Origin of the sequence: Pseudomonas sp. B1-22, from assembly GCF_050474425.1 — a bacterium.
Lineage (GTDB): Bacteria > Pseudomonadota > Gammaproteobacteria > Pseudomonadales > Pseudomonadaceae > Pseudomonas.
Map to the genome: position 1 here is coordinate 782,257 of NZ_JBCHVH010000001.1, position 55,319 is coordinate 837,575.

Here is a 55,319-nt window from a genome sequence, read left to right on the forward strand (position 1 = left end):
AGCTCGCGGCGTTCGCTGCCCTTGCGCAGCACCAGGCGTGCACCGAGGGCGATCAGCAGCGGCGGCGAGTCGCCGATGGGGGAGGCGTTGCCGATGTTGCCGCCCAGGGTGCCCTGGTTGCGGATCTGCAGCGAGGCGAAGCGGTGCAGCAGCTCGCCGAAGTCCGGGTAATCGCGGGACAGGGCTTCGTAGCAGTCGGTCAGCGGAGTCGCGGCGCCGATCTCGATGCGGTCGTCGAAGACTTCGACGCGCTTCATTTCCTCGACATGGCCGACGTAGATCATCACCGGCAGTTCGCGGTGGAACTGGGTGACTTCCAGGGCCAGGTCGGTGCCGCCGGCCAGCAGGCGGGCCTGCGGGTTGGCGGTATAGATGTCGGCCAGGTCGGCGATGGTCAGCGGCAGCAGGCAGCGCTTGTCGCCGCTGTTGAGCTCGGCGGTTTCGCGCGGGGCGATGGCCTTGAGCTGGGCGATGATTTCCGGTTGGGCGGCGTCGAACTGGTCCGGCTGTTTCTGGCAGCAGGACTGCTCGGCGGCCTCCAGGATCGGGCGATAGCCGGTGCAGCGGCAGAGGTTGCCGGCCAGCGCTTCGTGGGCTTCGGCCTTGCGATCTTCGGCAGTCTCGCCTGCGCTGTTCTTCTGCAGGGCGAAGAGCGACATGACGAAGCCGGGGGTGCAGAAGCCGCACTGCGAACCGTGGCAGTCGACCATGGCCTGCTGCACGCCGTGCAGTTCGCCACGGTGCTTGAGGTCATCGACGCTGATCAGCTGCTTGCCGTGCAGCGAGGAGACGAAGGTCAGGCAGGAGTTGAGGGTGCGGTAGCGGATGCGCTCGGCGCCTTCTTCGCCGACCAGTTCGCCGACGACCACGGTGCAGGCGCCGCAGTCACCGGAGGCGCAGCCCTCCTTGGTGCCGGTCTTGCCCAGGGTCTGGCGCAGGTAGTTGAGCACGGTGAGGTTGGGGTCGAGGCGGTCTTCGACGCGCAGCTCGCGGTTGAGCAGGAACCTGATCAAGGCTGGCCTCCAGGCGGGTTCTTGTTTTTGGTAGGGCACTGGATGATGAATTTATGAAAAGCTGACTTTTGAGTCAATAAAAATTCTGTCCAAGTGGTCAGAAAGTTTCTCTGTGGGTGATGAGTGGAGCTTTTGTAGGAGCGAGCTTGCTCGCGAACAGGAGCGTAGGGCGCATAACGCGCCAGCGTTATCCGCCGCGTGGCCGCTGGCGGATAACCCGTTCCGGGTTATGCGCCCTACGTCCGACAACTGCACGCTTTTGTAGGAGCGAGCTTGCTCGCGAACAGCGGTGATTGCCAGTGACTGATCAAGGGTGTAACGCACTCTTTGGGATGGAGCTGAGGGGAAGAAGAGCTTCGCGAGCAAGCTCGCTCCTACCAAGAGCCAAAAGCAAAGCCAGAAGCAAAAAAGGCGGCAAGCCGGGGTAGGGCTTGCCGCCAAGGTGTGGAACGCTTTGGTCAGGCTTGCTGGGTGGCGCTCAGCTGGTATTCCTCGCCGGCATAGTAGGCACGCACCCGTGGGTTCATCACCGCGCGCCAGAGCGGCGGGAACAGCGCGAGGACGATCATCCCGGCATAGCCGTTGGGCAATTGCGGGCTTTCCTCGAAGTGCCGCAGCACCTGGTAGCGGCGCTTGGCGTTGGCGTGGTGATCGGAGTGCCGTTGCAGGTGGAAGAGGAACAGGTTGGTCAGCAGGAAGTTGCTGTTCCAGGAATGCTCGTGGGTGGTCCGCTCGTAGCGCCCGGTTTCCAGGCGACGGCGGTGCAGGCCGTAATGTTCAACGTAGTTGACGATCTCCAGCAGGGTGAAGGCCATCACCGACTGACCGATGAAGTAGAGCGCGCCAATCCAGCCGAAGGCGATGCTGAAGCCGACCAGGAACAGCGCGCTGAGTGCGTACCACCCGATCAACTCGTTGCGCCAGTGCAGCGCGGGCAGGCCCTTGCGCTTGAGGCGCTCGCTCTCCAGCTTCCAGGCGTTGAGGAAGTTGTGCTTGTAGGCGTGGGGCAGGAAGGCATACAGGCTCTGGCCATAGCGCGAGGACGAGGCGTCTTCCGGGGTTGAGACGTGTACGTGGTGCCCGCGCACATGTTCGACCTTGAACCCCGCGTAGCACACCGCCGCCAGCAGCAGGCCGCCGGCGTTCTGCTCCAGTTGCGGGTCCTTGTGGATCAGCTCGTGGGACACGGTGATGCCGATGGCGCCCATCACCGTGCCCACCGAAAGAATCCAGCCGAGCTGGCCGACCCAGTTCCAGGCGTCATAAGTGGCCAGCACCCAGCCGCCATAGACCAGCATGCCCAGCAGCAGCGGCACGGTCAGCAGGCTGAGGAGGCGGTAGTAGCCCTCGCGCTCCATGGGCGGCACTTCGTCGACTTCGTCCGGGTTGGCCGGGTCGCGGCCGACCACGAAGTCCAGCAGCGGGATCACCCCGAACACCACGGTGATCACCAGCCAGGCCCAGGCATTGGGGTAGTTGCTGCCGTACGACCACCAGTAACTGAGCGGAATGCCGAACACCGGCACCAGCCAGATCCAGTAACCGGCCTTTTTCAGGCGCAGCATCCAGGCAGGGGAAAGGAAGGCGAACATGGGCGACTCCCGAAACGTCTTTATGTAGGATTGTCAGACAATCCTGCGCCCGTTCTTCCCGTTGGATGCACCAACCTTCGTTCTGTCGTCGACCCGCCGGAGGGGATGGTGCGGTAACACCCTGTGTTACACTGCACGGCCGCAGCACCCCATCGAAAGCGCCTCGATTCTTAAGGACAACCATGACGTTCAAGGCCCCGGACAGCCTGGCTGAGCAGATCGCGCACCACCTTGCCGAACGCATCATCCGGGGCGAACTCAAGGAGCGCGAGCGCATTCAGGAGCAGAAGGTCACCCAGACCCTCAACGTCAGTCGCGGTTCGGTCCGCGAGGCGTTGCTCATCCTCGAGCGCCGCCACCTGGTGGTGATCCTGCCGCGCCGAGGTGCGCAGGTCTCCGAACTCTCCGCGGCGCACGTCGAGAGCCTGTACTCGCTGGTCACCGAGCTGTACATCATGCTCGCCAGCAGCGTGGCCCGGCGCTGGCGCGAAGAGGGCGACCTGCAGCCGTTCCTGGCGATCCAGCAGCGCCTGCTCGACAACCTCGAACGCGGCGACATCAACGCCTTCGTCGAATCCAGTTTCGACATCATGCGTGCCGCCTTCCCGTTCGCCGCCAATCCCTACCTGCAGGAAACCGTGGACAACCTCCTGCCGGCCATCAGCCGCACCTATCATCTGGCCCTGGAACGCCGCAAAGGCGAAATGAGCCAGTTCATCGGCAGCTTCGAGCAATTGCTTCGCGCCGTGGTCGGACGTGACGAGGCGGCGATCCGCGAGGTGCTGCTCGACTACAGTCGGCGCAACAGCCAACTGGTCCTGGCCGCGCTGGCCGAACGTTAAGCATCCGGGGGAGGGCGCATGCGGCTCAAGTGCATCAAGCTGGCGGGCTTCAAGTCCTTCGTCGATCCGACGACGGTCAGTTTCCCGAGCAACATGGCGGCGGTGGTCGGCCCCAACGGTTGCGGAAAATCCAACATCATCGACGCCGTTCGCTGGGTGATGGGCGAGAGTTCGGCGAAGAACCTCCGTGGCGAGTCGATGACTGACGTCATCTTCAACGGCTCCAACACGCGCAAGCCGGTGACCCAGGCGTCCATCGAACTGGTGTTCGACAACTCCGACCAGACCCTGCTGGGCGAATACGCCAGCTACACCGAGATTTCCATCCGCCGCCGCGTTACCCGCGACGGCCAGAACACCTACTTCCTCAACGGCACCAAGTGCCGGCGCCGGGATATCACCGACATCTTCCTCGGCACCGGCCTGGGGCCGCGCAGCTACTCGATCATCGAACAGGGCATGATCTCCAAGCTGATCGAGGCCAAGCCCGAGGACCTGCGCAACTTCATCGAGGAAGCCGCCGGCATCTCCAAGTACAAGGAGCGTCGCCGCGAGACCGAGAACCGCATCCGTCGCACCCAGGAAAACCTCGCGCGCCTGACCGACCTGCGCGAAGAACTGGAGCGCCAGCTGGAACGCCTGCACCGCCAGGCCCAGTCGGCGGAGAAGTACCAGGAGTTCAAGGCCGAGGAGCGCACCCTCAAGGCCCAGCTCGGCGCCCTGCGCTGGCGCGACCTGAACGAGCAGACCGGGCAGAAGGAAAAGGTGATCGGCGACCAGGAAGTGGCCTTCGAGGCCCTTGTCGCCGAGCAGCGCAGCGCCGACGCCAGCATCGAGCGCCTGCGCGACGGCCACCACGAGCTGTCGGAAACCTTCAACCAGGTGCAGGGCCGCTTCTATTCCGTGGGCGGCGACATCGCCCGCGTCGAGCAGAGCATCCAGCACGGCCAGCAGCGCCTGCGCCAGTTGCAGGACGACCTGCGCGAGGCGGAGAAGTCCCGCCAGGAAACCGAATCCCACCTGGGCCACGACCGTACCCTGTTGGCCACCTTGGCCGAAGAGCTGGAGCAGCTGGCCCCGGAACAGGAAATCAGCGCCGCCGCTGCCGAGGAGGCCACCGTCGGCCTGGAAGAGGCCGAGCAGCGCATGCAGGACTGGCAGCAGCGCTGGGACGCCTTCAACCAGCAGAGCGCCGAGCCGCGCCGCGAGGCGGAAGTCCAGCAGTCGCGCATCCAGCACCTGGAGCTGAGCCTGGAGCGCCAGGGCGAGCGCCAGCGCCGCCTGAACGACGAGCGCGCGCAACTGGCCGCCGACCCGGAAGATGCCGCGATCCTCGAACTGAGCGAGCAGGTCGCCGCCATCGAACTGCTGCTGGAAGAATCACAGATCGAAGAGCAGGAACTGGCCGAGCGCCTGGAGCGCGTACGCCAGTCCCTGCAGGAAAGCACTGCCGCGCAGCACCAGGCGCAGGGCGAGTTGCAGCGCCTGAACGGCCGCATCGCCTCGCTGGAAGCGTTACAGCAGGCCGCACTCGATCCGGGCGACGGCACCGCGCAGTGGCTGCGCCAGCAGGGGCTGGAGCAGCGCCCACGCCTCGCCGAGGGCCTGCGCGTGCAACCGGGCTGGGAGCTGGCGGTGGAAACCGTGCTCGGCGCCGACCTGCACGGCGTACTGCTGGACGATGTGAAGGGTCTGCCGTTCGACGCGCTGGAAAAGGGCGAGCTGCGCTTGCTCGATCTGGCCGCCGGCGCCGTTTCCCGTCCCGGCAGCTTGCTGGACAAGGTCGAGACGAATGTCGACCTGAGCTACTGGCTGGGCCGCGTGCGCCCGGTGGAAACCCTCGACCAGGCACTGGCCCAGCGCGCTTCGCTGGGTGACGGCGAAAGCCTGATCAGCCGCGACGGCTACTGGGTCGGCCGCAACTTCCTGCGCGTGCGTCGGGGCGAATCCGCCGATGGCGGTGTGCTGGCGCGCGGCCAGGAGCTGGAGCGCCTCTATATCGAGCGCGAGACGCTGGAGCAGCGCCTGGCTGAAATCGACGAGCTACTGGTACGCCTGCGCGACGAGCAGCGCCAGGCCGAAGAAGGCCGCGACACAGTGCGCCGCCGTTTGCAGGACGAAGGCCGCCGCCAGGGCGAATTGAAGGCTCAATTGTCAGCGCAGCAGGCCAAGGTCGAGCAGTTGACCCTGCGCCGCCGCCGTCTGGACGAGGAGCTGGCGGAACTGGCCGAGCAGCACGCCATCGAGCAGGAACAACTGGGCGAAGCCCGCCTGAGCCTGCAGGAAGCGCTGGACGCCATGGCGGTGGACACCGAGCGCCGCGAATCGCTGCTGGCCGAGCGCGACGGCATGCGCGAGAAGCTCGACCGCATCCGCCAGGAATCCCGCCAGCACAAGGACCATGCTCACCAGTTGGCCGTGCGCGTCGGCTCCCTGCGCGCCCAGCACGAATCCACCCGCCAGGCGCTGGAGCGCCTGGACAGCCAGGCCGTGCGCCTGGTCGAGCGCTGCGAGCAGCTCAACCTCAACCTGGAGGAGGGCGCCGCGCCGCTGGAAGAGCTGCGCATGCGCCTGGAAGAGCTGCTCGACCGGCGCATGGCGGTGGAAGATGAACTCAAGCACGCGCGCCTGGCCCTGGAAGATGCCGACCGCCAGCTGCGCGATGCCGAGAAGCGCCGCACCCAGGCCGAACAGCAGTCGCAACTGCTGCGTGGCCAGCTGGAGCAGCAGCGCATGGAGTGGCAGGCCCTGAGCGTGCGGCGCAAGGCGTTGCAGGAGCAGCTCCACGAGGACGGATACGACCTGCATGGCGTGCTGGCGACCCTGCCGCACGATGCCGCCGAGAAAATCTGGGAAACCCGCCTGGAAGAACTGGCCGCGCGCATCGGCCGGCTGGGCCCGATCAACCTGGCGGCCATCGAGGAATACCAGCAGCAATCCGAGCGTAAACGCTACCTGGACGACCAGAACGACGACCTGGTGGAAGCGCTGGAAACCCTGGAAAACGTGATCCGCAAGATCGACAAGGAAACCCGCAACCGCTTCAAGGAAACCTTCGACCAGATCAATGCTGGCCTTCAGGCATTGTTCCCCAAGGTTTTCGGCGGCGGCCACGCTTATCTGGAACTTACCGGCGAGGATCTACTCGATACCGGGGTGGCGATCATGGCGAGGCCGCCGGGCAAGAAGAACAGCACCATCCATCTGCTGTCCGGTGGCGAGAAGGCCCTGACCGCTCTGGCGCTGGTATTTGCGATCTTCCAGCTGAACCCGGCACCGTTCTGCATGCTCGACGAAGTCGATGCGCCGCTGGACGATGCCAACGTCGGCCGTTATGCGCGGCTGGTGAAGGAGATGTCGGAGAAAGTGCAGTTCATCTATATCACTCACAACAAGATCGCCATGGAGATGGCCGATCAACTGATGGGTGTGACGATGCACGAGCCGGGATGTTCGCGACTGGTGGCGGTGGATGTCGAGGAAGCGGTGGCATTGGCCGAAGCCTGATTTGGATACAACTTGCAGGGTGCTTTTGGAAGACTAGGCTAGGCTTGTAAGGCATTGATTATATTGAGGTAGCCATCGCGCCACGGACGAACTCGCGATAGGCTGTGAAAAGTTGCAAAGACCAGGCGGAGTGTCGCCACAAGCAGTGTAAAGTTGCGTGCGAGCGTGTTAGCTTAACGCCCACTTTTGTATCGCGTGGAAAACATCAGTCAGAACATGAAGTTGGCTCCACGTTTTCAAGGGATAGGATGTCCTTTTCTTCATCATCATTTTTTGTTCAGGGGCTACGGGATTAGATGGATATCGGTCTGCGCGAATGGCTGATCGTCATTGGGCTTATCGTGATCGCCGGCATTCTGTTCGACGGCTGGCGTCGTATGCGGGGTGGCAAGGGCAAGTTGCGCTTCAAACTGGATCGCCACTTCGCCAACCAGCCTGACGATGGGGATGACAGCAACCCTGAACTGCTCGGGCCGTCCCGCGTAGTCGAGCACCGCGAGCCGGCGCTCGACGAGGAAGACCTGCCCAAGGTCAGCGCCAAGGAGTCGCGCGGCAAGCGCCGTGGCGAACCGCGCCAGGGCGACCTGAACCTGGACGACCCGGCGCCGAACCTGCTCGGCCCGCTGGACGAGGAAGACTTCCCCAACCCGCTGGACGAAGCCCCGCTGGAGAAGGAAAAGCCGAAGAAGGAGCGCAAGAAGGACAAGGAGCGCGCCGCTGCCCCGTCCGCCGCTGCTTCCGCGCCCCTGGCTCCGGTCGAGGAAGTGCTGATCATCAACGTCATCAGCCGCGACGAGAGCGGCTTCAAGGGCCCGGCGCTGCTGCAGAACATTCTGGAAAGCGGCCTGCGCTACGGCGAAATGGACATCTTCCACCGCCACGAGAGCATGGCCGGCAACGGCGAAGTGCTGTTCTCCATGGCCAATGCGGTCAAGCCGGGTACCTTCGATCTGGACAACATCGACCAGTTCAGCACCCGCGCCGTGAGCTTCTTCCTCGGCCTGCCGGGCCCGCGCCATCCCAAGCAGGCGTTCGACGTGATGATCGCCGCCGCCCGCAAGCTGGCCCAGGAACTCAACGGCGAGCTGAAGGACGAGCAGCGCAGCGTGATGACCGCGCAGACCATCGAGCACTACCGCCAGCGCATCATCGATTTTGAACGGCGCGCCCTGACCCAGCAGAAGCGCTAAGCTTCCCGCAAGCTGCACAGAAGCCCCAAGCGACCCTTGGGGCTTCGTATTTCTACCTCAAGCAGAAAAGCCGCCCGAGATTCCCGCATGACCGACTCCCAGACCGCTGCCGAACGCATCGCCCAGCTGCGCAGCGAGCTCGACGACCACAGCTACCGCTACTACGTGCTCGACGAGCCGAGCGTGCCGGATGCCGAGTACGACCGCCTGTTCCGCGAGCTGAAGGCGCTGGAGACCGAACATCCCGAGCTGATCACGCCCGAGTCGCCCACCCAGCGCGTCGGCGGCGCGGCGGCCTCGGCCTTCGGCGAGGTGCGCCATGAAGTGCCGATGCTGAGCCTGGGCAACGCCTTCGAAGAGCAGGACCTGAACGACTTCGACCGCCGCGTGCGCGAGGGCTTGGCGGACCAGTTGCCGTCCGCCGACCTGTTCGGCGGCGGCGCCGAGGTAGAATACAGCTGCGAGCCGAAGCTCGACGGCCTGGCTGTCAGCCTGCTGTACGAGAACGGCCTGCTCACCCGTGGCGCCACCCGTGGCGATGGCACCACTGGCGAAGACATCAGCGTCAACGTCCGTACCATCCGCAACGTGCCGCTGCGCCTGAAAGGCGAGGGCTGGCCGGCGGTGCTGGAAGTGCGTGGCGAAGTGTTCATGTCCAAGGCCGGTTTCGAGGCGCTCAACCAGCGCCAGATGGAGGCCGGCGGCAAGACCTTCGCCAACCCACGCAACGCCGCCGCAGGCAGCCTGCGCCAACTGGATTCGAAGATCACCGCCAGCCGTCCGCTGGAGTTCTGCTGCTACGGTTTCGGTCGCGTCGAGGGCGGCACGCTGCCCGGCACCCAGGTCGGCATCCTCGAGGCTCTCAAGGGCTGGGGTATCCCGATCAGTCGCGAGCTGAAGCTGGCCAAGGGCGTCGAGGGCTGCCGCGCCTATTACGAAGACATCGGCGCCCGCCGCGACAGCCTCGCCTACGAGATCGATGGCGTGGTGTTCAAGGTCAACCGTATCGACTTCCAGCGCGAACTGGGCTTCCGCGCCCGCGAACCGCGTTGGGCCATTGCCCACAAGTTCCCGGCGCGTGAAGAGCTGACCGAACTGCTCGATGTGGAATTCCAGGTCGGCCGCACTGGCGCCGTGACTCCCGTCGCGCGCCTGAAGCCGGTGCAGGTGGCCGGCGTGACCGTTTCCAACGCCACCCTGCACAACATGGACGAGGTAGCGCGCCTGGGGCTGATGATCGGCGATACGGTGATCATCCGCCGCGCCGGCGACGTGATCCCGCAGGTCATGCAGGTGGTCACCGAGCGGCGTCCGGCGGATGCGCGCCCGGTGGAGATTCCCACCCAGTGCCCGGTGTGCGGCTCGCAGGTCGAGCGCACCCAGCTGGTCAAGCGCAGCAAGGGCAAGGAGTCGGTCAGCGAAGGTGCCATCTACCGTTGCGTCGGTCGGCTGTTCTGCCAGGCGCAGCTCAAGCAGGCGATCATCCACTTCGTCTCGCGCCGCGCCATGGACATCGACGGCCTCGGCGACAAGATCGTCGAGCAACTGGTGGACAAGGGGCTGGTGAAGTCGCCCGCCGACCTCTACACCCTGACCTACGAGCAGGTCATCGAGCTGGAAGGTTTCGCCGAGGTTTCCACGCGCAACCTGCTGGGCTCCATTGCCGAGAGTCGCACGCCGAGCCTGGCGCGCTTCGTCTTCGCCCTGGGCATCCCCGACGTGGGCGAGGAGACCGCCAAGCTGCTGGCGCGCTCCCTGGGTTCGCTGGCGCGCATCCAGAAGGCGCTGCCGGAGGTGCTGACCTACCTGCCCGACGTGGGCGGCGAAGTGGCCTTCGAGATCCACAACTTCTTCGACGATGAGCACAATCGCAGCGTCATCGCCGAGCTGCTCGATCCGCAGCACGGCGTCCAGTTGCAGGAGGAGGGCGAGGTTTCCGCCGAGTTCGCTGCCTGCGCGACCCTGGCCGGGTTCATCGACAAGCTGAACATTCCCTTCATTGCCGCGACTGGCGCCGAGAAGCTGGCTGACAGGACGGGCAGTCTCGACGCGCTGATTTCCCTCAGCCAGGACTGGCTGGACCTCAGCACCCTCAAGGGCGTGAACGAGAAGGCCAGGCAGTCCATGCGCGAATATTTCGCCGACGCCGCCCGCGTCGAGCGCGCCAAGGCCGTCGAAGCGCAACTGCTGGAATTCGGCATGCACTGGCGCAGCGAGCGCAAGGTGGTCGAAGGCCTGCCGCTGGCCGGCCAGACCTGGGTGCTGACCGGCACCCTGGAGGCCATGAGCCGCGACGTCGCCAAGGAAAAACTCGAAAGCCTGGGCGCCAAGGTGGCCGGCTCGGTCTCGGCCAAGACCCATTGCGTCGTGGCCGGACCGGGGGCGGGTTCAAAGTTGGCCAAGGCCCAGGAACTTGGCGTCGCCGTGATGGACGAAGAGCAGCTGGTCAAGCTGCTGGTCGAACACGGCATCGGCGCCTGACACACCCTTAACGATCCATGTACCCAGGAGCTATTTCATGCCCATGACCAAGGACCAACTGGTTCGCGACATCGCCGAATCCCTCGACCTGACCCAGGCCGCTGTGCGCGGCGTGTTCGAGCAGCTGGCGCAGATCGCCCAGGATTCCCTGGAGAACGACGGTGAACTGACCCTGCCGGGTATCGGCAAGCTCAAGGTCAGCGAGCGCGCCGCCCGCACCGGCCGCAACCCGCAGACCGGCAAGACCATCCAGATCGCCGCGAAGAAGTCGGTTCGCCTGGTGCCGGCCAAGGCCCTGGTCGACAGCCTGAACTGATCGGCAGGCCCGCTCCGCCCCCTGCGTTGTGATACAGAGCGGGGTGGGCCGTCCGTTTACGGAGAGCGAGATGGACAAGGCAAGAAAGCAGCGCCTGCTTGGCGTGGCGGCGCTGGTGTTGCTGTTCGGGGCCTACGTGGCCTGGACTGAGCGTCCGCAGATCGTCCTGCATTACGAAGGGCAGGGCGGGCCGTCGATGAGCTACAGCTTCAAGGAAAATGGCGAGGAAACGCTCGCTGGCGAGATCAAGCCTGGCGAGGCGCGGGTATTCCCGCTGCGGCTGTGGCGCTCGGGCGAATACCGCGTGGCCTTCCAGTTTCACCAGGGCGCGGAGCGCTACTCCACCTTCAGCACCCGTCCGGGCTACAGCAAGATGGACCTGTTCATCGGGCCGAACCTGGAAGTCTCCACCCAGCCTCGGCCCGAAGGGCTGATCCAGGCGCAATAGTCCGGCGGCCGAAGATCGCACCTAAGTGCTTGAAGTGCTTGTAACTTGCGAACAAGCCGCTACAATGGCGCGGCTCGCCGAACTGGCGAGATTTGCAATGGTGGCCCTGTCGGTCCCCCCGCAATGATTACCCGTTAACCTGGTCAGGTCCGGAAGGAAGCAGCCACAGCGGGAACATCGTGTGCCGGGGTGTGGCTGGCGGGGCCGCCTCCATTTCAGGGGCAGGAAAGTCGCTCCGCCATTCCGGCGTCGAGCTCCGGCCCCTTCCTTCAGGCTGCATCCCGCCAGTATCCAGCGCCTCAGCCGCCGTCACTTCAACGATAGTGGCTGAGGATTCGCTCGATCTCCCCAGAAGCCTTCAGCGCCGCCAGGGCCGAGAGAACCTCGTCGGCGGGGGCGTCCGGGCTGTCCAGCACCAGGCAGGACAGCGGGGTTTCCTCGATGATGCTGGCAATCGTCAGGCGCTGGTTCTGGGGGAGCGCCCGGTTGAACCAGTCCAGGGCGATTTCGCTGCTGATGGCGTACTGATAGCGGCCAATCTGCAGCTTTTTCAGCACCAGTTCCTGGTTGCGCGCTTCGTCGCGGGTTGCCCGGCCGCTGTCCAGTACCGGCTGCAGGCGCGGGTAGTGATAGCCGAGCACGGTGCCGATAGCCTGGCCGGAAAGACTCTGCAGGTCGCCCTTGAGGCCGTCGCGGCTGACCAGCAGGTCGCGCTGCGTCATCAGCGGCACGCTCCAGCGGTAATCGTGGAATTCGTGTTCGGTCCAGGCTGGCGCGACATAGCAACGCACGTCTATCTGGTGACTGAGCAGGGCCTGTTCCACGCGAGCGCGCGGCAGGAGATGGAAGACCGGCTCGCGATGCGCCTGGCGGGCGGTTTCGGTGAACAGTTCGTAGAGAATACCGCCGGTCAGCCTGCCGTCTTCGATTCGGGCCAGGGGCATTGCCCAGCTGTCGACCACCGAGAAGCGCAGGGGGCGATCCTCGGCGAGGGTGACGGCAGAGCTGAACAGCAGGACGATGGCGAGCAGGCGCATCAAGGCTCCGATGGCGGCGTAGTGGCGACACAATGCCTGTACGGATCGGGCCTTGCCAAGATGTACCAACGGCCAGAGCCGACATCGGGTGCAATTTACGGTCCGCTTCGCTAGGATTAGCCCACTTCTGCTCACCTGTCGCGATGGATATCAATGAGTTATCAGGTTCTTGCCCGCAAATGGCGTCCGCGTTCGTTTCGCGAAATGGTCGGCCAGACCCATGTGCTCAAGGCCCTGATCAACGCGCTGGACAACCAGCGCCTGCACCACGCCTACCTGTTCACCGGTACCCGCGGTGTGGGCAAGACCACCATCGCGCGCATCCTGGCCAAGTGCCTGAACTGCGAGACGGGCGTCAGCTCGACGCCGTGCGGGCAGTGCTCGGTGTGTCGCGAGATCGATGAAGGCCGTTTCGTCGACCTGATCGAAGTCGACGCCGCCAGCCGCACCAAGGTCGAGGACACCCGCGAGCTGCTCGACAACGTGCAGTACTCGCCGACCCGCGGTCGCTACAAGGTCTACCTGATCGACGAAGTGCACATGCTCTCCAGCCACAGCTTCAACGCCCTGTTGAAGACCCTGGAAGAGCCGCCGCCCCACGTGAAGTTCCTGCTGGCCACCACCGACCCGCAGAAGCTGCCGGTCACCATCCTCTCGCGCTGCCTGCAGTTCTCCCTGAAGAACATGCCGCCGGAGCGGGTGGTGGAGCACCTGACCCACGTCCTGGGCGCCGAGAACGTGCCCTTCGAGGAAGACGCCCTGTGGCTACTCGGCCGTGCCGCCGATGGCTCCATGCGTGATGCCATGAGCCTCACCGACCAGGCCATTGCCTTCGGTGAGGGCAAGGTACTGGCCGCCGACGTGCGCGCCATGCTTGGTACCCTGGATCATGGCCAGGTCTACGGCGTGCTCCATGCGCTGTTGGAAGGCGACGCCCGTGCGCTGCTCGAAGCCGTGCGCCACCTGGCCGAGCAGGGCCCCGACTGGGGCGGCGTGCTGGCTGAAATGCTCAATGTGCTGCACCGCGTGGCCATCGCCCAGGCGCTCCCCGAGGCGGTGGACAACGGCCAGGGCGACCGCGACCGCGTGCTGGCGCTGGCCCAGGCATTGCCCGCCGAGGACGTGCAGTTCTACTACCAGATGGGCCTGATCGGCCGCCGCGATCTTCCGCTGGCGCCCGATCCCCGTGGTGGCTTCGAGATGGTGCTGCTGCGCATGCTGGCCTTCCGCCCGGCCGATGCCGAGGGCTCACCGAGGTCGCCACTAAAGGACCTGGGGATCAGCAAGGCCACGGCTGATTCCAACCCGAACCCAGTGGCCGGCGCCTCCGTTGCGGCGCCGGTTGCATCCATTGCTCCGCCGCCCGCTGCCGCGCCAGTCGCTCCGGTCGCTCCGGTCGCCGAGGTTGCGCCGGTTGTCACCGCGCCCCAGCCTCAGGCGGCTCCGGCTCCGGCTCCGGCTCCGGTCGTGGAGGCAGCGCCTGTTACTGCTCCCGCGCCGGTGGTCGAAGCGGCCCCGGCTCCGGTCGAGCCGCAGCCGGAAGTTGTCGCCACGGCAGAGCCTGCCGCTCCGGCCGTCGAAGTGCAGCCGCCGGTTGCCGAAGTGCCGGTCGACCTGCCGTGGGACGAACCTGTTGCGCCGGTCGCCGTCGCCCCCTCGCCAGTCGAGCCTGCTGCACCTGCGCCTGCCCCCGTAGTGGCAGCGCCTGCTCCGGTACAAGCCGCAGCAGCGGCTGCGGTCGTGCCCGAAGCCCCGGCCGAGGACGACGACCGGGACGAAGAACCGCCGCCCGCCGAGGACTACTACGAAGTCGACATGGAGTCCTACGGCTACCTGGAGAACGAAGCGCAGCAGGAAGCCGCCGAGCCGGAACCCGAGCCCGCCGCCATGCCCGCGACCGGGCTGGCCGCCGAGTGGCTGGAGCTGTTCCCGCGCCTGGGCCTGGCCGGCCTGACCGCCAGCATCGGCGCCAACTGCACCCTGGTGGAGGTGGACGGCGACCGCTGGCACCTGCACCTGGACCCGGGGCAGAGCGCGCTGTTCAACCCCAACCAGCAGCGGCGCCTGAACGATGCGCTGAACCAGTTCCATGGCCGCACCCTGACCCTGCAGGTGACCGTGCAGAAGCCAGAGCAGGAAACCCCGGCCCAGGCCGCCGCACGCAAGCGTGCCGAGCGCCAGCGCCAGGCCGAGGCGTCCATCGCCGCCGACCCCTATGTGCTGCAGATGAAACAACAGTTCGCCGCGGTCGTCCGCGACGGTACTATCGAACCCCTGGAAGCAAAGGCGTGACAGCCTGCGCCTACGACTGAACGAATCGAGGAACTCGACATGATGAAAGGTGGCATGGCCGGCCTGATGAAGCAGGCCCAGCAGATGCAGGAAAAGATGCAGAAGATGCAGGAAGAGCTGGCCAACGCCGAAGTGACCGGTCAATCCGGCGCCGGCCTGGTGAGCGTGGTGATGACCGGTCGCCACGACGTCAAGCGCGTCTCCCTGGATGACAGCCTGATGCAGGAAGACAAGGAAATCCTCGAAGACCTGATCGCCGCCGCGGTGAACGACGCCGTGCGCAAGATCGAGCAGAACAACCAGGAGAAGATGTCCGGCATGACCGCCGGCATGCAACTGCCCCCGGGCTTCAAGATGCCCTTCTGAGTTCGCTCGTGCCGCCCATGCCCGGCGCATGGCGGCGTTGCCGTCGGGTTCGGAATCCTCATGTGCTACAGCACACTCCGGTTCCTCACCCGACGGCGCCTTGCCCTGCTTGGGCCTGAGCGGCCCGTTGCCCGATTTCTTCTCTCCCTGTTTTTGGGTTCGCGAGCCCGCTCGCTCCTACAGTCGTTCCAACCCTCGAAAAATATCCTGAGACCGTCCCATGAGCTTCAGCCCGCTGATCCGCCAACTGATCGACGCCCTGCGCACCCTGCCCGGAGTGGGGCAGAAGAGTGCCCAGCGCATGGCGCTGCAGCTGCTGGAGCGTGACCGCAGCGGCGGTCTGCGCCTGGCCCAGGCGCTGACCCAGGCGATGGAAGGCGTTGGCCACTGCAAGCAGTGCCGCACACTGTCCGAGGACGAGTTCTGCCCGCAGTGTTCCGACCCGCGTCGCGACGACAGCCTGCTGTGCGTGGTGGAAGGCCCGCTGGACGTGTTCGCCGTCGAGCAGACCGGCTATCGCGGCCGTTATTTCGTGCTCAAGGGGCACCTGTCGCCGCTGGACGGGCTCGGCCCGGAGGCCATCGGCATTCCCGAGCTGGAAGCGCGGATCAAGGCCGGCAACTTCAGCGAGATCATCCTCGCCACCAACCCCACGGTGGAAGGTGAGGCGACCGCCCACTACATCGCCCAGCTGCTCGGTGGCGGCGACCTGGTGCTGTCGCGCATCGCCCACGGCGTACCGCTGGGCGGCGAGCTGGAGCTGGTGGACGGCGGCACCCTGGCCCACGCCCTGGCGGGGCGCCGGCCCATCAGCGGCTAACGGCCGGCAAGGCGCAGCAGCGCCCGGTCATCCATCCCATAGGCAATCCACTTGCTCTCACGCCGGCCGCCCAGGCGCGAGTAGAAGCGTTCTGCCGCGTCATTGCCGGCCAGCACGTCCCACAGCAGGCGACCCGCGCCTTGTTCCAGCGCCCAGTGCGCTACGCGCCGCAGCAGCTGTTCGCCTACGCCGTTGCTGCGCTGTCCCTGGACGACATACAGCTCCTTGAGTCGAACGCTCGGACGCAGATCGAAGGTGAACGGAAGGACCTGGACGACGGCGTAACCACAGAGTGAATCGGTCTCGGCGACGAACACCCGGCATTGCGCCGCCGTGCCGAAGGCGCGTGTGAGCAGGGCGTCGGCGTCCACCGCGAAGTCATCGAGATAGTCTTCGAACTCCGCCAGTGCGCGCATCAGCTCCAGCACGGCCGGGACATCGTCCGGCCGTGCCTCGCGAATGGTCAGCAGGCGCACGAGATGCCTTCAGCCTGGCTGCACTGCTCATTGCCCTCGGTACCGACCAGCGTCAGTCCTTCGTCGAGCCAGCCGGTCACCCCGCCGATCATCTCCTTCACCGGCAGGCCCAGCGCGGCGAGTTTCGCCGCGGCGCGGTGCACGCCGTTGCAATGCGGCCCGGCGCAGTAGACGACGAACAGGGTGCCCGGCGGGAACTGCGCCATGCGCCGTGCATCGATCTCGCGGCTCGGCAGGTTCAGCGCTCCGGGTACGTGTCCACGGGCAAAGGCGGCTGCGTTGCGCACGTCGAGCAGGACGAAATCCTGCTCGCCGTTCTGCAGGGCGTGGTTGACGTCCGAGCAATCGGTCTCGAAGGCCAGCCGATGGCTGAAGTGGGCGAGGGCGTCGGCGGGCAGGGCGGCGGGAAACTGGCTGACGAGGCTGGGCATGGCAGGGCTCCTGTGGAAGTTGGGAGCACTGTATGTGGCCATCCGAGTCGGCTACAGTGGCGGCCTGGACAGTGATCGGAAGTTTTCCGCCAAATGCCGCGCAATCCCCTGGAAGTCGCCGTGCTCGCCTATGACGGCCTGTGCACCTTCGAATTCGGCATTGCCGTGGAGATCTTCGGCTTGCCACGCCCCGAGTTCGATTTCCCCTGGTACCGCCATCGCGTCATCGCCGTCGATCAGGGGCCGATGCGCGCCATGGGTGGCATTCAGGTTCTGGCCGATGGCGGGCTGGAGGCGCTCGACAAGGCCGGCACCATCATCGTGCCCGGCTGGCGCGACCGCGCCGAGGCGCCGTCCGCCGAACTGGTGCGGGCGCTGTGCAAGGCTCGCGACGAAGGCGCGCGGCTGCTGTCGATCTGCTCCGGTGTCTTCGTCCTGGCCGCCACCGGGTTGCTCGACGGCCGGCGGGCGACCACCCACTGGCGCTACGCCGAGGAATTGGCGACGCGCTTCCCCGCCATCGAAGTCGATGCCCAGGTGCTCTACGTGGACGCCGGGCAACTGATCACCTCCGCCGGCAGCGCGGCGGGCATCGATGCCTGCCTGCACCTGGTGGCGCGGGACTTCGGTACGCAGGTTGCCAATACCGTGGCGCGGCGCCTGGTGATGTCGCCGCAGCGTGGTGGCGGCCAGGCGCAATTCATTCCCGCACCGGTCGCGCAGGCGCCCCGGCATGACCTGGCGGGGCTGCTGGACTGGGCCCGGCAACGATTGGACCGGTCGATCTCCGTCGGTGAGCTGGCGAGCCGCGTGGCCATGAGCGAGCGCACCTTCCTGCGCCGTTTCAGCGAGGCGACCGGCATGACGCCCAAGGCCTGGCTGCAGCACGAGCGCATGCTGCGCGCCCGCGAACTGCTGGAGAGCAGCGGCGACAGTGTCGAGCGGATCGCCGAACAGTGCGGCTTCGGCACCGTGGAAAGCTTCCGCAATGCCTTCCGTAATGCGGCGGGTGTGGCGCCCTCGGCGTATCGGGAACGGTTCGGGGCGGCGCATCTGTCCTAGCCGATGGCGGGTGTCTCGCCTTGAAAACCAAGCAAGCGCTCGGTAAGTTTTCAGGCAAATCGTCTGGAGCCTTGCCATGTCCGTGTTCGCCGAATACTTCGATGACAGCCACCGCCTGGTCCGCGACAGCGTGCGGCGCTTCGTCGAGCGTGAAATCCTGCCCCACGTCGCCGACTGGGAAGAAGCCGAGGAGTTTCCCCGCGAGCTGTACCGCAAGGCCGGCGAGGCCGGCATCCTCGGTATCGGCTATCCGGAAGCGCTGGGCGGCAGCCACGAGGGCGACCTGTTCGCCAAGGTGGCGGCCAGCGAAGAGCTGATGCGCTCGGGCTCCGGCGGCCTGGTCGCCGGGCTGGGCTCGCTGGACATCGGCCTGCCGCCGCTGATCAAGTGGGGCCGCCCGGAGCTGCGCGAGCGTATCGCGCCGCAGGTACTGGCCGGCGAGAAGATCATGGCGCTGGCGGTCACCGAGCCGTCCGGCGGTTCCGACGTGGCCAGCCTGAAGACCCGCGCCGTGCGCGATGGCGACCATTACCGCGTGAGCGGCAGCAAGACCTTCATCACCAGCGGCGTGCGTGCCGACTACTACACCGTGGCGGTGCGCACCGGCGGCGATGGTTTCGGCGGCGTCAGCCTGCTGCTGGTGGAGAAGGGCACGCCGGGCTTCACCGTCAGCCGCAAGCTGAAGAAGATGGGCTGGTGGGCGTCCGACACCGCCGAGCTGTTCTTCGACGACTGCAGGGTGCCGGTGGAGAACCTGATCGGCGCGGAGAACATGGGCTTTGCCTGCATCATGGCGAACTTCCAGAGCGAGCGCCTGGCCCTGGCGATCATGGCCAACATGACCGCGCAGCTGGCGCTGGAGGAGGCGCTGGCCTGGTGCCGCGAGCGCGAGGCGTTCGGCAAGCCCGTCGGCAAGTTCCAGGTGCTCAAGCACCGCCTGGCGGAGATGGCCACGCAGGTCGAGGTCTCCCGCGAGTTCACCTATCGCCAGGCGGCGAAGATGGCCGCCGGCAAGAGCGTGATCAAGGAAATCTCCATGGCCAAGAACTTCGCCACGGATGTCGCCGACCGGGTGACCTACGATGCGGTGCAGTTGCTGGGCGGCATGGGCTACATGCGCGAGAGCCTGGTGGAGCGGCTGTATCGCGATAACCGCATCCTCTCCATCGGCGGCGGCACACGTGAGATCATGAACGAGATCATCGCCAAGCAGATGGGGTTGTAGGAGCGGGCCATGCCCGCGATCGCGCGCATGGCGCGCTCCTACACGCGGGCGCCGGCGCTCTGGTTGCGCCGCCATGCCGCCGGCGGGCAGCCATATTCACGGCGAAAGGCGCGGCTGAAGGCCGTATCCGTCTGGTAGCCGACGTCCTCGGCGATGCGCGCCAGCGGAGCATTGCTGCCGCGCAGCAGGTTGGCCGCCAGAAGCATCCGCCACTGGGTCAGGTACTGCATCGGTGGGCAGCCGACCAGGCACTGGAAGCGCTCGGCCAGCACCGAGCGTGAGGTACCGGCGCAGCGGGCCAGCTCTTCCAGGCTCCAGGCGTGGGCAGGTGACTTGTGCAGCTCGCCGAGGGCGCAGCCGACGATGCGGTCGTGCAGTCCGGCCAGCCAGCCGGTGCGCTCTTCACCCTGCTGCGCCATGTACAGGCGCAGCACTTCGATGAACAGCACCTCCGCCAGCTTGGCCAGCACGCCGGCCCCGCCGGGGCGGGGCGAACGCGCTTCGGCCAGGGCGTACTGAACCGAGGACTCCAGCCAGGCGCCTGCGTCTGACCCGCGCACGTTGACCTTCACCAGGGCCGGCAGGCCCGCCAGCAGCAGCCGCGCCAGGCGGGCGTCACAGGCGAGGTAGCCGCACACCAGGCGGGTCGTCGCGCCGCCGCCGCCGTAGGCCAGTTGCCGGGGACGCCGTGCGAGCACCGCTTCCAACTGCGCGCCTGTGGCGGGTGGCACGCCGGGCTGCGAGGTCATGCGGTGCGCATGCCCCTGGGGGAACAGTACCGCATCGCCCGCCACCAGTTTCACCGGTTCGGCCTTGCCCATCTCGACGAAGCATTCGCCCTCGGTGATCAGGTGGAAGATCACCAACTGCTCGGCGCCGGGCTCCAGCAGCTCGATCACCGAATCGGCGCGCGGTGACTGGTAGCACCAGGGCGCGGTGAAGCGGGCATTGATGAAGATGGCGCCGATCAGGCGTACCACCCGCAGGGTTTCCGACAGCGCGTCCATCAATCAGCTCCGCTGTCGATGTCCAGGCGTACTACCACCGCTTCCGTCATCGCGCCCAGCACGGGAGACACGCCCATGGCCTGTTCGACGAGATCGCGCACGGCCCGGTCCTCGACGTTGGGCACGCGGATGCGCAGTCGCAAGTGGATTGCCAGTGGCCCGGGCGGCACTCGTTGGCCGTCTTCAAGGCAGAGGCCGAGCAGGCCATGCAGGTCGGTTTCGCTGGTGACGTCCGCCTCCAGCCGCTCGGGTTGCATCCCGCGTTCGGCGGCGAGCATGGCGATGCGTGTGACGGCGCAGGACGCCAGGGCTGCCCGCAGCAGCCAGCCGGGGCTGACCTGCGCGCCATTGCCGCCCAGTTCCCGGGGCAGGTCGGTGTACACCATGTTGCCGTCCGGATGCAGCACGCAGGTCCTGCCCCCGCCTTCCCAGAGGGCGGTGGCAGGGACGTCCCTGATCCGGGCGACAGCCGGGCGCTGGCGCACCAGGCGTTCGAGACGCTGCTGGGCGTCAAGGAGGGTGTCCGAGCTCATGGGGTGCTCCTCGGGGCCGGGGCTTCTCCGAAGTCTGGGCGTGAAAGCGAAGCCGTGACGGGCCGCCGGACGATCGGGCAGGGAAGGCCGACGCTGGAGCAGGACGGCAACCGGCACGGCGCGCAGTATGAAGGTGCGGGAGGTTGCGGTCCCCGACGTTTCCCACCCACCGGAGAATGTCATGCCCAAGTTCGTTATCGAGCGCGAAATCCCTGGCGCCGGCACCCTGTCCGAGCGCGATTTCAAAGCCATCGCGCAGAAGTCCTGCAAAGTCCTGAACCAGCTCGGCCCGCAGATCCAGTGGCTGCACAGCTACGTGGTCGACGACCGCATCTACTGCGTGTACATCGCGCCCGACGAGGCCACCGTGCGTGAGCATGCGAGCCTGGGCGGATTCCCGGCCAACCGGATATCGCAGGTCGTCAACATCATCGACCCGACCACCGCCGAATGAGCGCGCCGGCACTGCCTGGAGATGCACAGATGAGCACCGCCGTAGACCTCAACGCCCTGAAACAACGCCAGATGGCCACCTGGGCCAGCGGCGACTACGCCGTGATCGGCACCACCCTGCAGATCGTCGGCGAGCGCCTGGCCGAAGCCTGCGACCTGCTCTGCGACGAGCGGGTGCTGGATGTCGCCGCCGGCAACGGCAATGCGACCCTGGCGGCGGCCCGGCGCGGTTGCCGGGTCATGTCCACCGACTATGTGCCGCGTCTGCTGGAACTGGGCGCCGAGCGTGCCCGCGCCGAGCACCTGGACGTGGCATTCCGCGAGGCCGATGCGGAAGCCTTGCCCTTCGAGGCGGGCAGCTTCGATGCCGTCGTCTCGACCTTCGGCGTGATGTTCACCCCGGACCAGCCGAAGGCAGCTGCCGAGCTGGCACGGGTCTGCCGCTCCGGCGGGCGCATCGGCCTGGCCAACTGGACCCCGGAAGGCTTCATCGGCCAGCTGTTCAAGGTACTTTCGGGCTACGTGCCGCCGGCCGCCGGTGTGCGTCCACCGTCGGCCTGGGGGCGGGAGGAGCATCTGCGCGAGCTGTTCGGCGATTCGATTGGCGAGCTGCGTGCCTCGCGGCAGATCTTCAACTTCCGCTATCGCTCGGCGGCGCATTTCATCGAGGTCTTCCGCGACTGGTATGGCCCGCTGCACAAGGCCTTCGCCAGCCTGCCGGAAACCGAGGCGAAAGGGTTGGAGCGCGACCTGACCCAGTTGCTGGAGGCGAGCAACCGTGCCGGTCCGTCGTCGCTGGTGGTGCCCAGCGAGTATCTGGAGGTGGTACTGGTGCGCCGCTGAAACAAAAAAACGGCGCCCACCCGGGGGTAGTGGGTGGACGCCGGCCCGAGAGGGAAAAAGGGACTCTTACTTGGCCTCGTACCCTTCAGCGCCGTGCTTGCGCTTGGGCTTGGGAGCGAAGCGCTTGGCCAGTTTCATGCTGCCGGTGACCACCTTCTGGTACCAGACTGGCAGCAGGCGCAGCATCAGGTCGATGGCGTGGGCGTCCGGGCCGATCAGGATGCGCCGCGAATCGCGCTCCACGCCGCGGATGATCACCTGCGCAGCCTTCTGCGGCGTGGTGCGCAGCAGCTGGTCGTTGAACTGGCTGCGGGCGGCTTCGGCGTTCTGCCCGGTGACCTTGACCATGCTGTCGTTCATCCGCGCGGTCTTGGCGATGTTGGTCTTGATCCCGCCGGGGTGCACGCAGCTGGCGGAGACGCCGCCGCGCTCCATGTCCAGTTCCTGGCGCAGCGACTCGGTGAAGCCGCGCACGGCGAACTTGGTGGCGTTGTAGGCGCTCATGCCCGGTTGGGAGAACAGGCCGAACACGCTGGAGACGTTGACGATGTGGCCGTCACCGGAGGCCTTCAGGTGTGGCAGGAAGGCCTTGGTGCCATAGACCACGCCCCAGAAGTTGATGTTGGTGATCCACTCGTACTCCTCGTAGTCGCTGGCTTCCACGGTGCCGGCATGGGCGACGCCGGCGTTGTTGAACACCAGGTTGACCTTGCCGTGTTCGCGGGCGGCCTTGTCGGCCCAGGCGTGCACCTGCTCGCGGTCGGCGACGTTCACCGTGTCGATGGACACGCGCACGCCGCTGGACGTGAGTAGTTGGCGGGTTTCTTCGAGGCCGGCGGCATTCACGTCCGCCAGGGCCAGATGGCAGCCACGGGAGGCCAGTTCCACGGCCAGGGCGCGACCGATGCCGGAGCCCGCGCCGGTGATGGCGGCGACTTTGTTCTCGAAGTTCTTCATGCCGGCACCTCCTCGGCGTGGCGTTGCGGTTGGACGACGGGGCTGCTCAGGGGCTTGGCTTTCAGATGGTAGGCGGATGGGTCGAACTGGCGGGTCAGCGCGCGGAAGCGCCAGGTGAAGCCGGGCCACAGGGTGCAGTTGCGTCCGCTCACCGGGTGCAGGTACCAACTCTTGCAGCCACCGGTGTTCCACACGCTGTGGTTCAGGCCGCGCTGCAGCTTCTCGTTCCAGCGCTCCTGCACCTCTTCCTTCACTTCGACGCTCTGCAGCTCGCGGCGATCCATCAGCTTGATGGCGCCCAGCACGTAGGCGATCTGCGATTCGATCATGTAGACCATGGAGTTGTGGCCCAGGCCGGTGTTCGGGCCCATGAGGAAGAACAGGTTGGGGAAGCCGCGGGTCATGGTGCCCTTGTAGGCTTCCGGGCCGTTCTTCCAGGTGTCGAGCAGGTCCACGCCGCCCTTGCCGAACACCACGCCGCGCGGGATCGGGTCGTTGGCGGTGAAGCCGGTGCCGAAGATGATCGCGTCCACGGGGCGCTCGCGGCCGTCGCTGGTGACGATGCTGCCGGCCTTGATCTCGCGGATGCCGTCGGTGATCACCGAGGAATTGGAAGCCGCCAGCGCCGGGTAGTAGTTGTGCGACATCAGCACGCGCTTGCAGCCGATGGTGTAGTCCGGGGTCAGCTTGCGGCGCAGGTCCGGGTCCTTGATCTGCTGGCGGATGAAGCGCTCGGCCAGCTTGCCCACCAGCTTCATCGCCCAGGGCGCGAAGGTGAAGCCCAGCACGCGGCCTTCGAGCATGCTGTAGAGCGCGCCGCGCCAGAGCTTCTGTACCGCCGGGAAGTGGCGGAAGCGTGCACGCTCCTTCTCGCTGATGGCGCGGTCCGGCTTGGGCAGGATCCACGGCGCGGTGCGCTGGTAGAGGTCGAGCTTGGCCACCAGCGGCTGGATTTCCGGGACGAACTGGATGGCCGAGGCGCCAGTGCCGATCACCGCCACGCGCTTGCCCTTGAGATCGTAGTCATGGTCCCACTGCTGGGAGTGGAAGGCCTTGCCCTGGAAGTTCTCCAGGCCCTTGAGCGCCGGGATCGAGGGGATCGACAGGGCGCCCATGCCGGAGACCACGGCTTTGGCGGTGTAGTGGTTGCCGGCGGCGTCGAACAGGTGCCAGAGCTGCTGACTGTCGTTCCACTCGAAGCGCGCCATCTCGGTGTTGAGCAGCGTCTTGTCTTCCAGGCGGTACTTCTTCCAGCAGTTTTCCAGGTAAGCGCGGATTTCCGGCTGGCGGGCGAACATGCGCGTCCAGTCCGGGTTCGGTTCGAAGGAGAAGGAGTAGACGTGGGATTGCACGTCGCAGGCGCAGCCCGGGTAATTGTTGACCCGCCAGGTGCCGCCGACGCCGGCGTCCTTTTCGAACAGCAGGAAGTCGTTCTCGCCTTCCTGTTTCAGGCGGATCGCCATGCCCAGCCCGGAAAACCCGGTGCCGATGATGGCGACCTTGCAATGTCTGGGGGCAGTCTTTGGTTGGGTACCCATTGCCAAGCTCCTGTTATGATTATTGCTGGCGTATACAACTGTCTACGTGGTGTGAATGTAGACATCTGTATACTTCGCGAACAACCAACCTTCGGTGGGGCCGGGCGCCAGACTCATGGAAATCGGACAGGAAGAACGCCCGGCGGAAGCCGCGGGCAAACGGGCGCTGATCGATGCGGCGCTGCGCCTGGCATCGAGCCGACGCAGCCTGAGCAGCCTGGGGCTGCGGGAGTTGGCGCGGGAAGCGGGGCTGAACCCGAACACCTTCTACCGGCACTTCGACGATGTGGACGACCTGGGCCTGGCGATCATCCGCGACATCTCCAGCCAGTTGCGTCAGCCGCTGCGTGACCTGCGCCGGGAAGCCGCCGAGCGCGCGCAGCCGGGGCAGGGCGCCGCCAGCGTGCCGTTCGGCCTGGACCTGGAGCGCGGCCTGCGGGTGACGCGGGAAACCGTGCGGCTGTTCTTCGACTTCGTCGAGAGTCACCCGGAAGCCTTCATCATCGGCGTGCGTGAACTGCACGGCCCGTCGCCGGTGCTGCGCGCGGCGCTGGCGCGGGTGATGGACGATTTCGGCGAGGACATGGCCGAGGACATCCGCCAGTTCCATCTGCTGCCGGATGTCGACGAGGGCGAGTTGAAGCAGTTGTCGCGGTCGATCAGCCGGCAGTTGTTCCAGCAATCGCTGGACTACCTGGAACGGCCGCCTGAGCAGCGCGCGGAGGTCTGTGCCCTGGCTGGACGACAGATCCTGTTGCTTTTTACCGGCGTCGCGGTGCTGCAGACCTTCGGGATGCTGGCTAGGCTCTGAGTCTCTTTTGCCGTATCAGGAGATCGCCATGCTGCCCTTGCCCCTGTTCGGCGGCTGCGCCTGCGGCGCAGTGCGCTACCGGGTGGATGCCGAGCCTACGGAAACCGGCTACTGCCATTGCCGCATCTGCCAGAAGTCCAATGCCGCGCCGGCGGTGCCCTGGGCGGTGATTCCGCTGTCGGGGTTCCAGTACCTTTCAGGGGAACTGGGAATGTGGCGCTCGAGCGAGGAGGGCGAGCGGCGCTTCTGTGTGAAGTGCGGTACGCCCATGGAGTTTCGCGTGCGCGACGGCGATACGGTGGGGCTCAATTACGTGACGCTGGATGAGCCGGGGCTGATCGAGCCACGTTGCCATGTGTGGTGTTCGTCGCAGCTGACCTGGTTCGACACGAAAGACGATCTGCCGCGTCGCGCTGAGGGCTAGCCGGCATTCGTAGGAGCAGACTCTGTCCGCGATAGGTTCGCATCGCGCCGGACGACATCGCGGACGGAGTCCGCTCCTACGCAGAGATAGCCTTGGGTGCATCGGGCTGAATGTAAAACGCCAGGCATTGCCTGGCGTATTCATTTGCACACTAGGGATCAGCCCGCGAAGTCCAGCTGGTCCTTCCAGCGGGTTTCCAGCGCCTTGGTGTCATGGTCGAGGGGATGGAAGCCAGGACGGAAGTAATCCAGCCACGGACGGATCAGGTTGACGAAGTAGCCGCGGCGCGGGTGCAGCAGCACGCCCAGGCCATGTTTCCAGCTGCGCCAGTTGAACAGCTGGCCGTCGCGGCGCAGCAGGTTGATCTGGAAGCCGGCGATGACACTGAGGAAGATCACGGTGGTCAGCAGCATCACCGCGGTGCGGGTGAAGTAGCCGCCGTAGACCTGCTGGTAGACGTCGTAGGCTACCGCCTTGTGCTCGTTCTCCTCGACTGCGTGCCACATCCACAGCTTGTACATCTTGTCCGACTTCATCTGGCTGCTCAGGTCTTCGCGCTTGAGCAACTGCTCGGCCATGGTCGCGGTGAAGTGTTCCAGGGCGCAGGTGATCGCCAGCTGGTGCTTCCTGGTGGTGACCTTGCTGATGCTCTCCAGCAGCACCTTGATGCGCAGCTCCAGGGTTTCCAGGTCGATCCCGTGTTCGTCGGCGTACTCGTTGTAGGCTGCGTGTTCCTTGGAGTGCATGGCCTCCTGGCCGATGAAGGCGCTGACGTCCTTCTGCAGCTGCGGGTCCTGGATGCGCTCGCGCACGGCGCGCACGCTGTCGACGAAGAACTTCTCGCCGTAGGGGAACAGCGAAGACAGGTTATTCATGAAGTGGGTCATGAAAGGTTGCCCGTCCCACCAGTACTTCGGCGTTTCGCTGAAACTGAAGTCCATGCGGCGGACCGGGAAATTGGCGCGGATCGGCGTGGTGCTGGCGTTCATGACTAACTCCTTGTTGTTGTGCGGGCTTGGGATGCTGGAGCGCGCGCTTGGCAGGTGCGGCGACTCGGGCAAGCCCTGTCGTTAGTTCGCTATGCCACCTCGTAATGTGTCATTAGCTGATGTCATGTTCGGAGTCTTGTCTGACAATCGCCAGGTCATATACGGCCATGGCTGGGTCGAATCAGGCCAAACGGGCCATGACCAGCCATTGGATGGGGCGTCTATTCGGGAGACGGAAACGAAAACGGGCGCCTGGGCGCCCGTTTGTTACCGACAGCGGTCTGTTACTGCTCGTCGAGGGCGAAGGCAGTCAGGCTGTAGGTGGGGATCTGCGCGTCGTTGAGCTTGGCCGAACCGCCCAGCTCCGGCAGATCGATGATCGCGGCGGCTTCGAACACGCTGGCGCCCATGCGGCGCACCAGTTGCGCTGCGGCCAGCAGGGTGCCGCCGGTGGCGATCAGGTCATCGAAGATCAGCACGCTGTCACCTTCGCACAGGCTGTCGGCATGGACTTCCAGCAGGGCTTCGCCGTATTCGGTCTCGTAGGCCTGGGCCAGCACGTTGGCCGGCAGCTTGCCGCGCTTGCGGAACAGCACCAGGGGTTTGTTCAGCTCGTAGGCGATGATCGAGCCGATCAGGAAGCCGCGCGCGTCCATGGCGCCGATGTGGGTGAACTCGGCCTCGACATAGCGCTGGATGAAACTGTCGGCGACGAAGCGCAGGGCTCGCGGCGACTGGAACAGCGGGGTGATGTCTCGGAACATGACGCCGGGCTTGGGAAAGTCGGGAACGGCACGGATCACGGACTTCAGGTCGAGTTGGTTGAGGATCATGCTGGATGTGCACCTGATGCGGGTTTTTGCAGAGGCCAAAGTATAACGGGCCCGCCAGTCGGCGAGCCCGTTTTCGATGACCGGAAAGTCAACTATTCAGTCAGCTTTCAAGCGGTTCAGCTTTCCAGTTGGCCCCCGGCCAGTGCGCACAGTTCGATGGAGTCGAGGATGTGCACTTCCTTGCCTTCGGCGGCGATCAGGCCGTTCTGCTGGAAGCGGGTGAACACGCGGGAAACGGTTTCCACCGCCAGGCCCAGGTAGTTGCCGATCTCGTTGCGCGACATGGCCAGGCGGAACTGCTGGGCCGAGAAGCCACGGGCGCGGAAACGCGCGGAGAGGTTCACCAGGAAGGTGGCGATGCGCTCGTCGGCGGTCTTCTTCGACAGCAGCATCATCATCTGCTGGTCGTCGCGGATTTCGCGGCTCATCACCCGCAGCAACTGACGGCGCAACTGCGGCAGTTGCTCGGACAACTCGTCCAGGCGTTCGAAGGGAATCTCGCAGACCGAGGTGGTTTCCAGTGCCTGGGCCGATACCGGGTAGCTCTCGGTGTCCATGCCGGACAGGCCGACCAGCTCGCTGGGCAGGTGGAAGCCGGTGATCTGCTCTTCACCGCCGTCGGTGATGCTGAAGGTCTTGAGTGCGCCGGAGCGAACCGCGAAGACCGAGCCGAAAGCGTCGCCCTGACGGAACAGGAATTCGCCTTTCTTCAGCGGTCGGCCGCGTTTGACGATTTCATCGAGGGCGTCCATGTCGCTGTGGTTGAGCGACAGGGGCAGGCAGAGAGGAGCCAGGCTGCAATCCTTGCAGTGCGCCTGGGGCAGGGCGCGCACTTTGATGGTTTCGGCCATGAGTGTTCCTTGAATGGGATGGCACACAAAAATCAAGGGTACCGCAGACGGCGGATCGGGCGCCAGTTGGCAGCCTGTCTGAATCGCAGGTTTCGGTAGGGAAAACGAGGGTTCTCGCGGGGCGCGGGAGGGTTCGAAATGCTTCGAAAAGGGCCGTCTCAGGGCTCTTCCCTCAGATCAGGGCCAAGGACATATCCTGTTGCAATGGGTGCGACAGTCGGCCTCTGCCGTCTGTCGCGTTGCCGCGGGTCAGATGACCCGCGAGAAGCGTTGCAGGTTCTGCATCGGCAGGTAGCGATCGAACAGCATGCAGAGGCTGCGCACCAGTAGCCGGCCCGAGGCGCTGACATCGATGCCACGCGAATTGAGGTTGATCAGGCCGTCGGCGGCGAAGCGTTCGAGCTCCGGCCAGATTTCGTTGAAGTAGCCACGAAAATCGATGTTGTAGAGCTCTTCGATCTCCTCGAAGTCCAGCTGGAAGTGGCAGATCAGTTGCTGGATCACGGCGCGGCGGATGATGTCGTCCTTGTTGCAGTGCAGGCCGCGACGGGTGGCGAGCTGGCTCTGGTCCAGCGAGCTCTGGTAGTCGGCGATGTCGCTGCTGTTCTGGCTGTAGAGGTCGCCGATCTGGCTGATCGCCGAGACGCCGAGCCCGACCAGGTCGCAATGGCCGTGGGTGGTGTAGCCCTGGAAGTTGCGTTGCAGGGTGCCGTCTTCCTGGGCCATGGAAAGCTCGTCGTCCGGCAGGGCGAAGTGGTCCATGCCGATGTAGCGGTAGCCGGCGGCTTCCAGCTGTTCGGTGGTGCGCTGGAGCATTTCCAGCTTCTGGCCGGGGGAGGGCAGGTCGTCGGCGTTGATCCGCCGTTGCGGCATGAAGCGTTCCGGCAGGTGCGCGTAGTTGAACACCGACAGCCGGTTGGGTTGCAGGGCGATGACCTGTTCGACGGTGCGGGCGAAGCTGTCGGGGTTCTGTTTGGGCAGGCCGTAGATCAGGTCGATGTTGATCGAACGGTATTGCAGGGTGCGCGCGGCATCGATGACGGCGCGGGTTTCGTCGAGGCTTTGCAGGCGATTCACGGCCTGCTGCACCTCCAGGTTGAAGTCCTGCACGCCGAGGCTGATGCGGTTGAAGCCCAGTTCGCGGAGCAGGCCCATGGTCGACCAGTCGGCCTCGCGCGGATCGATCTCGATGCCGTAGTCGCCGGAGTCGTCGTCGAGAAGGTTGAAGTGCGTGCGCAACTGGCTCATCAGTTCGCGCAACTGGCCGGAGCTGAGGAAGGTCGGGGTACCGCCGCCAAAGTGCAGTTGCTCGACCTGTTGCTGGCGACCCAGATGGCGGCTGACGATCTCGATTTCGCGGATCAGCCGGGCGAGGTACGGCGCGCTGCGGCCGCGATCCTTGGTGATGACCTTGTTGCAGGCGCAGTAGTAGCAGATGTTCGCGCAGAACGGGATGTGCACGTAGAGCGAGAGCGGGCGCTGGGCCTTCTGGCTATCGCGCAGCGCATGCAGCAGGTCGAAGGGTCCGGCGCCTTCGTGGAACTGCACGGCTGTGGGATAGGAGGTGTAGCGTGGGCCGGACAGATCGTAGCGGCGTATCAGATCTGCGTCCCAGCGAATATTGTCGAGCATGCCGAGGTCCCCGGTTGGCGAGCTTTTCCCGCGCAGTCTAGGGAGAGTCCGACAAGGGCCTGTTGACCTGTATCAAGCGGCTTTGTGGTGGGTATGGCTGGCGCTGGCGTGCATCTCGTGGCCCATGATCCACGCCTGGTGCGGACCGGGCAGGGTCCAGAGGCCGAAGAGGATGACCAGGATGCCGCCGGCCATGCGCACGCTGCGTTTTCGCAGCAGGGCGGTGATGCGCTCGGCGGCAAGCCCGGTGGCCAGCAGCACCGGCCAGGTGCCCAGGCCGAAGGCGAGCATCAGCAGCGCGCTGTCCACCGCCGAGCCCTGGCTGGTGGCCCATAGCAGGGTGCTGTAGACCAGGCCGCAGGGCAACCAGCCCCACAGGGCGCCCAGCAGCAGCGCACGGGGAACCGTGGCGACCGGCAGCAGGCGGCTGGCGAAGGGCTGGATGTGCTTCCACAGGCCGCGGCCCAGGGCTTCGATGCGGGTCAGGCCGCTCCACCAGCCGGCCAGGTACAGGCCCATGGCGATCAGCAACAGCCCGGCGACAATGCGCAGCGCCGAGGCGAATGGCGTACGGGCGATGGCCCAGCCGGCAAGGCCGAGCAGCAGGCCCGCGCAGGCGTAGCTGAGGATGCGTCCTAGGTTGTAGGCCAGCAGCAGGCGCAGGCGTCGGGCCCGCTGCTCCGGCGGAATCGCCAGGGTCAGCGCGCCCATCAGGCCGCCGCACATGCCCAGGCAGTGACCACCGCCGAGCAGGCCGAGGATCAGCGCCGACGCCAGCAGGGGCGCCAGCTCAGGCATCGCGCTTGTCCTTCTGGCCCTTGTGCTCGTCCTGGCCTTCGGCTTCGTCGATGCCGGCCTGGTGCTTGGGGTCCTCGTCGTCGAACAGGATGCTGTGGGCCGGGCTGTCCATGTCGTCGTACTGGCCGCTGTTCACCGCCCAGAAGAAGATGCAGATGCAGATGCCGACGATCAGCACGGCGATCGGGATCATGACGTAGAGTGCGGGCATTTCAACTCCGTGGCAGCGCCGGGCTCGTCTCCAGGACGGCCGGGCGCGCGGTGGTCGCCGAGGAGGCGTCGACGGCCCTGGGCAGCCGGGTCAGGCGCAGGGCGTTGAGCACCACGGTCAGCGAGCTGATCGACATGCCCACCGCGGCCCACACGGGCGTGATCCAGCCGAGGGCGGCGAAGGGCAACATGAGCCCATTGTACAACCCTGCCCAGATCAGGTTCTCGATGATCACCCGGCGGGTGCGCCGTGCCAGGCTGAAGGCTTGCACCAGACTGTCCAGGCGGTTGGACAGGAGTACGGCGTCGGCGCTGGTCTTCGCCAGGTCGGTGGCCGAGCCCATGGCGACGCTGATGTCGGCGGCCGCCAGCACCGGCACGTCGTTCACGCCGTCACCCAGCATCAGCACGCGACGGCCTTCCTGGTGCAGCTGGCGCAGGACTTCCAGCTTGTCGTCCGGGCGCAGGCCGCCCCGGCAGTCGTCGATGCCCAGCTCGGCAGCCACCTGGCCGACCATGGGCGAGCTGTCGCCGGAGAGCAACAGGGTCCGCCAGCCACGGCTGCGGCAGGCGTCGAGGAGGGCCGCGGCGTCCTCGCGGATGCGGTCGTCGAGCACCAGCCAGGCCAGCGCGCCGCGCTCATCCCCGAGCAGCAGCCATTGGCCGGGTTCCTGCGGGTGCGCAGGTGCCACGCCGTGGCTCAGGGCGCAGACGAAGGACGGCTCGCCAATGCGCAGGCGACGCTCGCCCACCAGGCCTTCCAGGCCCAGGCCCGGATGACTTTCGACGTTCTCGGCGGGTTGCGGTGCACGACCGAAGGCGCGGGCGATGGGGTGTTCCGAGCGGTTTTCCAGCGCCGCCGCCAGCGCCAGGCAGGTGTCGCTGTCCAGCTCGCCCAGCGGGCGTACCGCGCGCAGGGTCAGGCGGCCTTCGGTGAGGGTGCCGGTCTTGTCGAAGATCACCGTGTCGATATGGTTCAGGCCTTCCAGCACGTGGCCGCGAGTCACCAGCAGGCCGAGCCTGTGCAGGCTGCCGGTGGCGGCGGTGAGCGCGGTGGGCGTGGCCAGGGAGAGGGCACAGGGGCAGGTCGCCACCAGCATCGCCAGCACCACCCAGAAGGCGCGGGAGGCGTCGTGCTGCCACCAGAACAGGCCGACCACGGCGGCCAGCACCAGCAGCGCGACGAGGAACCACTGCGCGGCCTTGTCGGCGAGTTCGGCGAGGCGCGGCTTGTCCGACTGGGCGCGTTCCAGCAGACGGACGATGGCGGAGAGCCGGCTGTCGCTGCCGAGGGCGCCGACCCTTACGGTCAGTGGGCCTTCCACGTTCAGGGTGCCGCCGGTGACGTTGTCGCCGGTCTGGCGCGGTTGCGGCAGGTACTCGCCGGTGAGCAGGGATTCGTCGATGCTGGACTGGCCATCGAGGATCTGGCCGTCGGCGGGAATCACCGCGCCGGGCTGCACCAGTACGCGGTCGCCGACGTTCAGCTCGCTGAGCAGCACGCGGGTGCTCTGGCCGCTCGCGTCCAGGCGCAGGCAGGAAGCGGGCAGCAGGTTGACCAGTTGTGCGGTGGCCGCGGCGGTGCGCTCGCGAGCACGGCGCTCTAGGTAGCGGCCGGAGAGCAGGAACAGGGCGAACATGCCGACGGCGTCGAAATACAGGTCGCCGCTGCCGGTGATGGCGGTCCAGATGCCGGCCAGGTAGGCGCCGCCGATGGCCAGGGAGACCGAGACGTCCATGGTCAGGTGGCGGGTGCGCAGGTCGCGCAGGGCGCCGCGGAAGAACGGCTGGCAGGAGTAGAAGACGATCGGCGTGGTGAGGAACATCGCCACCCAGCGCAGGATTTCGTGGAGCTCGGGGCTGAGGTCGATGTTGAATTCCGGCCAGGTGGCCATGGTCGCCATCATCGCCTGGAACCACAGCAGGCCGGCGACACCCAGCTGGCGCAGGGAGCGGCGGTTTTCTTCGTGCAGTTGCTCGGCGGCGCGGTCGGGCTGGTAGGGGTGGGCGGCGTAGCCGATCTTGCGCAGTTCGGCGAGCAGCGCGCTCAGGGGCATCTTGCTGTCGGACCAGCGCACGTGCAGGCGGTGGTTGGACAGGTTGAGGCCGGCTTCGGCAATGGCCGGCAGGCCCTTGAGGTGCTTCTCGATCAGCCAGCCGCAGGCGGCACAACTGATACCTTCGAGGATCAGGGTGGTTTCCGCCAGCTCGCCGTCGTGGCGGACGAAGGGTTGCTGCACGTCGGGGCGGTCGAACAGTTTCAGCTCGTCGCTGAGCTGTTCGGGCAATACGTCGGGGTTGGGCGCCGCTTCGGTGCGGTGGCGGTAGTAGCCTTCCAGGCCGCCGGCGACGATGGCTTCGGCCACGGCCTGGCAGCCCGGGCAGCAGAATTCGCGGGTTTCACCAAGGACCTGCGCCGTGAAACGGCTGCCGGCGGGAACCGGCAGGGCGCAGTGGTAGCAGGGCAGCGGGGCGCTCATGGGCGCTGAGCTTCGTCTCCGCTGAGGGGCTCGTCGCCAAGGACGAACGAACCGCCGGGGGCGACTTTCTCTTCTTCGAACAGGCGCCAGGCCTGGCCGTTCTCCTGGCCGAGCAGCTCGATGAAGCGACGGCCGTTGACGGCGGCGTCGAGGCTGCCGGTGTAGCGGCCGGGCTGCGCCGGGCTGGGCAGCAGCTCGATGTGCTTGTCCTGGGCTTCCAGGGTGGGGGAGAGCAGGTTGAGGGTGAGCTTGTCCGGGTGGCTGTCGCCGGAGAGGCGCAGGTCGATCTCGCCGGTCAGTTCGTCGAAACTGATCTTCGCCTGCAGCTTGAGCTGCTGCGCCAGGTGCTCGCGGTCCAGGGAGCGGTTGATGCCCTTGCCGGCCTCGTAGTAGTTGTCGCTGACCAGGGAGTCCTGGTTGTTCACTGCGATGTTGACCATCATCAGGCTGAGGAACACCGAGATGCCCAGCATGCCGATGATGATCCATGGCCAGAGGTGCTTGTACCAGGGTTCCACGGGCGTTTTCATGGCCGATTGCATTCTCTTTTCTCTCACTGGAATGGCCCGCGCTGTCGCGGTCTGCCCGTTGCAGGGGCGGGCGGATTCTACGTGCTTCGTCCGGCACTGGCACCCCATGTGCAACATGGGGTGCCAATTGGTTCAGCTGCGGTTCAACGAACGCGCGGGCCGATGAAGCGGCTGGAGGATTCCTTGCTGATGGACGGGTTGTCCACCGACTGGATGGTGAAGCTGATCTCGTTGGTGGTGGAGGGCAGCTTCTCCGGATCGATGGAGAGCTCCACCGGCATGCTGACGATGTCGCCGGCGGCCACCGAGATTTCCTTCTTGCCTTCCAGGATCAGGCCGTCGAGGCCCTTGGCGCCAAGCACGTAGGTGTGGTCCTGCTGATCCTTGTTCATGATCTTCAGGCTGTACACGTTCTCGATCCGGCCTTCGGCGTTCTCGCGGTAGAGCACGCGGTCCTTGCTGACGTCGAAGCCTACCAGCGGACGGATGATCACGGCGGTGATCAGCAGGCCGATCATCAGGCACAGGGCGATGGCGTAGCCGATCAGGCGCGGGCGCACCAGGTGGGTCTTCTGCCCGGACAGGTTGTGCTCGGTGGTGTAGCTGATCAACCCGCGCGGGTAGTTCATCTTGTCCATGATGCTGTCGCAGGCGTCGATGCACGCGGCGCAGCCGATGCACTCGATCTGCAGGCCGTCGCGGATGTCGATGCCGGTGGGGCAGACCTGTACGCACATGGTGCAGTCGATGCAGTCACCCAGGCCCTGGGCCTTGTAGTCGATGCCCTTCTTGCGCGGGCCACGGCTTTCGCCGCGGCGCGGGTCGTAGGAGACGATCAGGGTGTCCTTGTCGAACATCACGCTCTGGAAGCGCGCGTAGGGGCACATGTAGATGCACACCTGCTCGCGCAGCCAGCCGGCGTTGCCGTAGGTGGCGAGGGTGAAGAAGCCGACCCAGAAGTAGGCCCAGCCATCGGCCTGGCCGGTGACCAGGTCGGGCAGCAGCTCGCGCATGGAGGCGAAGTAGCCGACGAAGGTCAGGCCGGTGACCAGGCCGATCAACAGCCACAGGCTGTGCTTGGCGACCTTGCGCAGGACTTTCTGGCCGCTCATGGGGGCCTTGTCCAGCTTCATGCGCTGGTTGCGGTCACCCTCGGTGACCTTTTCGCACCACATGAAGATCCAGGTCCACACGCTCTGCGGGCAGGTGTAGCCGCACCAGACGCGGCCGGCGAATACGGTGATGAAGAACAGGCCGAAGGCGGCAATGATCAGCAGGCCGGAGAGGAGGATGAAGTCCTGCGGCCAGAAGGTCGCGCCGAAGATGTAGAACTTGCGCTCGGGCAGGTCCCAGAGGACTGCCTGGCGGCCGTTCCAGGTCAACCAGACGGTGCCGAAGTAGAGGAGGAAGAGGAAGGCGCCTCCAGCCATTCGGAGATTTCGGAAGAATCCGGTGAAGGCTCGGGTGTAGATTTTTTCCCGAGAGGCATAAAGGTCGACAGTTTCACCCTTGCCCTTGGTGGGCGGAGTGACGTCCTGGACGGGAATCTGTTTGCTCATCAGTGCATTCCACGGCAGCGGGAGGGCGCCCTGTCGATACATGCCGAGCAGGGTCAGAAATAGGCTTGCACGCCTCACAATGATACGGCGTGGTGGGTGTTGCAACGGTGCGACAGTTGGTCGCGTAAGGGATTATGGACCCAGAAATAGAGCGGCGCCGGTGTAGGAACCGGCGCCGCTGGGGTGTCGCTTTTGGAGTAGGGGAGGGGAGGCTTATTCGGCGCTCTTCTCACCTTCGCCATGGGACAGGCTGTACACGTAGGCAGCGAGCAGGTGGACCTGGTCCTTGCCCAGACGTTCCAGCTGAGCCGGCATCTGGCCCTGACGGCCGTAACGGATGGTCTGCTGCAGCTGGGCGAAGCTCGAGCCGTAGATGAACGCGGCCGGGTGGGTCAGGTTAGGCGCGCCCATGGCGGCGGTGCCTTTGCCTTCCGGACCGTGGCAAGCCACGCAGTTGGTCTGGAAGATCTTCTGACCGTTGGCAACCTGCTCGTCAGTCACGCCTTCGGGGGCCTTGCGGCCGTCCAGCTTGGTGGTGACGAAGGCAGCTACGTCGTGAACGCCGGCATCGCCGAGGACTTCGCCCCAAGCCGGCATGGCCGCGTGGCGACCGCCTTCGATGGTGGCAACGATGTCCTTCGGCTCGCCGCCCCAGCGCCAGTCGGCGTCGGTCAGGTTCGGGAAGCCGTGGGCGCCCTTGGCGTCGGAGCCGTGGCAGACCGAGCAGTTGGAAGCGAACAGGCGGTTACCCATTTTCAGGGCCTGCTCGTCCTTGGCCACGTCCTCGATCGGCATGGCGCCGAACTTGGCGTACAGCGGGCCGTACTTCTCGTCGGCCTTGGCCATTTCCTTTTCCCACTGGTGCACACCGGTCCAGCCGGCCTGACCGTTGGCGAACTCGTTCTTGTCCTGGTAGCCCGGCAGCAGGCCTTTCCAGTTGCCCAGGCCTGGGTACAGGGCCAGGTAGGCGAGGGCGAAGACGAAGGTGGCCACGAACAGCATGAACCACCATTTCGGCAGCGGGTTGTCGTACTCCTCGATACCGTCGAAGGCATGGCCAACGGTCTCGTCGGTGGCTTCGCTGCGCTGGCCGCGGCGGGTAGCGAACAGCAGCCACGCCAGGGCGAAGATGGTGCCCAGGGTAAGTACGGTGACGTACAGACTCCAGAAGGTTGTCATTCTTTGTTGCTCCTAGAAGCTTGCTCTTGCTCGACGTGCTTTTTGGCGACCGGGTCGTCCGCGAAGGGCAGCAGGGCGTCTTCGTCGAAACGCTCCTTGCGCTTGCCGTTGTAGGCCCAGAGCAGTACGCCAATGAAGGCGACCATCACTACTACGGTGCCGACACCGCGAATCGTCCCGATATCCATCACCGTCACCGTTTGCTCTTGATGATGGTGCCGAGGCCTTGCAGGTAGGCGACGACAGCATCCATCTCGGTCTTGCCTTTGACGGCATCACGTGCACCGGCGATGTCGTCGTCGGTGTAGGGCACGCCCAGGGTGCGCAGGGCTTCCATCTTCTTCGCCGTGTCCTTGCCATCGAGCTTGTTCTCGACCAGCCACGGGTAGGACGGCATCTTCGACTCAGGCACTACGTTGCGCGGGTTGTACAGGTGAGCGCGGTGCCAGTCGTCGGAGTAGCGGCCGCCGACGCGGGCCAGGTCCGGACCGGTACGCTTGGAGCCCCACAGGAACGGGTGGTCCCAGACGCTTTCGCCGGCGACGGAGTAGTGGCCGTAGCGCTCGGTCTCGGCGCGGAACGGACGGACCATCTGCGAGTGGCAGCCGACGCAGCCTTCGCGGATGTAGATGTCACGGCCTTCCAGTTCCAGCGCGGTGCGCGGCTTCATGCCTTCGACCGGCTTGTTGGTCACGTCCTGGAAGAACAGCGGAACGATCTGGGTCAGGCCGCCGATGCTCACGGCGATGACCATGAAGAAGGCCAGAAGGCCGATGTTCTTCTCGACTACTTCGTGCTTCATCAGTGAGCTCCTACAGCGGGGATCTGGGCAGCGGCGTCGGCGTCAGCCTGCTTGAAACCGCGCACAGTACGGAAGGTGTTGTAGGCCATCAGCAGCATGCCGGAGGCGAAGAAGGCGCCGCCCAGCGCACGGACCATGAAGCCCGGGTGGCTGGCCTGCAGGGCTTCCACGAAGGAGTAGGTGAGGGTGCCGTCGGCGTTGACCGCGCGCCACATCAGGCCCTGGGTGATGCCGTTGACCCACATGGAGGCGATGTACAGCACGGTGCCGATGGTGGCCAGCCAGAAGTGGGCGTTGATCAGGCCCACGCTGTGCATTTGCTGACGACCGAAGACCTTCGGAATCAGGTGGTACAGGGAGCCGATGGAGATCATCGCTACCCAGCCCAGAGCGCCGGCGTGTACGTGGCCGATGGTCCAGTCGGTGTAGTGCGACAGGGAGTTGACGGTCTTGATGGCCATCATCGGGCCTTCGAAGGTGGACATGCCGTAGAAGGCCAGGGAAACCACCAGGAAGCGCAGGATCGGGTCGGTGCGCAGCTTATGCCAGGCGCCGGAGAGGGTCATCATGCCGTTGATCATGCCACCCCAGCTCGGAGCCAGCAGGATCAGGGACATCGCCATGCCCAGGGACTGCGCCCAGTCCGGCAGCGCGGTGTAGTGCAGGTGGTGCGGACCGGCCCAGATGTACAGGGTGATCAGTGCCCAGAAGTGCACGATGGACAGGCGATAGGAGTAGATCGGACGCTCGGCCTGCTTCGGAACGAAGTAGTACATCATGCCGAGGAAGCCGGTGGTCAGGAAGAAGCCCACGGCGTTGTGGCCGTACCACCACTGGATCATCGCGTCGGTCGCACCGGCGTAGATCGAGTACGACTTGAAGGCGGTTACCGGGATTTCCATGCTGTTGACGATGTGCAGCATGGCGGTGACCACGATGAACGCACCGTAGAACCAGTTGCCCACGTAGATGTGCTTGGTCTTGCGCTTGACGATGGTGCCGAAGAACACCGCAGCGTAAGTGATCCAGACGATGGCCAGCAGGATGTCGATCGGCCACTCCAGCTCGGCGTACTCCTTGGAGGAGGTGTAGCCCAGCGGCAGGGTGATGCCGGCCAGCACGATCACGGCTTGCCAACCCCAGAAGGTGAAGGCCGCGAGGCTGTCAGAAATCAGACGAGTCTGACAGGTGCGCTGTACAACGTAGTAGGAGGTGGCGAACAGAGCACAGCCGCCGAAGGCGAAGATCACCAGGTTGGTGTGCAGCGGACGCAGGCGCCCGAAACTGGTCCAGGGGAGGTCCAGGTTCAGTTGGGGCCAAACCAACTGTGAGGCGATGTAAACACCGAGCCCCATTCCAAGTATCCCCCAGACCACCGTCATGATGGCGAACTGGCGGATGACCTTATAGTTATAAGCAGTCGGACTGATTGCTGTGCTCATTCTAAGGTTCCACGGTTTTTGAGTATTTATGGACAAAAAAACGGCGGCAAGTATGGAGAAAGCAGATAGGCAATGCAACGCGCCAGGCCTAGGCCCAAGGCCGGTTCGATGCTTGCTTCAGAGCGCTTTCGGCCGCTGTCCGCCAGTTATTCCGAGCCGCTCGGGTCAAACCTGAGTCAGGTCAGGTTAGTCATATTGCAGGTTTGCGAATGGAAACCAGCTTAGACGCGAACTTTGAGGGTGTGAAGAAAGGGGACGGGGAGGGTGCGACACTTCGTCGCGAGAGGCGGGAGGAACTCGCGCCCGGTAACGGGCGCGAGTGGTGGAGCGGATTTACTTGGCCTGGCCGGAGATGTTGTAGATGTAGGCGGCGAGGATGTGCACCTTGTCCTTGCCCAGGTATTGCTCCTGCGCCGGCATCTGGCCCTGGCGGCCGTGGCGGATGGTCTGCTGCAGTTGTGCGTAGCTGGAACCGTAGATGAACGCGCCCGGGTGGGTCAGGTTCGGCGCGCCCATCAGCGCGTTGCCCTTGCCTTCCGGCCCGTGGCAGGCGACGCAGTTGGTGGCGAAGACCTTGCCGCCGTTGTCGACCTGTTCTTCGGTCACGCCTTCGGGCAGCTTGCGGCCGTCCAGTTTGGCGGTGACGAAGGCGGCCACGTCCTGCACGCCCTTGTCGCCCAGCACATCGCCCCAGGCCGGCATGGCCGCATGACGGCCGCCAAGGATGGTGGTCTCGATGCTCTTGGCGTCGCCGCCCCAGCGCCAGTCGGCGTCGGTCAGGTTCGGGAAGCCGACCGCGCCCTTGGCATCGGAGCCATGGCAGATGGAGCAGTAGGTGGCGAAGAGACGCTCTCCCATTTTCAGGGCTTGCGGGTCCTTGGCCACTTCTTCCACGGGCATCGCCGCGTATTTGGCGAAGATCGGGCCATATTTTTCCTTGGCCAGGGTTTCTTCGCGTTCCCATTGCTTGTCTTGGGTCCAGCCGCCGTCGTAGCCCGGCAGGATGCCTTTCCAGTTGCCCAGGCCCGGGTAGAGCACCAGGTAGCCGGCGGCGAACACGATGGTGCCGACGAACAGCATGAACCACCACTTCGGCAGCGGGTTGTCGTATTCCTCGATACCGTCGAAGGCGTGGCCCATGGTCTGGTCGGTGGTGTTCGTGGACTGGCCGCTGCGAGTGGCGAAGACCAGCCACAGCAGGGCGATCAGCGAGCCGACTGTTAGTACTGTGACGTACAGACTCCAGAAGGTAGTCATGCGTTGTTGCTCCTAGAAGCTTGCTCTTGCTCAGCGTGCCGCTTGGCCACCGGGTCATCCGCGAAGGGCAGCAGGGCGTCCTCGTCGAAACGCTGCTTGCGCTTGCCGCTGTAGGCCCAGAGCAGTACGCCGATGAAGGCGGCCATCACGATGACGGTGCCCAGGCCGCGAATGGTCCCGATATCCAATGCTGTCACCGCTTGTTCTTGATGGAGGTGCCGAGGACCTGCAGGTACGCGACGACAGCGTCCATTTCGGTCTTCCCTTTGACGGCGTCGCTGGCGCCGGCGATGTCGTCGTCCGTGTAGGGCACGCCCATGACGCGCATCACTTCCAGCTTCTTCGCCGTGTCCTTGCCATCGAGCTTGTTCTCGACCAGCCAGGGGTAGGCGGGCATCTTCGACTCCGGCACCACGTTGCGCGGGTTGTACAGGTGCGCGCGGTGCCAATCGTCGGAGTAGCGGCCGCCAACGCGGGCCAGGTCCGGACCGGTACGCTTGGAGCCCCACAGGAACGGGTGGTCCCAGACGCTCTCACCGGCGACGGAGTAGTGGCCGTAGCGCTCGGTCTCGGCGCGGAACGGACGGATCATCTGCGAGTGGCAGCCGACGCAGCCTTCGCGGATATAGATGTCACGGCCTTCCAGTTGCAGGGCGGTGTAGGGCTTCATGCCTTCCACCGGGGTGTTGGTCACGTCCTGGAAGAACAGCGGAACGATCTGGGTCAGGCCGCCGATGCTCACGGCCACCGCCATGCACAGTGCCAGCAGGCCGACGTTTTTCTCGAGTACTTCGTGTTTCATGTCGGTCTCCTCAGGCCATCTGCGCCGCGGCGTGCATTTCAGCCGGCTTGGCGGCTGCTACGGTGCGCCAGGTGTTGTAGGCCATGACCAGCATGCCCATCAGGAACACCGCGCCACCGATCATCCGCACGATGAAGCCGGGGTGGCCGGCGGCCAGGGCTTCGACGAAGGAGTAGGTGAGGGTGCCGTCGGCGTTCACTGCACGCCACATCAGGCCCTGGGTGATGCCGTTGACCCACATGGAGGCGATGTAGAGAACGGTGCCGATGGTGGCCAGCCAGAAGTGGGCATTGATCAGCCCCACGCTGTGCATCTGCTCGCGACCGAAGACTTTCGGGATCATGTGGTAGAGCGAGCCGATGGACACCATGGCGACCCAGCCCAGGGCGCCGGCGTGTACGTGGCCGATGGTCCAGTCGGTGTAGTGGGAGAGGGCGTTGACGGTCTTGATGGCCATCATCGGGCCTTCGAAGGTGGACATGCCGTAGAAGGCCAGGGACACCACGAGGAAGCGCAGGATCGGGTCGGTGCGCAGCTTATGCCAGGCACCGGAGAGGGTCATCATGCCGTTGATCATGCCGCCCCAGCTCGGCGCCAGCAGGATCAGGGACATCACCATGCCGAGGCTCTGCGCCCAGTCCGGCAGCGCGGTGTAGTGCAGGTGGTGCGGGCCGGCCCAGATGTAAACGGCGATCAGCGCCCAGAAGTGCACGATGGACAGGCGGTAGGAGTAGACCGGACGCTCGGCCTGCTTGGGTACGAAGTAGTACATCATCCCCAGGAAGCCGGCGGTCAGGAAGAAGCCCACGGCGTTGTGGCCGTACCACCACTGGATCATGGCGTCGGTCGCGCCCGAGTATAGCGAGTAGGACTTGGTCAGGCTGACCGGGATTTCCAGGTTGTTGACCACGTGCAGGATCGCCACGGTCAGGATGAAGCCGCCGAAGAACCAGTTGCCCACATAGATGTGCTTGGTCTTGCGCTTCAGCAGCGTGCCGAAGAAGACGATGGCGTAGGAAACCCAGACGATGGTGATCAGGATGTCGATCGGCCATTCCAGCTCGGCATATTCCTTGGAGGAAGTCAGGCCCAGCGGCAGGGTGATGGCGGCACACAGGATCACCAGCTGCCAACCCCAGAAGGTGAAGGAAGCGAGCGTGTCGGAGAACAGGCGGGTCTGGCAGGTACGCTGCACCGAGTAATAGCTGGTGGCGAACAGTGCGCAGCCGCCGAAGGCGAAGATCACCGCATTGGTATGCAGCGGGCGCAGGCGCCCGAAGCTCGTCCAGGGTAGGCCGAGGTTGAGTTCTGGCCACACCAGCTGCGCGGCGATCAGGACACCGACGGCCATGCCGACGATCCCCCACACCACTGTCATAATGGCGAACTGGCGGACCACCTTATAGTTATAAGCGGTCTGATTGGTTGTGCTCATTTATGGGCTTCCATCCACGGTTATGGGCTATGCCCATCCCGGCAGGTTTTTTACGGCTTACGGCGTATGCCGCCCCTCCCCCTTGGGATAGGTACTAATTCGGAATTAGCGGAGTGAAGGATGGATAAAGGCCCCTCGCGGAATATTGATTCCGATCAATTGCCGTCAGAAACCCGGAATGCTCCTACCTGCGGTGCTTTGTCGCTGCTGCGGAACCCGGCCGTGGGAGAGCTGTCGGCGACGCTGGTCCTTGCCCATGGCGCGGGAGCGCCGATGGACAGTCCGTTCATGGACGAGATTGCCGCGCGCCTGGCCCAGCGGGGTATCTCGGTGGTGCGCTTCGAGTTCCCCTATATGGCCATGCGGCGGGAAGATGGTCGCCGGCGTCCGCCGAACCCGCAGAAGCAGCTGCTGGAGTGCTGGCGCGCGGTCTATGCGCAGGTGCGTGCCGAGGTACCCGGCACGCTGGCCATCGGCGGCAAATCCATGGGCGGGCGCATGGCCAGCCTGCTGGCGGACGAGCTGGGCGCCGATGCGCTGGTCTGCCTGGGCTATCCCTTCTACGCCGCCGGCAAGCCGGAGAAGCCGCGCGTGGCGCACCTGGCCGAATTGACGACGCCGGCCCTGATCGTCCAGGGCGAACGCGATGCGCTGGGTGATCGACCCACGGTTGAGGGCTACGCCTTGTCGCCGGCCATCCGGCTGCACTGGCTGGCGGCTGCCGACCATGACCTCAAGCCGCTCAAGGCTTCGGGGCTGACCCATGGGCAGCATCTGGACGCGACGGCGGAGTCTGTCGGCGAATTCCTGAGGAATTTGCCCGGCTGAATGAAAAAGCCCGTCTCAAGGACGGGCTTTTTCATTCAGGTCATCGCACTTCAGCGATTGAACCGCTCCACCAGCGAATACTGGCGGTGCGCGGTCTGCGTCAGTTCCTCGCTGAGCTGCGCAGTGCGCTGTGCTTCGCCGGAAGTCTGGTCGGCCAGGTCGGCGATGGTACTGATGTTGCGATTGATCTCTTCAGCCACCGCGCTCTGTTCTTCGGCTGCGGCGGCGATCTGGGTGGTCATCTCGGTGATGTTGGCCACCGCGTCGCTGATGCCCACCAGGGCGTTGTCGGCACGCAGTACCCGCTCCACGCCTTCGTCGGCCTGACGGCGGCCGGCCTCCATTGCGCGCACAGCCTCGGTGGCGGTGTTCTGCAGGTTGGCGATCAACTGGTGGATCTGCCCGGTGGATTCGGCGGTGCGCTGGGCCAGGGAGCGGACCTCGTCGGCCACCACGGCGAAGCCCCGGCCCATTTCGCCGGCGCGGGCGGCCTCGATGGCGGCGTTGAGCGCCAGCAGGTTGGTCTGGTCGGCGATGCCCTTGATCACATCCACCACGCCGCCGATTTCATTGCTGTCGCGGGCGAGCTGGCTGACCGCTTCGCCGGTTTCGCCCACCGAGCTGGACAGGCGCTGCATGGCTTCGCGGGTTTCCGCGGCGATCAGCCGACCCTGGCTGGTCAGGTCGTTGGCCTGGCGGGTGGCGTCGGCGGTGCGCTGTACGTTGTCGGCCACTTCCTGGGTGGTGGCGGCCATCTGGTTGACCGCCGTGGCCACCTGTTCGGTCTCCTGGCGCTGGCGATCCAGGCCGGCGGAGCTGTGGTGCGCCAGGGTGTCGGCTTCGCGGGCCTGTTCGGTCAGGGATTCGGCCGTGTCCTGCAGACGGGTCAGGCAGGTTTTCAGGCGCGCTTCCTGGCTGAGGATGGACATTTCCAGCCGCGCCTGCGCGCCACGGCTGTCGGTGTACATCTGCGCGATCAGCGGATCGGAGGTGGTCTGTTCGGCCAGCTGCAGCAGACGCTTGAGGCCGCGTTGCTGCCAGCTCAGGCCAGCGAGGCCCAGCGGAATCGAGAGCAGCGCGGCGAGCAGGAAGCCCCAGTGAGAGTCCAGCCAGGCGCCGATGAGGAAGGCGATCTGGCCGATCAGGATGAACGGCAGCCAGTCCAGCAGCACGGGCAACCAGCGGTCGCGGCTGGGGATGGCCGATTTGCCGGCGTTGATTCGCGCGTACAGCGCCTCGGCGCGGCGCACCTGCTCGGCGGTGGGCTTCACCCGCACCGACTCGAAGCCGACGATTTCGTTGCGCTCGAAGACCGGCGTGACATAGGCGCTGACCCAGTAGTGGTCGCCGTTCTTGCAGCGGTTCTTGACGATGCCCATCCATGGCCGGCCCTTCTTCAGGGTGCCCCACATGTGCGCGAAGACCGCCGGCGGCACGTCCGGGTGGCGCACCAGGTTGTGCGGCGCGCCCAGCAGTTCCTCGCGGGAGAAGCCGCTGACGGCGGTGAAGGCGTCGTTGGAGTAGGTGATCACGCCACGGGCGTCGGTGGTGGAGATCAGTCGCTGGTCGGCGGGGAAGGTGCGTTCACGCTGGGTGATCGGCTGGTTGTTGCGCATGGGAGGAGAATTCCACAGCAGAAGCAAATCGCTTGGTCAGGCTATCGGCCGCCGGACCGGCAAGTTGATGGTTGTTTCGGAAAAATGTCAGAGCAGCACAGGACGATAGCTGGGTGCCATCAGTCACGGAATCCTGCGAAAGTCGCGGGCGGCCCATTGCGGGCCGCCGCGTTGGGGCTCAGATCAGGCTGCGCAGCACATAGTGGAGGATGCCGCCGGCCTTGAAGTACTCGACCTCGTTCTGGGTGTCGATGCGGCAGAGCACCTCGAAGCTGTCCTGGCTGCCGTCCTCGCGCGTCACCCCGACCTTGAGGCTCATGTGTGGCTTCAGCTCACCGGACAGCCCGCTGATGCTCAGCACTTCCTTGCCGGTCAGTTTCAGGGCCTTGCGATCCTGACCGTCCTTGAACTGCAGCGGCAGTACACCCATGCCCACCAGGTTGGAACGGTGGATGCGCTCGAAGCTCTCGGCGATCACCGCTTTCACGCCCAGCAGGTTGGTGCCCTTGGCCGCCCAGTCGCGGGACGAACCGGTGCCGTATTCCTTGCCGGCGATGATCACCAGGGGCGTGCCGTCCTGCTGATAGCGCATGGCGGCGTCGTAGATCGCCAGCTTGTCGCCGCTTGGGACGTAGAGCGTGTTGCCGCCTTCCTCGCCGCCGAGCATCTCGTTCTTGATGCGGATGTTGGCGAAGGTGCCGCGCATCATCACTTCATGGTTCCCACGCCGCGAACCGTAGGAGTTGAAATCGGCGTAGGCCACGCCGTGCTCGCTGAGGTAGCGGCCGGCGGGGCTGTCCTTCTTGATATTGCCGGCGGGGGAGATGTGGTCGGTGGTCACCGAGTCGCCCAATACCGCCAGGATGCGAGCTTTGTGGATGTCCTCGACCTTCGGCGGCGCCTCGGCGATGTGCTCGAAGAAGGGCGGGTGCTGGATATAGGTGGAATCGTCCTGCCAGGTGTAGGTCTGGGCGGCCGGCACCTGGATCGCACGCCATTTCTCGTCACCCTGGAAGACCTCGGCGTACTCCTTGTGGAACATCGCCGTGTCTACTTTCTGAATGGCCTCGGCAATTTCCTGCTGGGTTGGCCAGATGTCCTTCAGATAGACCGGCTTGCCGTCCTTGCCCATGCCCAGCGGGTCCTTGGTCAGGTCGGTGCGTACTGTGCCGGCCAGTGCGTAGGCGACCACCAATGGCGGTGAAGCCAGCCAGTTGGTCTTCACCAGCGGGTGCACGCGGCCTTCGAAGTTGCGGTTGCCCGAGAGCACCGAGGCGACGGTCAGATCGGCCTGCTGGATGGCTTTCTCGATCGGCTCCAGCAGTGGCCCGGAGTTGCCGATGCAGGTGGTGCAACCGTAGCCCACCAGATCGAAGCCCAGTTCGTCCAGATAGCGGGTCAGGCCGGCGGCGCGGAAGTAGTCGGTGACCACCTTGGAACCGGGCGCCAGTGAGCTCTTCACCCAGGGCTTGCGCTGCAGGCCCTTCTCCAGCGCCTTCTTCGCCAGCAGGCCGGCGGCCATCATCACGCTGGGGTTGGAGGTGTTGGTGCAGGAGGTGATGGCGGCGATCACCACCGCGCCGTTCTTCAGCCGATAGGTCTGGCCGTCGTGCTGGTAGTCGGCCTCGCCGGTCTGTGCCGCCGCGCCCACGGCGGTGCCACCGCCACCCTCGCTGAGCAGGCGGCCTTCCTCGGTGGCGGCGGGCTTGACCTGCAGGCCGAGGAAGTCGTCGAAGGCCTGGCTGACATGGCCAAGGGCGACGCGGTCCTGCGGGCGCTTGGGCCCGGCCAGGCTGGCCTCGACGTCGCCCATGTCCAGTTGCAGGCTGTCGGTGAACACCGGTTCGTGGCCTTTCTCGCGCCACAGGCCCTGCGCCTTGCTGTAGGCCTCCACCAGCTTGACGACTTCATCCGGGCGGCCGGACAGGCGCAGGTAGCCCAGGGTGATCTCATCCACCGGGAAGAAGCCGCAGGTAGCGCCGTATTCCGGGGCCATGTTGGCGATGGTGGCGCGGTCGGCCAGCGGCAGGTCGGCGAGGCCGTCACCGTAGAACTCGACGAATTTTCCGACTACGCCTTTCTTGCGCAGCATCTGGGTGACGGTCAGCACCAGGTCGGTGGCGGTAATGCCTTCCTTCAGCTTGCCGGTCAGCTTGAGGCCGATCACCTCGGGAATCAGCATCGACACCGGCTGGCCGAGCATGGCCGCTTCCGCCTCGATGCCGCCCACGCCCCAGCCGAGCACGCCGAGGCCGTTGATCATGGTGGTGTGCGAATCGGTGCCGACCAGGGTGTCGGGGAAGGCGTAAGTGCGACCGCCCTCGTCCTTGGTCCACACGGTGCGCCCCAGGTACTCCAGGTTGACCTGGTGGCAGATGCCGGTGCCCGGCGGTACCACGCGGAAGTTGTCGAAGGCATTCTGCCCCCAGCGCAGGAAGGCGTAGCGCTCGCCGTTGCGCTCCATCTCGATCTCGACGTTCTGGGCAAAGGCGGCCTGGCTGGCGAACTTGTCGACCATCACCGAGTGGTCGATGACCAGATCGACCGGGGAGAGCGGGTTGATTTTCTGCGGATCGCCGCCGGCCCTGGCCATGGCGTCGCGCATGGCGGCCAGGTCGACTACCGCCGGCACGCCGGTGAAGTCCTGCATCAGCACGCGGGCGGGGCGGTACTGGATCTCGCGGTCGGAGCTGCGGGTCTTGAGCCAGCCGGCCAGCGCCTTCAGATCGTCGCCGGTGACGGTGTTGTCGTCTTCCCAACGCAGCAGGTTCTCCAGCAGGACTTTCAGGGACATCGGCAGCTTGCCCAGGTCCCCCAGGCTTTTCGCCGCTTCGGGCAGGCTGTAGTAGTGGTAGGTCTTGCCGGCGACTTCCAGGGTGCGCAGGCTGTTCAGGCTATCCACGGCGGGCATGACATTCTCCTCAGGCTTGGATCGGCAGCGTGCTGCCGATACTTGGCGAAGGGTGGGCAACGTACCCTGATCCAACGCAGAAAAGTTGCGATTGGCATCGATCTCCGCCATGCAGGGTGATCGCCTCGCCAGTTGGCGGGCGTTGCACCAGAACACTCAAGCTAGACCGCTGTGCGGGGTCTTGCCATCTGTTCTGGACCGGTTGCCCGGCGTGAGGTTCCTGCCGGATGAACACCATGGCCGCATCGGCGCGATCCTCCTTGCGTCGCCTGGACAAAGGCGAGCGCCGACGACCCGCAGCTGCCTCGCGGCGCCACCCGACCTTCGGCGACTTGTCGCGCCGCGCGGCATTGCCCATGCTAGGCCGCGCGAGATCTTCCGGAGACCTTCGTGAAGCGAAAGTTGCCCTCCCTGCTGGGCAGTTACAGCCGCATGCTGCTGCCGCGCCGTGGCCTGGGCCAGGGCGAGCGCGTCCCCTACCTGGCGATGGACAGCCGCACCCTGCAGTTCGACCTGCGCCACCTGCGCGCCTACCGCCAGCACTTCGGCCTCGACCCGGCGCTGGGTGTGCCGCTGCTCTATCCGCAGGTGATCAGCCTGCCGTTGCACCTGCGCCTGCTCAGCCGTTCGCGCATGCCGCTCTCGGTAATCGGGCTGATCCACCTGCGCAGCCATATCCAGCGCTACCGCATGCTCGACGAGCACGAACCACTGCAGTTCGACTGCCGCATCCTCACCAGCCGGCGCAGTGCACTAGGCCTGGAGGTGGATGTGGTGACCGAAGCCTGGCATCACGACATGCTCTACTGGCAGTCGATCACCACCTACCTGCGTCGCGGCGATTTCCTCGAGCCTGGCACCGAGCCCGACCCACTGCCGGAGCGTGCCCAGTGGCATACCCTGGAAGCGCCGATCCATGCCGGCGTGCAATGGCGCGTGCCGAAGATCGTCGGCTGGCGCTATGCGGGGTTGAGCGGCGACTTCAATCCGTTGCACCTGTCGCGGCTGATGGCTTCTCACTATGGCTTCGGCAAGCCCTTTGCCCATGGCATGTGGGGGTTGGCGCGCAGCCTGACCGGACGGCGTCTGGCGGAGAATGTGCGCCTGGATGCGCACTTCAAGGCGCCGTTGCCGCTGGGCAGCCAGGTGAAACAGAGCTACCGCCGGCTGGGCACGAAGGAGCAGTGGGCGCTGCTGCCCGCCGAGGGAGAGGGCGAGCCGATGCTGCTGGCGCAGCTGGATGAGGCGCCGGACGGGCCGTTGCGCTGATCCCCCGTCGAACGCCAAAGCCCTTGTAGGAGCGCCCCATGGGTGCGATCACGGGCATGGCCCGCTCCTACAGGGAATCAGCGGTTTTCGGCCATCCGTGGTTGCAACGGCATGAGGCTCGGCAACTGCACCTCTCCCCGTAATTCCACCGGCGAAATCCGCCAGGAACTGTTGAATAGGTACTGGCCGCTGAAGCCGCTCACCAGCAGTCCGATCTCATCCCCCGGCGCCAGGCTGGCGCTGACCGCGTTCAGGCGCGTGCTGCCCTGGTTCGCCAGCGGCTTCACCTGCTCATCCAGCCGCCGGGTTTGCCCGCCAGCGCTGCGAATCGCCATCGAGACGAACACTTGCGCGTCGGGCCGCTCGGCCAGGGGCTGCGTCAGGCGGATTTCAGCGCTGCCGAGCAGGGCGCTGTTCTCGCTGACTCGCTGCAAGGGGATGAACCGGGACGGTTGCAGCAGGCCGCTCAGCGCAGGGCGGATTGCCGTGGCCGGCAGCGCCACGGTCGGGCCGGGTGGTGGCAGTTCGTTCAGTGCCACGCCCTGGTCCAGGTCCAGGCTGATGCATAGGTCCGGCACGCTGTCGGCGGCACCGGCGCGGCCGCGCAGCTTCTCTTCGTACCAAGCGACGATGCCCTGGTAGAGATTGATGGCGCGTGGGCCGCAATGGATCACCGGCTCGTTGTTGAAGGGTGGCAATCCACTCCAGGCTTGCATCGGCGGCGGCAGGATATGCCCGCCCTGCATGCCCAGCAGGCGCACGTCGGCGGGGCCCTGCTTGAGGCACTGGCGAATCTGCAGGCCCTGGTCGAGCGGGAACAGCGTATCGCGCATACCCTGGATCAGCAGCGCGTCGGCGTGGGGGCGACGGCCCTCGGCGCAGTAACGCGCCAGGCTGTGGTCGTGCAGTTCGGCTTGTACCGGCCCGGCCATACGTCCGCCCGCGGTGTGCAGGTAGTCGGCCTGGACGAACTTGCCCAGGTCGTAGCCGGTGGCCAGGCCCAGGCTGACCAGTACGCCGCCCCAGCCGATCTTCAGCTGGCCGTCCGGTGCCAGGGCGTCGGCCAGGTCGTACCAGGTGGCGATGGGGACGATGGCGTCGATGCGTGGGTCGTCCGCCGAGGCGAGCAACTGCACCGCGCCGCCGTAGCTCTCGCCGAGCATGCCGACGCGCGGGTCGTTCGGTCCGTCCATGACCAGACGCGGCAGGTGTGCGGCGGCCCAGTCGATCACCGCGCTGGCGTCCTGCACCTCGAATTGCGGGTTCATCATCTCGATGCGCCCGTCGCTGCCGCCCCAGCCGCGCTGGTCGTAGCTGACCACCCAGTAGCCGGCCTTCCACGCCTTGAGCGCGGCGCGCCCGGACATCATGGTCTTGCCGTAGAAACCGTCCGGCCCGGTGACCCGCCAACCGCCCCAGCCGTGGGTGTGAACGATCAGCGGGGCGGTCTCGCCGGCCCTCAGCGCGGGCTGGAAGACCGTGGCGGAAAGCTTCGTGCCGTCACGGGCGGTGATGACGGCCTCGAACCAGGTGGCCGGCAGGTCCTTGCCGGCGCTGGTACTGAAATCGGGAATCTGGTCGCGGGCGGCACAGCCGGCGAGCAGCAGGGCGAACAGGCAGAAGAGGGCGCGCATCGACACTCCTGTCGAGAAGGGCGGATGCGCCAGCATGCCCGTCGCCCGCGCTACTCACCGCCCAACCAAGGTTCGGTGACCCGGACGGACGCAGGGTGACCGATCGGTGCGCTTTGGGCGACAATGCCCGCATTCGCTTTTCTGGAGTTTCCCGATGTCCCTGCCTGTCGACGCGATTCTCGACGCCACCGGCCTGAACTGCCCCGAGCCGGTCATGATGCTGCACAACAAGGTGCGCGACCTGCCTGCCGGCGGCCTGCTCAAGGTGATCGCCACCGACCCGTCCACCCGCCGCGATATTCCCAAGTTCTGCGTGTTCCTCGGGCATGAGCTGGTGGAGCAGCAGGAAGAGGCGGGGACCTACCTGTACTGGATTCGCAAGAAGGCGGAGTGATCCGCCTGGCACCTATTTCGCGGGTTTCGTGTAGGAGCGGGCCATGCCCGCGATCCGCCGGCAGGGCCGGCGTCCGACATACCCGCGCAAACCATCGGTAATCAAGTGATGGTCTGGATGACGCCGCGACGGATTTCGCGGACAAGGTCCGCTCCTACAGGTGTTTCCCGTCACGGCTTGGCGTGCGGCAGGTCGCGGGCATGGCCCGCTCCTACAAGGGTACTTCTCAGCTTCCCGCCGGCCGCGCCGCGAGCTTCTGGGCGACCATCCGCCCGATCAGCGCGACGAAGGTCAGGGCGATCAGCACCACCGAGATGGCCGCAACGGCCGGGTCGATGTTGTCGCGCAGGCCCGACCAGATCTGCCGGGGCAGGGTGTTCACCTCGGTGCTGGTGACGAACAGGGTCACTGCGATCTCCTCCCAGGACAGCGCGAAGCACAGCAGCGCGGTGCTCGCCACGCCCAGCTTGAGGTTCGGCAGCACCACCATGAAGGTGGTCTGGCCCAGGCTCGCGCCGAGGTTGCGCGCGGCCAGTTCGATGCGCCGGTCCAGTTGGCTCAGCGCCACCAGCATGGTCACCACGCCGTAGGGCACCACCATCACGATGTGCGCGATGGTCAGGCCGAACAGGGTGTCGTAGCCCAGGCCGGGAGCGAACTGGCTGACCTTGGTTTCCATGAAGTACAGGACCATCGCCGAGATCATCGGCGGGATCGCCATGGGCAGCAGCACCAGGCTGATCAACAGGGTCGCCAGGCGCGAGCGCAGGTACCAGATGCCGAGGCTGAAGCTCACCGCCAGCGCCGTTGCGATGACGCAGGTGGCAGTGGCGACGATCAGGCTCTGGCTGATCGCCGAGAGCCATTCGGGGCTGTCCAGCAGCGCCTGGTAGTGGCGCAGCGACCAGTTGCCGTTGGGCATCGACAGGAAGCGCTTGCTGGTGAAGGACACCGGGATCACCGCCAGCAGCGGGAAGACCATGAAGATCATCGCCATGGTCGCCAGCAGGCGGCTCGGTGCCTTGGTTTCGTGCGAGTTCATGTCTGCGGCTCCTTATCCCACCAGCTTGTCGACGCGGGTCATGCGCAGCAGCGCCCAGATCATCCCGCTCACCAGCATCAGCAGCACCACCGACAGCGCGGCGCCCAGGCCCCAGTTGCTGGTCTGGAACATCTGCAGGTAGACGTATTCGGCCACCATCACCGTCTGCCCGCCGCCGAGGATCGCCGGGGTGATGAAGAAGCCCAGGCAGAACACGAAGACAATGATGAAGGCGCCGAGAATGCCGGGAACGGTCTGCGGCACGAAGATGCTCCAGAAGGTGCGCAGTTGCCCGGCGCCCAGTCCGCGCGCGGCCAGCAGCACGCGCGGGTCGAGCCGACGCATGGTGGAGACCAGCGGGAACAGGGCGAAGGGCACCATGAAGTGGACCATGCCGATCACCACCCCCAGCTCGTTGCGCGTCAACTGCAACGGTTCGCTGATGATCCCCAGGTTCTGCAACCAGCCATTGAGCAGGCCGTTGCTGCGCAGGGCGATCAGCCAGCCGAAGGCGCGTACCAGCACCGACAGCCAGAACGGGATGAACACGCAGATTTCCACCACGCGCTGCCAGAACGGCGGGCTGTACACCCAGCAGTAGGCCATCAGGTAGGCGATCACCAGCGACACCACGCTGACCGTGGCGCACAGGCGGAAGGTCCGCCAGAGCACGTCGTGAATCGCCGGGTCGGTGATGATCCGCTGGTACTGCTCGATCCCCGGCTCCGGCAGGGTGAAGCTCCAGCCGAGCACGCCGAGGAAGGGCAGTACGTAGAACAGGATCAGTACGACCGGCAGCGGCAGCAGTAGCGCGCCCAGCTTCAGCCGCGAGGGGGCGTTATCGGCCATGGTCCGGCGCTCCGCGTCACTTGGAAATGTGGGTCAGGTACTGCTCCAGGGTCGCCCCGTAGTGGTCGGTGTACCACTCGTGGCTGAGCATGATCTGCTTGGGCAGGTTCGACGGATCGGTGCAGTTCAGGTGACGGCGGTCTTCCGGGATCAGCGTGGCGGCGGCGGGGTTGGCCGGGCCGTTGCCGAACATCTTGAACAGTTCGACCTGGGATTGCGGGTCCTGGGCGTAGGCGATGAACTTCATGGCCGCCTCGGTGCCCGCGGGGTTGCCCTTGAGCACGCCCCAGTTGCTGCAGCCGAGCAGGGCGTTGTCGAAGGTCCACTTGATGCGGTTTTCGCTGTCCTCGCTGATCACCTGGGCACGGGTGTTCCAGATGGCGCCCATGGACACTTCGCCTTCCATCAGCAGCTGCTGGGTTTCCGCGCCCGAGCCCCAGAAGGACAGCACGTGGGGTTTGAGTTCCTCGATCTTCTTCAGCGCGCGCGGCACGTCCAGCGGATAGAGCTTGTCCGGAGTGACACCATCGGCCAGTAACGCGGCCTCCAGCATGCCGTTCATCCACTTGTAGAGGGTGCGTTTGCCGGGGAAGGTCTTCACGTCCCAGAAGTCCGCCCAGGTCTTGGGCGCCTTGTCGCCGAAACGTTCACTGTCATAGGCGATCACGTAGCTGAGCATGTAGTCGGCGATGCCGTATTCGTAGGCGAAGCCCGGCAGCACCTTGTCCTTGGACACCACGTTGTAGTCGATGGGCTGTACCAGGCCTTCCTTGCCGAGGATCTGCAGGACCGAGCTTTCCGCGTCGACCACGTCCCAGCTCACCCTGCCGCTGGACAGCTGGGTGCGGATGGCGCCCTCGGTGGGGCCGCTGCCGTCGATTTTGGTCGGGATGCCGGTGGCCTTCGAGAAGCCCTCGGTCCAGGCCTTGCCGAACGCCTTGATCGCGTCGCCGCCCCAGTTCACCACCACCAGCGGCTTGTCGCCGGCGGCGAAGCTGACGCCGCTGCGCAGCGCCAGCGGCAGGGCGGCCATCAGGCCCATGCCCTTGAGGAAGGTGCGGCGGTCGATCTGCCCGCGGCGGGCTTTTTCGATGAGGACTTCGATGCAGTCTTGCTGGTGCGGATTGAACATGAGTGCAACTCCCGGTCGGAAGGGATGGCGAAAGGGGACGAACGCGTGCGTTGGCTCAGGCCAGCAGCAAACTCTTTTCGATGGGCCAGCTCAGCCAGACCTTCGCGCCGTGTTCCAGGCGCGAGGCCTGGTGGTCGGCGTGCACCGCCAGGCTCATGGGCAAGGCGCCCTCGGCGGCGGTGGCCAGGCCCAGCTCGGTGCTGGCGCCCTGGTAGGTCTTGGCGGTGAGCACGGCCTGCACTACGTTGTGGCCGGCGGCGGTCGGCGGCGCGCTGTGCAGTTGCATGTGCTCCGGACGCACCGCCAGCAGCGGGGCGGCGGCCTGCAGGGCGGGCGAGTATTCGGCGCGCAGCTCGGCTTCTCCGTAGCGCCCGCAGGCCAGCTCGCCGGCGCGGCCCACCTGGGTCAGCGGGAACAGGTTCATCTTGCCGAGGAACTCGGCGACGAAGCGGTTGTTCGGCTGGTTGTAGATGGTTTCCGGCGTGTCGACCTGGGCCAGTTGGCCGCGATTGAAGATGGCGATGCGGGTTGACAGGGCGAGGGCTTCGTTCTGGTCGTGGGTGACGAAGACGAAGGTGGTGCCGACCTGGCGGTGGATGCGCTGCAGTTCCGCCTGCAGCTGTTCGCGCAGGTTCTTGTCCAGGGCCGAGAGGGGTTCGTCGAGGAGCAGCATGTCCGGTTCGAACACCAGGGCGCGGGCGATGGCCACGCGCTGCTGCTGGCCGCCGGAGAGTTCGCCGGGGCGCTTGCCCAGGTGCTCGCCCAGGCCGACCACTTCGAGCATGCGGCGCACGCGGCGGTTGCGCTCTTCGGCCTTCACGCCGCGAATCTTCAGCGGGAAGCCGACGTTGTCCTCGATGGTCATGTGCGGGAACAGGGCGTAGCCCTGAAACACCATGCCGAAGTTGCGCTTTTCGGCGGGGCGTCGGGTGATGTCGACGCCGCCTTCTTCCAGCTTGCCGCGGGACGGGTCCTGGAAGCCGGCGAGGATCATCAGGAAGGTGGTCTTGCCCGAGCCGGACGGGCCGAGGAGGGTGAGGAACTCGCCCTGCTGGATATCGATGGATACGGCGTCCAGCGCGTTGAAACTTCCGTAGCTCTTGCCGATGCCGATGGCACGAAGTTGGGGCTGTCGCTCCACTGCACTTACCTCGAGTTTCTTGTTCTTGTTCGAGAGGTCG

At 65.6% G+C, this 55,319-nt stretch carries 50 protein-coding genes, 1 other RNA gene and 1 pseudogene (1 of these 52 running past the window's edge); 19 read left to right on the plus strand and 33 right to left on the minus strand.

All coding sequences use genetic code 11. The annotated features are described in order from the left end of the window. Both xdhA and ACQ5BL_RS03695 read right to left on the minus strand, forming a co-directional pair. Positions 1-1,013, minus strand: partial view of a xanthine dehydrogenase small subunit gene (xdhA, locus tag ACQ5BL_RS03690; protein WP_243804983.1) — the 5' portion only. 451 nt of this gene lie to the left of the window's left edge; the window shows 1,013 of its 1,464 coding nt (coding positions 1-1,013); the start codon lies at positions 1,011-1,013; its stop codon lies off the left edge, out of view. 458 nt (positions 1,014-1,471) lie between these two features. Continuing rightward, positions 1,472-2,605 carry an alkane 1-monooxygenase gene (locus ACQ5BL_RS03695; RefSeq protein WP_243804982.1) on the minus strand — a complete coding sequence of 378 codons (1,134 nt, stop codon included), beginning with the start codon at positions 2,603-2,605 and terminating at the stop codon, positions 1,472-1,474. A 182-nt stretch (positions 2,606-2,787) separates the two neighbouring features. Between ACQ5BL_RS03695 and ACQ5BL_RS03700 the strand changes: the two genes are divergently transcribed. From ACQ5BL_RS03700 to ffs, 7 genes are all read left to right on the plus strand, one after another. Continuing rightward, positions 2,788-3,447 (plus strand): GntR family transcriptional regulator, encoded by a 660-nt coding sequence (locus tag ACQ5BL_RS03700; protein WP_207886488.1) that lies wholly within the window; start codon positions 2,788-2,790, stop codon positions 3,445-3,447. Positions 3,448-3,465: 18 nt separating this feature from the next. Continuing rightward, the gene (gene smc, locus ACQ5BL_RS03705; protein WP_243804981.1) at positions 3,466-6,954 is read left to right on the plus strand and encodes a chromosome segregation protein SMC; all 3,489 of its coding nucleotides are present in this window, start codon (positions 3,466-3,468) and stop codon (positions 6,952-6,954) included. A gap of 296 nt (positions 6,955-7,250) precedes the next feature. Further along, positions 7,251-8,144, plus strand: a complete 894-nt coding sequence (gene zipA, locus ACQ5BL_RS03710; protein ID WP_243804980.1) for a cell division protein ZipA — start codon at positions 7,251-7,253, stop codon at positions 8,142-8,144. Between the two features lie 87 nt (positions 8,145-8,231). Continuing rightward, positions 8,232-10,625 carry an NAD-dependent DNA ligase LigA gene (gene ligA, locus ACQ5BL_RS03715; RefSeq protein ID WP_430292783.1) on the plus strand — a complete coding sequence of 798 codons (2,394 nt, stop codon included), beginning with the start codon at positions 8,232-8,234 and terminating at the stop codon, positions 10,623-10,625. A gap of 37 nt (positions 10,626-10,662) precedes the next feature. Beyond that, the gene (locus ACQ5BL_RS03720) at positions 10,663-10,941 is read left to right on the plus strand and encodes an HU family DNA-binding protein (RefSeq protein WP_207886492.1); all 279 of its coding nucleotides are present in this window, start codon (positions 10,663-10,665) and stop codon (positions 10,939-10,941) included. 70 nt (positions 10,942-11,011) lie between these two features. Then, positions 11,012-11,389, plus strand: a complete 378-nt coding sequence (locus ACQ5BL_RS03725) for a hypothetical protein (RefSeq protein WP_243804978.1) — start codon at positions 11,012-11,014, stop codon at positions 11,387-11,389. Between the two features lie 107 nt (positions 11,390-11,496). Next, positions 11,497-11,593: signal recognition particle sRNA small type (gene ffs, locus ACQ5BL_RS03730), an RNA gene on the plus strand. A gap of 110 nt (positions 11,594-11,703) precedes the next feature. On the opposite strand, the gene ACQ5BL_RS03735 is transcribed toward ffs, so the two are convergent. Then, the gene (locus ACQ5BL_RS03735; protein ID WP_243804977.1) at positions 11,704-12,426 is read right to left on the minus strand and encodes a substrate-binding periplasmic protein; all 723 of its coding nucleotides are present in this window, start codon (positions 12,424-12,426) and stop codon (positions 11,704-11,706) included. A gap of 153 nt (positions 12,427-12,579) precedes the next feature. Here ACQ5BL_RS03735 and dnaX point away from each other — a divergent pair, with 153 nt between their 5' ends. From dnaX to recR, 3 genes are all read left to right on the plus strand, one after another. Further along, positions 12,580-14,718 carry a DNA polymerase III subunit gamma/tau gene (dnaX, locus tag ACQ5BL_RS03740; protein ID WP_430292784.1) on the plus strand — a complete coding sequence of 713 codons (2,139 nt, stop codon included), beginning with the start codon at positions 12,580-12,582 and terminating at the stop codon, positions 14,716-14,718. Between the two features lie 39 nt (positions 14,719-14,757). Further along, positions 14,758-15,084: a YbaB/EbfC family nucleoid-associated protein gene (locus ACQ5BL_RS03745; RefSeq protein WP_017516839.1), complete on the plus strand. Its 327-nt coding sequence runs from the start codon at positions 14,758-14,760 to the stop codon at positions 15,082-15,084. Positions 15,085-15,304: 220 nt separating this feature from the next. Then, the gene (recR, locus tag ACQ5BL_RS03750; RefSeq protein ID WP_015477774.1) at positions 15,305-15,904 is read left to right on the plus strand and encodes a recombination mediator RecR; all 600 of its coding nucleotides are present in this window, start codon (positions 15,305-15,307) and stop codon (positions 15,902-15,904) included. Here recR and ACQ5BL_RS03755 read toward each other — a convergent pair. Beyond that, the gene (locus ACQ5BL_RS03755) at positions 15,901-16,380 is read right to left on the minus strand and encodes a GNAT family N-acetyltransferase (protein WP_243804975.1); all 480 of its coding nucleotides are present in this window, start codon (positions 16,378-16,380) and stop codon (positions 15,901-15,903) included. The genes recR and ACQ5BL_RS03755 overlap by 4 nt on opposite strands. Then, positions 16,368-16,811 carry a rhodanese-like domain-containing protein gene (locus ACQ5BL_RS03760; protein ID WP_243804974.1) on the minus strand — a complete coding sequence of 148 codons (444 nt, stop codon included), beginning with the start codon at positions 16,809-16,811 and terminating at the stop codon, positions 16,368-16,370. Before ACQ5BL_RS03760 ends, ACQ5BL_RS03755 begins: the two co-directional genes overlap by 13 nt. A gap of 93 nt (positions 16,812-16,904) precedes the next feature. On the opposite strand from ACQ5BL_RS03760, the gene ftrA reads away from it, so the two are divergent. Both ftrA and ACQ5BL_RS03770 read left to right on the plus strand, forming a co-directional pair. After that, the gene (ftrA, locus tag ACQ5BL_RS03765; RefSeq protein ID WP_243804973.1) at positions 16,905-17,873 is read left to right on the plus strand and encodes a transcriptional regulator FtrA; all 969 of its coding nucleotides are present in this window, start codon (positions 16,905-16,907) and stop codon (positions 17,871-17,873) included. Positions 17,874-17,949: 76 nt separating this feature from the next. Continuing rightward, a complete protein-coding gene (locus tag ACQ5BL_RS03770; protein WP_243804972.1) occupies positions 17,950-19,098 on the plus strand; it encodes an acyl-CoA dehydrogenase family protein in 1,149 nt (382 codons plus the stop codon). Positions 19,099-19,136: 38 nt separating this feature from the next. On the opposite strand, the gene ACQ5BL_RS03775 is transcribed toward ACQ5BL_RS03770, so the two are convergent. Together ACQ5BL_RS03775 and ACQ5BL_RS03780 are read right to left on the minus strand one after the other, a co-directional pair. Then, entirely contained in the window at positions 19,137-20,105 is a 969-nt protein-coding gene (locus ACQ5BL_RS03775) for an AraC family transcriptional regulator (protein ID WP_243804971.1), read from the minus strand. Further along, positions 20,105-20,638: an OsmC family protein gene (locus ACQ5BL_RS03780; RefSeq protein WP_243804970.1), complete on the minus strand. Its 534-nt coding sequence runs from the start codon at positions 20,636-20,638 to the stop codon at positions 20,105-20,107. Before ACQ5BL_RS03780 ends, ACQ5BL_RS03775 begins: the two co-directional genes overlap by 1 nt. Before the next feature lie 181 nt (positions 20,639-20,819). On the opposite strand from ACQ5BL_RS03780, the gene ACQ5BL_RS03785 reads away from it, so the two are divergent. Together ACQ5BL_RS03785 and ACQ5BL_RS03790 are read left to right on the plus strand one after the other, a co-directional pair. Then, on the plus strand, positions 20,820-21,092 hold the full coding sequence (locus ACQ5BL_RS03785) for a DUF4242 domain-containing protein (protein WP_243804969.1): 273 nt from the start codon (positions 20,820-20,822) through the stop codon (positions 21,090-21,092). Between the two features lie 29 nt (positions 21,093-21,121). Continuing rightward, positions 21,122-21,934 (plus strand): class I SAM-dependent methyltransferase, encoded by an 813-nt coding sequence (locus ACQ5BL_RS03790; protein WP_243804968.1) that lies wholly within the window; start codon positions 21,122-21,124, stop codon positions 21,932-21,934. A gap of 66 nt (positions 21,935-22,000) precedes the next feature. On the opposite strand, the gene ACQ5BL_RS03795 is transcribed toward ACQ5BL_RS03790, so the two are convergent. Beyond that, positions 22,001-22,891, minus strand: coding sequence for an SDR family NAD(P)-dependent oxidoreductase (locus tag ACQ5BL_RS03795; RefSeq protein WP_243804967.1), 891 nt, complete (start codon positions 22,889-22,891; stop codon positions 22,001-22,003). After that, positions 22,888-24,467: pseudogene (locus ACQ5BL_RS03800) on the minus strand (flavin-containing monooxygenase). Before ACQ5BL_RS03800 ends, ACQ5BL_RS03795 begins: the two are co-directional and overlap by 4 nt. Positions 24,468-24,544: 77 nt before the next feature. Here ACQ5BL_RS03800 and ACQ5BL_RS03805 point away from each other — a divergent pair. After that, positions 24,545-25,240, plus strand: coding sequence for a TetR family transcriptional regulator (locus tag ACQ5BL_RS03805; protein ID WP_243804965.1), 696 nt, complete (start codon positions 24,545-24,547; stop codon positions 25,238-25,240). A 28-nt stretch (positions 25,241-25,268) separates the two neighbouring features. Continuing rightward, positions 25,269-25,664, plus strand: coding sequence for a GFA family protein (locus ACQ5BL_RS03810; RefSeq protein WP_243804964.1), 396 nt, complete (start codon positions 25,269-25,271; stop codon positions 25,662-25,664). 158 nt (positions 25,665-25,822) lie between these two features. Here the strand turns inward: ACQ5BL_RS03810 and ACQ5BL_RS03815 are convergent, their stop codons facing one another. The 17 genes from ACQ5BL_RS03815 to ccoN (ACQ5BL_RS03895) all read right to left on the minus strand — a co-directional run bounded on the left by ACQ5BL_RS03815 (position 25,823) and on the right by ccoN (ACQ5BL_RS03895) (position 42,463). Beyond that, the gene (locus tag ACQ5BL_RS03815) at positions 25,823-26,653 is read right to left on the minus strand and encodes a metal-dependent hydrolase (RefSeq protein ID WP_243804963.1); all 831 of its coding nucleotides are present in this window, start codon (positions 26,651-26,653) and stop codon (positions 25,823-25,825) included. Positions 26,654-26,937: 284 nt separating this feature from the next. Beyond that, positions 26,938-27,486, minus strand: coding sequence for an adenine phosphoribosyltransferase (locus tag ACQ5BL_RS03820; RefSeq protein ID WP_243804962.1), 549 nt, complete (start codon positions 27,484-27,486; stop codon positions 26,938-26,940). A 116-nt stretch (positions 27,487-27,602) separates the two neighbouring features. After that, positions 27,603-28,337: a transcriptional regulator Anr gene (gene anr, locus ACQ5BL_RS03825; protein WP_024763934.1), complete on the minus strand. Its 735-nt coding sequence runs from the start codon at positions 28,335-28,337 to the stop codon at positions 27,603-27,605. 249 nt (positions 28,338-28,586) lie between these two features. Continuing rightward, the gene (gene hemN, locus ACQ5BL_RS03830) at positions 28,587-29,969 is read right to left on the minus strand and encodes an oxygen-independent coproporphyrinogen III oxidase (protein ID WP_243804961.1); all 1,383 of its coding nucleotides are present in this window, start codon (positions 29,967-29,969) and stop codon (positions 28,587-28,589) included. A 72-nt stretch (positions 29,970-30,041) separates the two neighbouring features. Next, positions 30,042-30,767, minus strand: a complete 726-nt coding sequence (locus tag ACQ5BL_RS03835; protein ID WP_243804960.1) for a sulfite exporter TauE/SafE family protein — start codon at positions 30,765-30,767, stop codon at positions 30,042-30,044. Then, positions 30,760-30,978, minus strand: a complete 219-nt coding sequence (gene ccoS / locus ACQ5BL_RS03840) for a cbb3-type cytochrome oxidase assembly protein CcoS (protein WP_207886512.1) — start codon at positions 30,976-30,978, stop codon at positions 30,760-30,762. The genes ACQ5BL_RS03835 and ccoS overlap by 8 nt, the downstream gene beginning before the upstream one ends. A 1-nt stretch (position 30,979) precedes the next feature. Then, positions 30,980-33,457, minus strand: a complete 2,478-nt coding sequence (locus tag ACQ5BL_RS03845; RefSeq protein ID WP_243804959.1) for a heavy metal translocating P-type ATPase — start codon at positions 33,455-33,457, stop codon at positions 30,980-30,982. Continuing rightward, complete coding sequence (locus tag ACQ5BL_RS03850; RefSeq protein WP_207886514.1) at positions 33,454-33,999, minus strand: FixH family protein; 546 nt, start codon at positions 33,997-33,999, stop codon at positions 33,454-33,456. The genes ACQ5BL_RS03845 and ACQ5BL_RS03850 overlap by 4 nt, the downstream gene beginning before the upstream one ends. Before the next feature lie 131 nt (positions 34,000-34,130). Next, the gene (ccoG, locus tag ACQ5BL_RS03855) at positions 34,131-35,546 is read right to left on the minus strand and encodes a cytochrome c oxidase accessory protein CcoG (protein WP_207886515.1); all 1,416 of its coding nucleotides are present in this window, start codon (positions 35,544-35,546) and stop codon (positions 34,131-34,133) included. A 213-nt stretch (positions 35,547-35,759) separates the two neighbouring features. After that, positions 35,760-36,725 (minus strand): cytochrome-c oxidase, cbb3-type subunit III, encoded by a 966-nt coding sequence (gene ccoP, locus ACQ5BL_RS03860; RefSeq protein WP_207886516.1) that lies wholly within the window; start codon positions 36,723-36,725, stop codon positions 35,760-35,762. Beyond that, positions 36,722-36,913, minus strand: coding sequence for a cbb3-type cytochrome oxidase subunit 3 (locus ACQ5BL_RS03865; protein ID WP_207886517.1), 192 nt, complete (start codon positions 36,911-36,913; stop codon positions 36,722-36,724). Before ACQ5BL_RS03865 ends, ccoP (ACQ5BL_RS03860) begins: the two co-directional genes overlap by 4 nt. A gap of 5 nt (positions 36,914-36,918) precedes the next feature. Continuing rightward, positions 36,919-37,527, minus strand: a complete 609-nt coding sequence (gene ccoO / locus ACQ5BL_RS03870; RefSeq protein WP_243804958.1) for a cytochrome-c oxidase, cbb3-type subunit II — start codon at positions 37,525-37,527, stop codon at positions 36,919-36,921. Then, on the minus strand, positions 37,527-38,969 hold the full coding sequence (gene ccoN / locus ACQ5BL_RS03875) for a cytochrome-c oxidase, cbb3-type subunit I (protein WP_207886519.1): 1,443 nt from the start codon (positions 38,967-38,969) through the stop codon (positions 37,527-37,529). The genes ccoO (ACQ5BL_RS03870) and ccoN (ACQ5BL_RS03875) overlap by 1 nt, the downstream gene beginning before the upstream one ends. Before the next feature lie 333 nt (positions 38,970-39,302). Then, positions 39,303-40,226 carry a cytochrome-c oxidase, cbb3-type subunit III gene (ccoP, locus tag ACQ5BL_RS03880; RefSeq protein WP_243804957.1) on the minus strand — a complete coding sequence of 308 codons (924 nt, stop codon included), beginning with the start codon at positions 40,224-40,226 and terminating at the stop codon, positions 39,303-39,305. Beyond that, on the minus strand, positions 40,223-40,414 hold the full coding sequence (locus ACQ5BL_RS03885) for a cbb3-type cytochrome oxidase subunit 3 (RefSeq protein ID WP_243805119.1): 192 nt from the start codon (positions 40,412-40,414) through the stop codon (positions 40,223-40,225). The genes ccoP (ACQ5BL_RS03880) and ACQ5BL_RS03885 overlap by 4 nt, the downstream gene beginning before the upstream one ends. A gap of 5 nt (positions 40,415-40,419) precedes the next feature. Further along, entirely contained in the window at positions 40,420-41,028 is a 609-nt protein-coding gene (ccoO, locus tag ACQ5BL_RS03890) for a cytochrome-c oxidase, cbb3-type subunit II (protein WP_207886521.1), read from the minus strand. A gap of 10 nt (positions 41,029-41,038) precedes the next feature. Continuing rightward, complete coding sequence (ccoN, locus tag ACQ5BL_RS03895; RefSeq protein ID WP_207886522.1) at positions 41,039-42,463, minus strand: cytochrome-c oxidase, cbb3-type subunit I; 1,425 nt, start codon at positions 42,461-42,463, stop codon at positions 41,039-41,041. 120 nt (positions 42,464-42,583) lie between these two features. Here ccoN (ACQ5BL_RS03895) and ACQ5BL_RS03900 point away from each other — a divergent pair, with 120 nt between their 5' ends. After that, the gene (locus ACQ5BL_RS03900) at positions 42,584-43,291 is read left to right on the plus strand and encodes an alpha/beta family hydrolase (RefSeq protein ID WP_243804956.1); all 708 of its coding nucleotides are present in this window, start codon (positions 42,584-42,586) and stop codon (positions 43,289-43,291) included. A gap of 50 nt (positions 43,292-43,341) precedes the next feature. Here the strand turns inward: ACQ5BL_RS03900 and ACQ5BL_RS03905 are convergent, their stop codons facing one another. Together ACQ5BL_RS03905 and acnA are read right to left on the minus strand one after the other, a co-directional pair. Next, a complete protein-coding gene (locus tag ACQ5BL_RS03905) occupies positions 43,342-44,907 on the minus strand; it encodes a methyl-accepting chemotaxis protein (protein WP_243804955.1) in 1,566 nt (521 codons plus the stop codon). Positions 44,908-45,085: 178 nt separating this feature from the next. Next, positions 45,086-47,818: an aconitate hydratase AcnA gene (gene acnA / locus ACQ5BL_RS03910; RefSeq protein ID WP_243804954.1), complete on the minus strand. Its 2,733-nt coding sequence runs from the start codon at positions 47,816-47,818 to the stop codon at positions 45,086-45,088. Between the two features lie 390 nt (positions 47,819-48,208). On the opposite strand from acnA, the gene ACQ5BL_RS03915 reads away from it, so the two are divergent. Further along, positions 48,209-49,087 (plus strand): MaoC family dehydratase, encoded by an 879-nt coding sequence (locus ACQ5BL_RS03915; protein ID WP_243804953.1) that lies wholly within the window; start codon positions 48,209-48,211, stop codon positions 49,085-49,087. 77 nt (positions 49,088-49,164) lie between these two features. Here ACQ5BL_RS03915 and ACQ5BL_RS03920 read toward each other — a convergent pair whose 3' ends face one another. Then, positions 49,165-50,721, minus strand: coding sequence for an alpha/beta hydrolase (locus ACQ5BL_RS03920; protein WP_243804952.1), 1,557 nt, complete (start codon positions 50,719-50,721; stop codon positions 49,165-49,167). Positions 50,722-50,875: 154 nt separating this feature from the next. Here ACQ5BL_RS03920 and tusA point away from each other — a divergent pair, with 154 nt between their 5' ends. After that, positions 50,876-51,115, plus strand: a complete 240-nt coding sequence (gene tusA, locus ACQ5BL_RS03925) for a sulfurtransferase TusA (RefSeq protein ID WP_243804951.1) — start codon at positions 50,876-50,878, stop codon at positions 51,113-51,115. 226 nt (positions 51,116-51,341) lie between these two features. On the opposite strand, the gene ACQ5BL_RS03930 is transcribed toward tusA, so the two are convergent. From ACQ5BL_RS03930 to ACQ5BL_RS03945, 4 genes are read right to left on the minus strand one after another with little or no spacing between them, the layout of a single operon-like run. Beyond that, entirely contained in the window at positions 51,342-52,157 is an 816-nt protein-coding gene (locus ACQ5BL_RS03930; RefSeq protein WP_243804950.1) for an ABC transporter permease, read from the minus strand. A 12-nt stretch (positions 52,158-52,169) separates the two neighbouring features. Next, complete coding sequence (locus ACQ5BL_RS03935) at positions 52,170-53,006, minus strand: ABC transporter permease (RefSeq protein WP_243804949.1); 837 nt, start codon at positions 53,004-53,006, stop codon at positions 52,170-52,172. Between the two features lie 16 nt (positions 53,007-53,022). Further along, positions 53,023-54,138, minus strand: coding sequence for an ABC transporter substrate-binding protein (locus tag ACQ5BL_RS03940; protein ID WP_207886530.1), 1,116 nt, complete (start codon positions 54,136-54,138; stop codon positions 53,023-53,025). Between the two features lie 55 nt (positions 54,139-54,193). Then, a complete protein-coding gene (locus tag ACQ5BL_RS03945) occupies positions 54,194-55,279 on the minus strand; it encodes an ABC transporter ATP-binding protein (RefSeq protein WP_243804948.1) in 1,086 nt (361 codons plus the stop codon). Positions 55,280-55,319: the final 40 nt, after the last annotated feature.

Bases quoted from the DNA above. Each gene is read 5' to 3' on its own strand.
- ACQ5BL_RS03695 (WP_243804982.1), bottom strand. From the start codon at position 2,605: ATGTTCGCCTTCCTTTCCCCTGCCTGGATGCTGCGCCTGAAAAAGGCC.
- ACQ5BL_RS03700 (WP_207886488.1), top strand. From the start codon at position 2,788: ATGACGTTCAAGGCCCCGGACAGCCTGGCTGAGCAGATCGCGCACCAC.
- smc (WP_243804981.1), top strand. From the start codon at position 3,466: ATGCGGCTCAAGTGCATCAAGCTGGCGGGCTTCAAGTCCTTCGTCGAT.
- zipA (WP_243804980.1), top strand. From the start codon at position 7,251: ATGGATATCGGTCTGCGCGAATGGCTGATCGTCATTGGGCTTATCGTG.
- ligA (WP_430292783.1), top strand. From the start codon at position 8,232: ATGACCGACTCCCAGACCGCTGCCGAACGCATCGCCCAGCTGCGCAGC.
- ACQ5BL_RS03720 (WP_207886492.1), top strand. From the start codon at position 10,663: ATGCCCATGACCAAGGACCAACTGGTTCGCGACATCGCCGAATCCCTC.
- ACQ5BL_RS03725 (WP_243804978.1), top strand. From the start codon at position 11,012: ATGGACAAGGCAAGAAAGCAGCGCCTGCTTGGCGTGGCGGCGCTGGTG.
- ACQ5BL_RS03735 (WP_243804977.1), bottom strand. From the start codon at position 12,426: ATGCGCCTGCTCGCCATCGTCCTGCTGTTCAGCTCTGCCGTCACCCTC.
- dnaX (WP_430292784.1), top strand. From the start codon at position 12,580: ATGAGTTATCAGGTTCTTGCCCGCAAATGGCGTCCGCGTTCGTTTCGC.
- ACQ5BL_RS03745 (WP_017516839.1), top strand. From the start codon at position 14,758: ATGATGAAAGGTGGCATGGCCGGCCTGATGAAGCAGGCCCAGCAGATG.
- recR (WP_015477774.1), top strand. From the start codon at position 15,305: ATGAGCTTCAGCCCGCTGATCCGCCAACTGATCGACGCCCTGCGCACC.
- ACQ5BL_RS03760 (WP_243804974.1), bottom strand. From the start codon at position 16,811: ATGCCCAGCCTCGTCAGCCAGTTTCCCGCCGCCCTGCCCGCCGACGCC.
- ftrA (WP_243804973.1), top strand. From the start codon at position 16,905: ATGCCGCGCAATCCCCTGGAAGTCGCCGTGCTCGCCTATGACGGCCTG.
- ACQ5BL_RS03770 (WP_243804972.1), top strand. From the start codon at position 17,950: ATGTCCGTGTTCGCCGAATACTTCGATGACAGCCACCGCCTGGTCCGC.
- ACQ5BL_RS03775 (WP_243804971.1), bottom strand. From the start codon at position 20,105: ATGGACGCGCTGTCGGAAACCCTGCGGGTGGTACGCCTGATCGGCGCC.
- ACQ5BL_RS03780 (WP_243804970.1), bottom strand. From the start codon at position 20,638: ATGAGCTCGGACACCCTCCTTGACGCCCAGCAGCGTCTCGAACGCCTG.
- ACQ5BL_RS03785 (WP_243804969.1), top strand. From the start codon at position 20,820: ATGCCCAAGTTCGTTATCGAGCGCGAAATCCCTGGCGCCGGCACCCTG.
- ACQ5BL_RS03790 (WP_243804968.1), top strand. From the start codon at position 21,122: ATGAGCACCGCCGTAGACCTCAACGCCCTGAAACAACGCCAGATGGCC.
- ACQ5BL_RS03795 (WP_243804967.1), bottom strand. From the start codon at position 22,891: ATGAAGAACTTCGAGAACAAAGTCGCCGCCATCACCGGCGCGGGCTCC.
- ACQ5BL_RS03805 (WP_243804965.1), top strand. From the start codon at position 24,545: ATGGAAATCGGACAGGAAGAACGCCCGGCGGAAGCCGCGGGCAAACGG.
- ACQ5BL_RS03810 (WP_243804964.1), top strand. From the start codon at position 25,269: ATGCTGCCCTTGCCCCTGTTCGGCGGCTGCGCCTGCGGCGCAGTGCGC.
- ACQ5BL_RS03815 (WP_243804963.1), bottom strand. From the start codon at position 26,653: ATGAACGCCAGCACCACGCCGATCCGCGCCAATTTCCCGGTCCGCCGC.
- ACQ5BL_RS03820 (WP_243804962.1), bottom strand. From the start codon at position 27,486: ATGATCCTCAACCAACTCGACCTGAAGTCCGTGATCCGTGCCGTTCCC.
- anr (WP_024763934.1), bottom strand. From the start codon at position 28,337: ATGGCCGAAACCATCAAAGTGCGCGCCCTGCCCCAGGCGCACTGCAAG.
- hemN (WP_243804961.1), bottom strand. From the start codon at position 29,969: ATGCTCGACAATATTCGCTGGGACGCAGATCTGATACGCCGCTACGAT.
- ACQ5BL_RS03835 (WP_243804960.1), bottom strand. From the start codon at position 30,767: ATGCCTGAGCTGGCGCCCCTGCTGGCGTCGGCGCTGATCCTCGGCCTG.
- ccoS (WP_207886512.1), bottom strand. From the start codon at position 30,978: ATGCCCGCACTCTACGTCATGATCCCGATCGCCGTGCTGATCGTCGGC.
- ACQ5BL_RS03845 (WP_243804959.1), bottom strand. From the start codon at position 33,457: ATGAGCGCCCCGCTGCCCTGCTACCACTGCGCCCTGCCGGTTCCCGCC.
- ACQ5BL_RS03850 (WP_207886514.1), bottom strand. From the start codon at position 33,999: ATGCAATCGGCCATGAAAACGCCCGTGGAACCCTGGTACAAGCACCTC.
- ccoG (WP_207886515.1), bottom strand. From the start codon at position 35,546: ATGAGCAAACAGATTCCCGTCCAGGACGTCACTCCGCCCACCAAGGGC.
- ccoP (WP_207886516.1), bottom strand. From the start codon at position 36,725: ATGACAACCTTCTGGAGTCTGTACGTCACCGTACTTACCCTGGGCACC.
- ACQ5BL_RS03865 (WP_207886517.1), bottom strand. From the start codon at position 36,913: ATGGATATCGGGACGATTCGCGGTGTCGGCACCGTAGTAGTGATGGTC.
- ccoO (WP_243804958.1), bottom strand. From the start codon at position 37,527: ATGAAGCACGAAGTAGTCGAGAAGAACATCGGCCTTCTGGCCTTCTTC.
- ccoN (WP_207886519.1), bottom strand. From the start codon at position 38,969: ATGAGCACAGCAATCAGTCCGACTGCTTATAACTATAAGGTCATCCGC.
- ccoP (WP_243804957.1), bottom strand. From the start codon at position 40,226: ATGACTACCTTCTGGAGTCTGTACGTCACAGTACTAACAGTCGGCTCG.
- ccoO (WP_207886521.1), bottom strand. From the start codon at position 41,028: ATGAAACACGAAGTACTCGAGAAAAACGTCGGCCTGCTGGCACTGTGC.
- ccoN (WP_207886522.1), bottom strand. From the start codon at position 42,463: ATGAGCACAACCAATCAGACCGCTTATAACTATAAGGTGGTCCGCCAG.
- ACQ5BL_RS03900 (WP_243804956.1), top strand. From the start codon at position 42,584: ATGGATAAAGGCCCCTCGCGGAATATTGATTCCGATCAATTGCCGTCA.
- ACQ5BL_RS03905 (WP_243804955.1), bottom strand. From the start codon at position 44,907: ATGCGCAACAACCAGCCGATCACCCAGCGTGAACGCACCTTCCCCGCC.
- acnA (WP_243804954.1), bottom strand. From the start codon at position 47,818: ATGCCCGCCGTGGATAGCCTGAACAGCCTGCGCACCCTGGAAGTCGCC.
- ACQ5BL_RS03920 (WP_243804952.1), bottom strand. From the start codon at position 50,721: ATGCGCGCCCTCTTCTGCCTGTTCGCCCTGCTGCTCGCCGGCTGTGCC.
- tusA (WP_243804951.1), top strand. From the start codon at position 50,876: ATGTCCCTGCCTGTCGACGCGATTCTCGACGCCACCGGCCTGAACTGC.
- ACQ5BL_RS03930 (WP_243804950.1), bottom strand. From the start codon at position 52,157: ATGAACTCGCACGAAACCAAGGCACCGAGCCGCCTGCTGGCGACCATG.
- ACQ5BL_RS03935 (WP_243804949.1), bottom strand. From the start codon at position 53,006: ATGGCCGATAACGCCCCCTCGCGGCTGAAGCTGGGCGCGCTACTGCTG.
- ACQ5BL_RS03940 (WP_207886530.1), bottom strand. From the start codon at position 54,138: ATGTTCAATCCGCACCAGCAAGACTGCATCGAAGTCCTCATCGAAAAA.